The organism is Mesorhizobium sp. SARCC-RB16n, from assembly GCF_008520305.1.
Taxonomy (GTDB): Bacteria; Pseudomonadota; Alphaproteobacteria; order Rhizobiales; family Rhizobiaceae; genus Mesorhizobium.
Genome location: NZ_ML703306.1, coordinates 55,793 through 109,307, shown reverse-complemented (window position 1 = coordinate 109,307; position 53,515 = coordinate 55,793). Strand labels below are relative to the sequence as shown.

Annotated in this window: 60 protein-coding genes and 1 pseudogene (2 of these 61 cut by a window edge); 33 read left to right on the top strand and 28 right to left on the bottom strand. The window is 64.3% G+C overall.

The window, feature by feature from the left end:
• The 6 genes from hrcA to C7I87_RS33780 form a co-directional block, all read left to right on the top strand.
• Window positions 1-487, top strand: partial view of a heat-inducible transcriptional repressor HrcA gene (gene hrcA, locus C7I87_RS33805; protein ID WP_149908268.1) — the 3' portion only. The gene continues 596 nt to the left of window position 1, outside the view; the window shows 487 of its 1,083 coding nt (coding positions 597-1,083); the start codon falls outside the window, past its left edge; the stop codon is at window positions 485-487.
• A gap of 26 nt (window positions 488-513) precedes the next feature.
• On the top strand, window positions 514-711 hold the full coding sequence (locus tag C7I87_RS33800; RefSeq protein ID WP_149908267.1) for a hypothetical protein: 198 nt from the start codon (window positions 514-516) through the stop codon (window positions 709-711).
• Window positions 712-794: 83 nt separating this feature from the next.
• The gene (locus C7I87_RS33795) at window positions 795-2,141 is read left to right on the top strand and encodes a PQQ-dependent sugar dehydrogenase (RefSeq protein ID WP_188394110.1); all 1,347 of its coding nucleotides are present in this window, start codon (window positions 795-797) and stop codon (window positions 2,139-2,141) included.
• 112 nt (window positions 2,142-2,253) lie between these two features.
• On the top strand, window positions 2,254-2,871 hold the full coding sequence (locus tag C7I87_RS33790; protein WP_149908266.1) for a LysE family translocator: 618 nt from the start codon (window positions 2,254-2,256) through the stop codon (window positions 2,869-2,871).
• 178 nt (window positions 2,872-3,049) lie between these two features.
• On the top strand, window positions 3,050-4,030 hold the full coding sequence (cysK, locus tag C7I87_RS33785; RefSeq protein WP_149908265.1) for a cysteine synthase A: 981 nt from the start codon (window positions 3,050-3,052) through the stop codon (window positions 4,028-4,030).
• A 171-nt stretch (window positions 4,031-4,201) separates the two neighbouring features.
• The gene (locus tag C7I87_RS33780) at window positions 4,202-4,828 is read left to right on the top strand and encodes a glutathione S-transferase family protein (protein WP_149908264.1); all 627 of its coding nucleotides are present in this window, start codon (window positions 4,202-4,204) and stop codon (window positions 4,826-4,828) included.
• 36 nt (window positions 4,829-4,864) lie between these two features.
• Here C7I87_RS33780 and C7I87_RS33775 read toward each other — a convergent pair whose 3' ends face one another.
• From C7I87_RS33775 to C7I87_RS35515, 7 genes are all read right to left on the bottom strand, one after another.
• Window positions 4,865-6,109, bottom strand: coding sequence for an RNA polymerase sigma factor (locus C7I87_RS33775; RefSeq protein ID WP_149908263.1), 1,245 nt, complete (start codon window positions 6,107-6,109; stop codon window positions 4,865-4,867).
• Between the two features lie 7 nt (window positions 6,110-6,116).
• Complete coding sequence (locus C7I87_RS33770) at window positions 6,117-6,485, bottom strand: YciI family protein (RefSeq protein WP_149908262.1); 369 nt, start codon at window positions 6,483-6,485, stop codon at window positions 6,117-6,119.
• A gap of 194 nt (window positions 6,486-6,679) precedes the next feature.
• Window positions 6,680-7,771: a saccharopine dehydrogenase family protein gene (locus C7I87_RS33765; RefSeq protein ID WP_149908261.1), complete on the bottom strand. Its 1,092-nt coding sequence runs from the start codon at window positions 7,769-7,771 to the stop codon at window positions 6,680-6,682.
• Window positions 7,772-7,845: 74 nt separating this feature from the next.
• Window positions 7,846-8,283 (bottom strand): thiol-disulfide oxidoreductase DCC family protein, encoded by a 438-nt coding sequence (locus C7I87_RS33760; protein WP_149908260.1) that lies wholly within the window; start codon window positions 8,281-8,283, stop codon window positions 7,846-7,848.
• 52 nt (window positions 8,284-8,335) lie between these two features.
• Entirely contained in the window at window positions 8,336-8,461 is a 126-nt protein-coding gene (locus tag C7I87_RS36575; protein ID WP_281409082.1) for a hypothetical protein, read from the bottom strand.
• A gap of 2 nt (window positions 8,462-8,463) precedes the next feature.
• Window positions 8,464-8,604: a hypothetical protein gene (locus tag C7I87_RS33755; RefSeq protein WP_013892047.1), complete on the bottom strand. Its 141-nt coding sequence runs from the start codon at window positions 8,602-8,604 to the stop codon at window positions 8,464-8,466.
• Window positions 8,605-8,704: 100 nt separating this feature from the next.
• On the bottom strand, window positions 8,705-9,052 hold the full coding sequence (locus C7I87_RS35515) for a hypothetical protein (protein WP_188394112.1): 348 nt from the start codon (window positions 9,050-9,052) through the stop codon (window positions 8,705-8,707).
• Here C7I87_RS35515 and C7I87_RS33750 point away from each other — a divergent pair.
• From C7I87_RS33750 to ligD, 3 genes are all read left to right on the top strand, one after another.
• Window positions 9,002-9,508, top strand: coding sequence for a YciE/YciF ferroxidase family protein (locus C7I87_RS33750; protein WP_149908259.1), 507 nt, complete (start codon window positions 9,002-9,004; stop codon window positions 9,506-9,508). The two genes, C7I87_RS35515 and C7I87_RS33750, sit on opposite strands and share 51 nt — an antisense overlap.
• Window positions 9,509-9,618: 110 nt before the next feature.
• Complete coding sequence (locus tag C7I87_RS33745) at window positions 9,619-10,491, top strand: non-homologous end joining protein Ku (RefSeq protein WP_149908258.1); 873 nt, start codon at window positions 9,619-9,621, stop codon at window positions 10,489-10,491.
• A 9-nt stretch (window positions 10,492-10,500) separates the two neighbouring features.
• The gene (gene ligD, locus C7I87_RS33740; protein ID WP_149908257.1) at window positions 10,501-13,017 is read left to right on the top strand and encodes a DNA ligase D; all 2,517 of its coding nucleotides are present in this window, start codon (window positions 10,501-10,503) and stop codon (window positions 13,015-13,017) included.
• Between the two features lie 6 nt (window positions 13,018-13,023).
• Here ligD and C7I87_RS33735 read toward each other — a convergent pair whose 3' ends face one another.
• Window positions 13,024-13,698 (bottom strand): ArsR/SmtB family transcription factor, encoded by a 675-nt coding sequence (locus tag C7I87_RS33735; protein WP_149908256.1) that lies wholly within the window; start codon window positions 13,696-13,698, stop codon window positions 13,024-13,026.
• Between the two features lie 68 nt (window positions 13,699-13,766).
• On the opposite strand from C7I87_RS33735, the gene C7I87_RS33730 reads away from it, so the two are divergent.
• The 3 genes from C7I87_RS33730 (at window position 13,767) to C7I87_RS33720 (ending at window position 14,750) form a co-directional block, all read left to right on the top strand.
• Complete coding sequence (locus C7I87_RS33730; protein WP_149908255.1) at window positions 13,767-13,982, top strand: DUF1127 domain-containing protein; 216 nt, start codon at window positions 13,767-13,769, stop codon at window positions 13,980-13,982.
• A gap of 94 nt (window positions 13,983-14,076) precedes the next feature.
• Entirely contained in the window at window positions 14,077-14,409 is a 333-nt protein-coding gene (locus C7I87_RS33725; RefSeq protein WP_149908254.1) for an NIPSNAP family protein, read from the top strand.
• On the top strand, window positions 14,406-14,750 hold the full coding sequence (locus C7I87_RS33720) for an antibiotic biosynthesis monooxygenase family protein (RefSeq protein ID WP_149908253.1): 345 nt from the start codon (window positions 14,406-14,408) through the stop codon (window positions 14,748-14,750). Before C7I87_RS33725 ends, C7I87_RS33720 begins: the two co-directional genes overlap by 4 nt.
• A gap of 229 nt (window positions 14,751-14,979) precedes the next feature.
• Here the strand turns inward: C7I87_RS33720 and mbfA are convergent, their stop codons facing one another.
• Window positions 14,980-15,963, bottom strand: coding sequence for an iron exporter MbfA (gene mbfA / locus C7I87_RS33715; protein ID WP_149908252.1), 984 nt, complete (start codon window positions 15,961-15,963; stop codon window positions 14,980-14,982).
• A 174-nt stretch (window positions 15,964-16,137) separates the two neighbouring features.
• Between mbfA and C7I87_RS33710 the strand changes: the two genes are divergently transcribed.
• Both C7I87_RS33710 and C7I87_RS33705 read left to right on the top strand, forming a co-directional pair.
• Window positions 16,138-16,461, top strand: a complete 324-nt coding sequence (locus C7I87_RS33710; protein WP_149908251.1) for a hypothetical protein — start codon at window positions 16,138-16,140, stop codon at window positions 16,459-16,461.
• Between the two features lie 213 nt (window positions 16,462-16,674).
• Window positions 16,675-17,658 carry a threonine/serine dehydratase family protein gene (locus tag C7I87_RS33705; protein ID WP_149908250.1) on the top strand — a complete coding sequence of 328 codons (984 nt, stop codon included), beginning with the start codon at window positions 16,675-16,677 and terminating at the stop codon, window positions 17,656-17,658.
• Between the two features lie 36 nt (window positions 17,659-17,694).
• Here C7I87_RS33705 and C7I87_RS33700 read toward each other — a convergent pair whose 3' ends face one another.
• From C7I87_RS33700 to C7I87_RS33685, 4 genes are read right to left on the bottom strand one after another with little or no spacing between them, the layout of a single operon-like run.
• A complete protein-coding gene (locus tag C7I87_RS33700; protein ID WP_149908249.1) occupies window positions 17,695-18,831 on the bottom strand; it encodes an ABC transporter permease in 1,137 nt (378 codons plus the stop codon).
• Window positions 18,828-19,748, bottom strand: a complete 921-nt coding sequence (locus C7I87_RS33695) for an ABC transporter ATP-binding protein (RefSeq protein WP_149908248.1) — start codon at window positions 19,746-19,748, stop codon at window positions 18,828-18,830. The genes C7I87_RS33700 and C7I87_RS33695 overlap by 4 nt, the downstream gene beginning before the upstream one ends.
• On the bottom strand, window positions 19,745-20,698 hold the full coding sequence (locus tag C7I87_RS33690; protein ID WP_149908247.1) for an HlyD family secretion protein: 954 nt from the start codon (window positions 20,696-20,698) through the stop codon (window positions 19,745-19,747). The genes C7I87_RS33695 and C7I87_RS33690 overlap by 4 nt, the downstream gene beginning before the upstream one ends.
• Window positions 20,695-21,399 carry a CerR family C-terminal domain-containing protein gene (locus tag C7I87_RS33685; RefSeq protein WP_149908246.1) on the bottom strand — a complete coding sequence of 235 codons (705 nt, stop codon included), beginning with the start codon at window positions 21,397-21,399 and terminating at the stop codon, window positions 20,695-20,697. Before C7I87_RS33685 ends, C7I87_RS33690 begins: the two co-directional genes overlap by 4 nt.
• 89 nt (window positions 21,400-21,488) lie before the next feature.
• Here C7I87_RS33685 and C7I87_RS33680 point away from each other — a divergent pair, with 89 nt between their 5' ends.
• Both C7I87_RS33680 and C7I87_RS33675 read left to right on the top strand, forming a co-directional pair.
• Window positions 21,489-21,962 (top strand): CYTH domain-containing protein, encoded by a 474-nt coding sequence (locus tag C7I87_RS33680; RefSeq protein ID WP_149908245.1) that lies wholly within the window; start codon window positions 21,489-21,491, stop codon window positions 21,960-21,962.
• Complete coding sequence (locus C7I87_RS33675) at window positions 21,959-22,894, top strand: CHAD domain-containing protein (protein ID WP_149908244.1); 936 nt, start codon at window positions 21,959-21,961, stop codon at window positions 22,892-22,894. The genes C7I87_RS33680 and C7I87_RS33675 overlap by 4 nt, the downstream gene beginning before the upstream one ends.
• Window positions 22,895-22,898: 4 nt before the next feature.
• Here the strand turns inward: C7I87_RS33675 and C7I87_RS33670 are convergent, their stop codons facing one another.
• A complete protein-coding gene (locus tag C7I87_RS33670; protein WP_246696527.1) occupies window positions 22,899-23,936 on the bottom strand; it encodes a tetratricopeptide repeat protein in 1,038 nt (345 codons plus the stop codon).
• Here C7I87_RS33670 and C7I87_RS35510 point away from each other — a divergent pair.
• Window positions 23,916-24,056: a hypothetical protein gene (locus C7I87_RS35510; RefSeq protein ID WP_188394109.1), complete on the top strand. Its 141-nt coding sequence runs from the start codon at window positions 23,916-23,918 to the stop codon at window positions 24,054-24,056. The two genes, C7I87_RS33670 and C7I87_RS35510, sit on opposite strands and share 21 nt — an antisense overlap.
• A gap of 179 nt (window positions 24,057-24,235) precedes the next feature.
• Here the strand turns inward: C7I87_RS35510 and C7I87_RS33665 are convergent, their stop codons facing one another.
• Window positions 24,236-25,021, bottom strand: coding sequence for a helix-turn-helix domain-containing protein (locus C7I87_RS33665; RefSeq protein WP_149908242.1), 786 nt, complete (start codon window positions 25,019-25,021; stop codon window positions 24,236-24,238).
• A 113-nt stretch (window positions 25,022-25,134) separates the two neighbouring features.
• On the opposite strand from C7I87_RS33665, the gene C7I87_RS33660 reads away from it, so the two are divergent.
• From C7I87_RS33660 to C7I87_RS33650, 3 genes are all read left to right on the top strand, one after another.
• A complete protein-coding gene (locus C7I87_RS33660; protein WP_149908241.1) occupies window positions 25,135-25,989 on the top strand; it encodes an SMP-30/gluconolactonase/LRE family protein in 855 nt (284 codons plus the stop codon).
• Between the two features lie 99 nt (window positions 25,990-26,088).
• Entirely contained in the window at window positions 26,089-26,469 is a 381-nt protein-coding gene (locus C7I87_RS33655; protein ID WP_149908240.1) for a nuclear transport factor 2 family protein, read from the top strand.
• Window positions 26,448-27,074 (top strand): DNA-3-methyladenine glycosylase, encoded by a 627-nt coding sequence (locus C7I87_RS33650; RefSeq protein ID WP_149908239.1) that lies wholly within the window; start codon window positions 26,448-26,450, stop codon window positions 27,072-27,074. The genes C7I87_RS33655 and C7I87_RS33650 overlap by 22 nt, the downstream gene beginning before the upstream one ends.
• On the opposite strand, the gene C7I87_RS33645 is transcribed toward C7I87_RS33650, so the two are convergent.
• The 4 genes from C7I87_RS33645 to C7I87_RS33630 all read right to left on the bottom strand — a co-directional run bounded on the left by C7I87_RS33645 (window position 27,064) and on the right by C7I87_RS33630 (window position 30,508).
• Window positions 27,064-28,812 (bottom strand): SulP family inorganic anion transporter, encoded by a 1,749-nt coding sequence (locus tag C7I87_RS33645; RefSeq protein WP_149908238.1) that lies wholly within the window; start codon window positions 28,810-28,812, stop codon window positions 27,064-27,066. The genes C7I87_RS33650 and C7I87_RS33645 overlap by 11 nt on opposite strands.
• A 68-nt stretch (window positions 28,813-28,880) precedes the next feature.
• Window positions 28,881-29,159 carry a helix-turn-helix domain-containing protein gene (locus C7I87_RS33640; RefSeq protein WP_149908237.1) on the bottom strand — a complete coding sequence of 93 codons (279 nt, stop codon included), beginning with the start codon at window positions 29,157-29,159 and terminating at the stop codon, window positions 28,881-28,883.
• A 284-nt stretch (window positions 29,160-29,443) separates the two neighbouring features.
• Entirely contained in the window at window positions 29,444-30,145 is a 702-nt protein-coding gene (locus C7I87_RS33635; protein WP_149908236.1) for a phosphatase PAP2 family protein, read from the bottom strand.
• A 24-nt stretch (window positions 30,146-30,169) separates the two neighbouring features.
• Complete coding sequence (locus C7I87_RS33630) at window positions 30,170-30,508, bottom strand: hypothetical protein (RefSeq protein WP_010912538.1); 339 nt, start codon at window positions 30,506-30,508, stop codon at window positions 30,170-30,172.
• A gap of 144 nt (window positions 30,509-30,652) precedes the next feature.
• On the opposite strand from C7I87_RS33630, the pseudogene C7I87_RS33625 reads away from it, so the two are divergent.
• The 4 genes and pseudogenes from C7I87_RS33625 to C7I87_RS33610 all read left to right on the top strand — a co-directional run.
• A pseudogene (locus tag C7I87_RS33625) lies at window positions 30,653-30,979 on the top strand (IS1 family transposase); the annotation flags it as partial.
• A 46-nt stretch (window positions 30,980-31,025) separates the two neighbouring features.
• Window positions 31,026-31,277 carry a hypothetical protein gene (locus tag C7I87_RS33620; protein WP_149908235.1) on the top strand — a complete coding sequence of 84 codons (252 nt, stop codon included), beginning with the start codon at window positions 31,026-31,028 and terminating at the stop codon, window positions 31,275-31,277.
• 157 nt (window positions 31,278-31,434) lie between these two features.
• Window positions 31,435-32,826 (top strand): sensor histidine kinase, encoded by a 1,392-nt coding sequence (locus C7I87_RS33615; RefSeq protein WP_149908234.1) that lies wholly within the window; start codon window positions 31,435-31,437, stop codon window positions 32,824-32,826.
• A complete protein-coding gene (locus tag C7I87_RS33610; protein WP_149908233.1) occupies window positions 32,823-33,485 on the top strand; it encodes a response regulator in 663 nt (220 codons plus the stop codon). The genes C7I87_RS33615 and C7I87_RS33610 overlap by 4 nt, the downstream gene beginning before the upstream one ends.
• Window positions 33,486-33,602: 117 nt before the next feature.
• On the opposite strand, the gene C7I87_RS33605 is transcribed toward C7I87_RS33610, so the two are convergent.
• The gene (locus C7I87_RS33605; RefSeq protein WP_149908232.1) at window positions 33,603-34,142 is read right to left on the bottom strand and encodes a hypothetical protein; all 540 of its coding nucleotides are present in this window, start codon (window positions 34,140-34,142) and stop codon (window positions 33,603-33,605) included.
• A gap of 237 nt (window positions 34,143-34,379) precedes the next feature.
• Here C7I87_RS33605 and C7I87_RS33600 point away from each other — a divergent pair, with 237 nt between their 5' ends.
• Both C7I87_RS33600 and C7I87_RS33595 read left to right on the top strand, forming a co-directional pair.
• Window positions 34,380-36,383, top strand: a complete 2,004-nt coding sequence (locus C7I87_RS33600; RefSeq protein WP_149908231.1) for a PhoX family protein — start codon at window positions 34,380-34,382, stop codon at window positions 36,381-36,383.
• 133 nt (window positions 36,384-36,516) lie between these two features.
• Window positions 36,517-36,741, top strand: a complete 225-nt coding sequence (locus C7I87_RS33595; RefSeq protein ID WP_149908230.1) for a hypothetical protein — start codon at window positions 36,517-36,519, stop codon at window positions 36,739-36,741.
• Here C7I87_RS33595 and C7I87_RS33590 read toward each other — a convergent pair.
• On the bottom strand, window positions 36,733-37,911 hold the full coding sequence (locus tag C7I87_RS33590; RefSeq protein WP_149908229.1) for a flavin-containing monooxygenase: 1,179 nt from the start codon (window positions 37,909-37,911) through the stop codon (window positions 36,733-36,735). The two genes, C7I87_RS33595 and C7I87_RS33590, sit on opposite strands and share 9 nt — an antisense overlap.
• A 444-nt stretch (window positions 37,912-38,355) precedes the next feature.
• On the opposite strand from C7I87_RS33590, the gene C7I87_RS33585 reads away from it, so the two are divergent.
• Window positions 38,356-39,393, top strand: coding sequence for a phosphatidylglycerol lysyltransferase domain-containing protein (locus C7I87_RS33585; RefSeq protein WP_149908228.1), 1,038 nt, complete (start codon window positions 38,356-38,358; stop codon window positions 39,391-39,393).
• Between the two features lie 244 nt (window positions 39,394-39,637).
• On the opposite strand, the gene C7I87_RS33580 is transcribed toward C7I87_RS33585, so the two are convergent.
• Window positions 39,638-40,399, bottom strand: coding sequence for an ABC transporter permease (locus C7I87_RS33580; RefSeq protein WP_027146438.1), 762 nt, complete (start codon window positions 40,397-40,399; stop codon window positions 39,638-39,640).
• 14 nt (window positions 40,400-40,413) lie between these two features.
• A complete protein-coding gene (locus C7I87_RS33575; RefSeq protein WP_149908227.1) occupies window positions 40,414-41,340 on the bottom strand; it encodes an ABC transporter ATP-binding protein in 927 nt (308 codons plus the stop codon).
• Window positions 41,341-41,635: 295 nt separating this feature from the next.
• Here C7I87_RS33575 and C7I87_RS33570 point away from each other — a divergent pair, with 295 nt between their 5' ends.
• Both C7I87_RS33570 and C7I87_RS33565 read left to right on the top strand, forming a co-directional pair.
• Window positions 41,636-42,997 carry a cytochrome ubiquinol oxidase subunit I gene (locus tag C7I87_RS33570; RefSeq protein ID WP_149908226.1) on the top strand — a complete coding sequence of 454 codons (1,362 nt, stop codon included), beginning with the start codon at window positions 41,636-41,638 and terminating at the stop codon, window positions 42,995-42,997.
• Between the two features lie 4 nt (window positions 42,998-43,001).
• Window positions 43,002-44,006, top strand: a complete 1,005-nt coding sequence (locus C7I87_RS33565) for a cytochrome d ubiquinol oxidase subunit II (RefSeq protein ID WP_149908225.1) — start codon at window positions 43,002-43,004, stop codon at window positions 44,004-44,006.
• 45 nt (window positions 44,007-44,051) lie between these two features.
• Here C7I87_RS33565 and C7I87_RS33560 read toward each other — a convergent pair whose 3' ends face one another.
• A complete protein-coding gene (locus C7I87_RS33560) occupies window positions 44,052-46,646 on the bottom strand; it encodes an ATP-binding protein (protein WP_246696526.1) in 2,595 nt (864 codons plus the stop codon).
• A gap of 210 nt (window positions 46,647-46,856) precedes the next feature.
• On the opposite strand from C7I87_RS33560, the gene C7I87_RS33555 reads away from it, so the two are divergent.
• The 3 genes from C7I87_RS33555 (at window position 46,857) to C7I87_RS33545 (ending at window position 47,956) form a co-directional block, all read left to right on the top strand.
• Window positions 46,857-47,132, top strand: a complete 276-nt coding sequence (locus C7I87_RS33555) for a DUF4242 domain-containing protein (RefSeq protein ID WP_149908224.1) — start codon at window positions 46,857-46,859, stop codon at window positions 47,130-47,132.
• Window positions 47,107-47,373: a hypothetical protein gene (locus C7I87_RS33550; RefSeq protein ID WP_149908223.1), complete on the top strand. Its 267-nt coding sequence runs from the start codon at window positions 47,107-47,109 to the stop codon at window positions 47,371-47,373. Before C7I87_RS33555 ends, C7I87_RS33550 begins: the two co-directional genes overlap by 26 nt.
• 76 nt (window positions 47,374-47,449) lie before the next feature.
• Complete coding sequence (locus C7I87_RS33545; RefSeq protein ID WP_149908222.1) at window positions 47,450-47,956, top strand: hypothetical protein; 507 nt, start codon at window positions 47,450-47,452, stop codon at window positions 47,954-47,956.
• A gap of 95 nt (window positions 47,957-48,051) precedes the next feature.
• On the opposite strand, the gene msrA is transcribed toward C7I87_RS33545, so the two are convergent.
• The 4 genes from msrA to C7I87_RS33525 all read right to left on the bottom strand — a co-directional run bounded on the left by msrA (window position 48,052) and on the right by C7I87_RS33525 (window position 51,563).
• Entirely contained in the window at window positions 48,052-48,777 is a 726-nt protein-coding gene (gene msrA, locus C7I87_RS33540; protein WP_149908221.1) for a peptide-methionine (S)-S-oxide reductase MsrA, read from the bottom strand.
• A 188-nt stretch (window positions 48,778-48,965) separates the two neighbouring features.
• Complete coding sequence (locus C7I87_RS33535) at window positions 48,966-49,262, bottom strand: hypothetical protein (protein WP_149908220.1); 297 nt, start codon at window positions 49,260-49,262, stop codon at window positions 48,966-48,968.
• Between the two features lie 169 nt (window positions 49,263-49,431).
• Window positions 49,432-50,136, bottom strand: coding sequence for a DUF1223 domain-containing protein (locus tag C7I87_RS33530; protein WP_149908219.1), 705 nt, complete (start codon window positions 50,134-50,136; stop codon window positions 49,432-49,434).
• A gap of 347 nt (window positions 50,137-50,483) precedes the next feature.
• Window positions 50,484-51,563: a TadE/TadG family type IV pilus assembly protein gene (locus C7I87_RS33525; protein ID WP_149908218.1), complete on the bottom strand. Its 1,080-nt coding sequence runs from the start codon at window positions 51,561-51,563 to the stop codon at window positions 50,484-50,486.
• Between the two features lie 208 nt (window positions 51,564-51,771).
• Here C7I87_RS33525 and lepA point away from each other — a divergent pair, with 208 nt between their 5' ends.
• Window positions 51,772-53,515 carry the 5' portion of a translation elongation factor 4 gene (gene lepA / locus C7I87_RS33520; protein WP_149908217.1) on the top strand. The gene runs 62 nt beyond the window's last position, so only the first 1,744 of its 1,806 coding nucleotides appear in the window; it begins with the start codon at window positions 51,772-51,774; the stop codon falls past the right edge of the window.

Sequence of the window (53,515 nt, the reverse complement as noted above, 5' to 3'; positions counted from 1 at the left end):
GCATATTCGCGGCCGCACGCTGGCCGAGGCGCGGACCGAGATCGCCCGCATCAAGGAAGAGACGAGGGCGGCGCTCGACACGCTGTCGCAGGACCTCGTCGAGAAGGGGCTGGCCGTGTGGGCGGGCGCCGAAAGCGGCCTGCCGGCACGGCTCATCGTGCGCGGCCGTGCCAATCTGCTCGAAAACGTCACCGCCCAGGCCGACATCGAACTGCTGCGGCACCTGTTCGAGGACATGGAGACGCAGGACGGGCTGATCCAGCTGCTTGACCTTGCTGAGGAGGGATCGGGCGTGCGCATCTTCATCGGCTCGGAAAACAAGCTGTTTTCGCTGTCGGGTTCGTCGCTGGTGGTGGCGCCCTATCGCGACAAGGATGCCCGCGTCGTCGGCGCGCTAGGTGTCATCGGACCGACGCGGCTCAATTACGCCCGCATCGTGCCGATGGTGGATTATACGGCGCAGCTGATATCGCGTATGTTGAGGTAGGCCTCCGGGCAGCAAGGAGAAAAAGAATGGCGCTGGAATCATTCAAGGCCCAGATCAGCCTGCTTCTCGAAGAGATGGTCAACCAGCCTGAGGACCAGCACGAAATTCAGGAACAGCTGCGCGAAAAACTGCAGGAAATGCGCGCTATGGGCCTGCCGTTGCCGGCAGATCTCGTTGCTCTGGAAAAACGCCTGAACGACGATTTTTACGCTGCCGGAACCTGATTCCAGAAGTTTGCTTACCGTGCGTGACGGAACCCACTGACAAACCGATCGTTAATTTCCTTCACGACCGACTGGAGGAAGTGATGCGATTGGCCGGACTGACGATGTCCGCACTGTTCCTCACGACCGCGGCTCTCGCCCAGCAGGCCGATCAGCCCGTGCTCAAAGGCCCGGCGGCCTTCGGCGACTGGCGCGCGGACAAGCCCGGTGTGCGCCGGCTGATCAAGCCGGAAGACCTGCCGAGGCCCTATGTCACCAAGTCGGCATCGAACAGCGCCGGCCTCACGGACAGGCCGCAAGACGCCAAGCCACAATTGCCGCCGGGCTTTTCGGCGGAACTCGTTGCGTCCGGTATCGACAATCCGCGTGTGGTGCGCGTCGCGCCGAACGGCGACCTGTTCGTCGCCGACAGCGAGGCCAACCAGGTCCGCGTCTATCGGCTGAACGAAGGCAGCGCCAAGCCGGCCAAGAAAGGCATCTTTGCCGGCGGCCTCCACCAGCCGTATGGCATCGCCTTCTATCCCCCCGGCAATGACCCGCAATGGGTGTATGTCGCCAACAGCGACAGCATCGTGCGCTTTGCCTATCGCAATGGCGACCTGAAGGCCTCGGGCGAACCGGAAACCATTGTCGACAACATTCCGGCGAATCACCACTGGACGCGCGACATCGCCTTCTCGCCCGACGGCAAGACACTCTACCTCTCCGTCGGCTCCGGCTCGAATATTGCCGAGGATATGGGCAAAAGACCCAGAGGCGGGCTCGATGCGTGGGTCAAATCGAACCCGCTCGGTGCCAGTTGGGGTTCCGAGGCGGGCCGGGCCGATGTGCGGGCCTTCGACCCCGACGGCAAGAACGGCCGCATCGTCGCCACCGGGCTGCGCAATTGTTCGGGCATGGCCGTCCAGCCGGCAACAGGAGCGCTGTGGTGCGTGGTCAACGAGCGCGATGCGCTCGGCGACAATGTGCCGGCCGAATACGCGACATCGGTCAGGGAAGGCGCCTTCTATGGCTGGCCCTGGTATTACATCGGCAACAATGAGGACCCGCGCCACAAGGGCGAGCGGCCCGACCTTGCCGGCAAGGCGACGACTCCCGACGTCCTGGTGCAGGCGCATTCGGCGCCGCTCAACATCGCTTTCTACGACGGCAAAAGCTTTCCGGCCGAGTATCAAGGCGATGCCTTCGTTGCCCTGCACGGCTCGTGGAACCGCGGCAACAGGACCGGCTACAAGATCGTCCGCCTTCTGTTCAAGGATGGCAAGCCGACAGGCGAATACGAGGATTTCATGACCGGCTTCGTCGTCTCCAATGGCGAGGTCTGGGGCCGGCCGGTGGGCGTGGCGGTGGCCAGGGACGGGGCGTTGATCGTCACCGAAGACGGCAACGGCACGATCTGGCGCGTGACTTATAGTGGCGGCCGGTCCTGATCCGTCCTTGCGGGCCATTGCTGTCTGGTGCAAGCGAATCCCGCGCTCAGGGCGTTCTCCCGGAGCCTGCCTCATGCGACAAGGGCGCGACTGCCCCTTGGACGCCAACGCCATGACCCTCACCGGATTCCTCGCCTACAGTGCCGCGCTCGGTATCGCCGCCGCCATTCCCGGCCCCGGCATCACCGCCCTAGTCGCCCGTGCGCTGGGCTCCGGCTTCCGCTCGTCGCTCGCCATGTCCTTCGGCCTGATGCTTGGCGATCTCACCTATCTGACCGCCGTGGTGCTGGGCCTGGCCTTCGTCGCACAGGAGTTCGGCATGGTTTTCCTGGCGATCAAATGGGCCGGCGTCGCCTATCTCGCTTTCCTCGGCTGGCGCTTCTGGACCGCCGGTATCACACCCGAAACCATCGAAGCCAGGAAGGGCAAGGACGGATTGCTGTCGAGCTTCGTCGCCGGGTTGACCGTGACGCTCGGCAATCCAAAGACGATGATCTTCTACCTCGCCATCACGCCGACCATCGTCGACCTGAAGACGATCACGCTTGCCGATTACGGCATTCTCGTCGCGCTGACGGTGGTCGTCCTGTTCGTCGTGCTGGTGCCTTATCTGGCGCTGGCGGCCAAGGCGCGCTGGTTCCTGAAGTCGCCGCGCGCGCTCAAGGTGCTGAACCGCACCGCCGGCGCCTTCATGGTTGGCGCCGCGGCGGCGATCGCTGCTCGTCAGTAGGTCCTTTCGGCCAAACCATTCCTTGATCCAGCTGCTTCGAGGAATGCTTTTCCGAGGACCAAGCGTTTTCAGCACACGACCCACTCGGATATTTTCGAACCGCAGCCTATCTTGCGCGGCTGAAAGCCCTATTCTGTCGGCTACAGCCAATTGCCTGAAATTCCAGGGAGCGAAACCAATGAACAAGCCCGTCACTTCAGCCCGCGTGCCCGGCCGCGGCCGGATCTACAATTCCATCACCGACACGATCGGCGATACGCCTCTGGTACGGCTCGACAAGTTCGCCAAGGAGAAGGGCGTCGTCGCCAATCTGGTCGCCAAACTCGAATTCTTTAATCCGATCGCCTCGGTCAAGGACCGTATCGGCGTGGCGATGATCGAGGCGCTGGAGGCATCCGGCAAGATTACCCCCGGCAAGACGACGCTGATCGAGCCGACATCCGGCAACACCGGCATCGCGCTTGCCTTCGCTGCCGCCGCCAAGGGCTACAAGCTGATCCTGACCATGCCGGAGACGATGTCGGTCGAGCGCCGCAAGATGCTGGCGCTGCTCGGCGCCGAGCTGGTGCTGACCGAAGGGCCGAAAGGCATGAAAGGCGCCATCGCCAAGGCCGACGAGCTGGCCGCGACGATCCCCAACGCCGTCATCCCGCAGCAATTCGAAAATCCCGCCAATCCGGAAATCCACCGCAAGACGACAGCCGAGGAAATCTGGAACGACACCCAGGGCGAGATCGACATCTTCGTCGCCGGCATCGGCACCGGCGGCACCATCACCGGTGTCGGCCAGGTGCTGAAGAAGCGCAAGCCTTCGCTTCATTTCGTCGCCGTCGAGCCGGAAGCTTCGCCGGTGCTGTCGGGCGGCCAGCCCGGCCCGCACAAGATCCAGGGCATCGGCGCCGGCTTCGCGCCAAAAATCCTCGACACCACGGTCTATGACGAAATCGTCAAGGTCTCGAACGAGGATTCGGTCGCCAATGCGCGCCTCATTGCCCGCCTCGAAGGCGTACCGGTCGGCATTTCTTCCGGCGCGGCCCTGCAGGCGGCAATCGTCGTCGGCTCGCGGCCGGAGAACAAGGGCAAGACCCTGGTCGTGGTCATTCCTGATTTCGCCGAACGCTATCTGTCGACGATCCTGTTCGAGGGGCTGGGAGCTTAGGTCGATACCCCAGGAATAACATGCGTCGGCGGGCCAGCGTTAGTTGTCCTGCGCCGTGAGCCTGGCCCGCAGAAAAACTCCCGGTGGCCGCCGCCGTGCCGCTTGAGCGGACCCCTGCTTCCGGTTCATATCACTCCCGGTCCGCGAGAAGACGGGCCGGGGGAGGATTTCATGTACAAGCTCTACACGCGTCCCGGCAGCGGCGGCTTCGTCGTCGAGGCGGCGCTGGCGCTGATCGATGCGCCTTTCGAACAGATCGACGTGCCGAAGAGCGAGGCGCCCGATCCGGCCTTCCTCGCCATCAGCCCGTTGAACCAGGTGCCGGTGCTGACCTTGCCGGACGGACGCTCGATGACCGAATCGGCGGCGATCTGCATCCTGCTCGCCGAACGCCACCCGCAGGCCGGCCTGGCACCGGCGGCCGATGAACCCGCCCGCGCCGAATTCCTGCGCTGGATGGCGTTCATGTCCTCGGTGCTCTATCCGGCCGTGCTGCGGTTCTACTATGCCCATCGCTACACGGCGGATACCGAGGGTACGAAGGCGGTGAAACAGGCGGCGGTCGCCGAGATGGACCGTGGTTTTGCCGTCGTCGACGCAGCCTTGCGTGGCCGCGACTGGCTCGTCGGCGATAAGATGTCGCTGGCCGACATCTATCTCGTCATGCTGGTGGCCTGGCATCCCGACATCGACAGAGCGCGGGCGGCCTGGCCCGATATCGAGCGCCTGTGGGCGCGGTTGCGCGATCATCCGCTTTTGAAGACGCTCAACACGTCGCACGAGATGTGGCCGGCCTGAACGAGGTGATCCGGCCCGCTGCCCGTACCCGGGACCTCACTGAATGAGCGCGGTGCGTCTTGCCTGCAGGAAGCGGCGCACCGCCGGGTCGCGCTCGAGGCCGATCGCCCGGTCATAGGCTTCGACCGCCCACGGCCCCTGACCGAGCCTGGCCAGCAGGCCGGCACGCGCGGCCCAGTAGGGCTGGTAGTCGTCGAGCCGCTTGTCGTCGCCCAGCACGTAAAGGGCGGCCAACCCCGCCACCGCGCCCTCGGTCTCGGCGATCGCCACCGCGCGGTTGATCGCCACCACCGGCGATCCCGCGATCGAAAACAGCGCATCGTAGAGCTCGCGGATCGCCATCCAGTCGGTGCGGCCGGTCAGCCGCCGCGCCACATGGACGGACTGCACGGCCGCCTCCAGCTGGTAGCGGCCGATGACGCCCTTCGTGGCGGCACCGCGAAGACATGCTTCGGCCTCGTCGACCAGGGCGTGATCCCAAAGTGCATGGTCCTGCTCGGCGAGCGGCACATAATCGCCGGCCGCATCGCGACGCGCCGCGCGGCGCGCCTCGGCGAACAACATAAGCGACAGCAGGCCCAGCGCCTCCGGCTCGTCCGGCAGCAGCGAGGCCACCAGCCGGCCGAGCCAGATACCTTCGGTGGCGAGGTTGCGACGCCGCGTCTCGGTGCCGGCCGGGTCGGACCAGCCCTCCGCGAAAGCGGCGTAGATCGCCTCCAGCACCGCGTCCAGCCTTTCACCGAGTTCGCCTCGCTCGGGCACGCGGAACGGAATGCCGGTCTCGCGGATGCGGCTCTTGGCGCGCACCAGCCGCTGGCCCATCGTGGCCGGCGAGAGCAGGAAGGCGGAAGCGATCGTCGCGGCATCGAAGCCCAGGACGGTCTGCAGGATCAGCGGCGCCCGCACGCCGGGTTCGATCGCCGGATGGGCGCAGGCGAACATCAGCCGCAACCGTTCGTCGGGCAGGTCCTCGTCGGTCATGCGCGCCTCCGCCTCCTCGGCAATCAGCTTGAGATGATCGCGGCCGGCTTCGCTGGTCAGCCGCCGCCGCACCGCATCGACACGCCGCCGCCTGGCCACGGCGAGCAACCAGGCTTCCGGCTTTTCAGGCACACCGGTGCGCGGCCAGCGTTCGAGCGCCGCCGCAAAGGCGTCGGCCAGCGCATCCTCCGCGGCGGCCACGTCGCGCGTGCGCGCGGCGAGCCAGGCGACCAGCTTGCCATAGCTCTGCCGGGCGGCGGCCTCGGCGGCCGCCCGGGCGATCTCCGGGCGACTGTCCATCACGCCGTCACGTCTTGGGCATATAGTCGGCCATTTCCCAGATCGGCCGCAACTCGACCGTGCCGGTGCTGGCCGCCGGACAGCGGGCCGCCCAGTCGATGGCGGTATCGATATCGGCCGCCTCGATCATGTAGAAGCCGGCAAGCTGCTCCTTGGTGTCCGCATAGGGCCCGTCGATCACATTGGTCTTGCCGTCGGCGATCCGCACCGAGGTGGTCGCCTGGGTCGGACGCAGCCTTTCGCCGGCCAGCCACGCGCCGGACTTCTTCAACGCTTCGGTGTAGGCGCCATAGGCCGCGCTCATCTGCTGAGCCTTCTCGGGCGGCGTGTTCGCCAGCACGGCTTCGTCGTTGTTGATCAAAAGCATGTATCGCATGGTCTTCTCCCGTGGTTTGGAAGGCCGCTTCGTTGCGGGCCGAACGTATGTCGCGCGGCGGCGGCCGATTTCGACAGGTCGCGGAAAAAACTTTCGTCTCCGGCCGCGCCTTGTGCAAGCGGGCATGTGTTTGGCGACCTCTCAACCATTCGTCTACGCGCGGAATTTGCGGGTTGGCATTTCCCTTCCGCTGTCTACGGCGGCACGATCTCGCTCGAGCGGTGCGAGGCCACAGGCTCCAGCCAGCCGCGATAGCGCACGATCAGGCCGGTGAGCGGGTGCGAAATCTCGACGTGGAAGCGGAATTTTCCGTCCTCGACGGTCTCGACGGAGGTCGAGCGCGGGCAGAGCCACATCGGCAATCGCAGGCCGAGAACGCTCCAGCGCCGCAGGATCAGCTTCAGCTTGCCGCCTTCGGCCACCAGCGCCATGGCGAAGGTCAGCGGTCCGAACCGTTCGCACAGCAGGCGCTCGCTACGACCCCTGCCTTCGAACTGGCGGCTGGAGAAACTGTGGGGGCCAAATGTCCGCGTCCAGGTTTCGCCATCCGGGTCGGCGTCGAAACGAACCCGAACCGGGATGTCCGCGGCAGGCCCGGGGAACCCGACCAACCATGCCGTTATCCGGCTAAAGATGTTTCGCCCACGCTCGACGCAAGCCCGACCCTCCGCCATTCCAGCCCGATTGTGCATGGCTCGGATCTCATCGGGGAGGCCTTGCCAGGCATCGCCGAGCAGGTCGGCATAGAGCGGTCTGTCCGTGCACCCGCTGTCATCGCGAAAACCATAGGGCGACGGCGCGATGCCGCCGGTGATCGTGTCGACCCGTGCCACGCCGGACGAGAGCCGGCGCACCACCGCAGCGGTGAGCACCGGGAAGCTGGAGACGCCGGACAGCACGAAGAGCCCGGCCCGTCTGGCGGCAGCGTCGAAGGCCGGCACACCGGCAACGAAATCCGAGCCGTCGGCGAGATCGAGATAGTTGACACCCTGTTCGATACAGGCCTCGACCAAGCGGTAGCAGTCCTCGCCATAGGTCTGGAACGGGCCGCTGGCATCGACTAGCGTGTCGGGATGCAGCGACGCCAGCTGCGCGGCGAGATCGCCATCCCGGTCAAACATCGCCGGTACCAAGCGCGCGGCGACCGAGCCACGCCTTTCGCACCAGGCTTCGGCCCTGGCCAGCGAACGGCCGGCAACCATGACGGTCAGCCGGGGCTCATTCTCCACGAGCTGGACAATGCGGCCGCCGAAGGTGCCGTAGCCGCCGACGATGAGAAGCTTCATGCGCTTGCCCCCAGGCAGTCAGATTTTATGCATGTCGTTATCCCGGAACCGAGGACGCTTCCGGGCGACATGCATTAGCCGATCAACCGCTCCCGCAATTCGGCGGAAGGAACCTCGCAACTGTCCTTCCTGCCAAACAGGGCATAACGATTCCTCGCGATGCGATCGTAGAGCCAGTCGCGCAGCGGGCGCGGCAACAGCAACACTGCCCTGGCCGCCCGCCAAGGCCAGCCGAGTTCCGACATCACGGCGACAAAACTGTCGAGGCGCGTGAAGGAGACGCCGCCGACAAGGACGAGATTGGTTTCGTAGCTATTGGTTGGCAGGTTGTATTTGCGGAACAATGTCTCGCCGAGCGGTGATTGCGCGGTGGCGAAACGGAAGCGCGCTTTGCGGTCGAGGCGGACCACCATGCGCACGAAGCCCGAGCAGAACACGCAGGCGCCGTCGAACACGATCAGCGGATGGCTTGCATCGAAGGATGGGGAAGGCGGCTTGGGACGGTCGGTCACGCTGGCCTCGGCTGCTTATGTCCCGAGGACACTAAGCCAGCCGATGGCGACGTCAAAGACGCGGCGATGTCGCACGCCGCCGGTCGGCGAGGACCGGGCGCTCGGCGCGATAGGCCGTGGCGCGGGTCTCGGCGCCCGGCCTGCAGATGCGGCTGTTGTGGCGGCTTTCGAAGGTCATGGTCAGTGCGCGCCCAGCGACGTGCCGCGACGGGCGCAGGCCGGACCCGGGCCGCGCATATAATAGCGCTCCGGCCGATAGGTCGGCGCGACGAATTCGCGGATGGCGGCGGCATAGCCGATGAGGTGCGTGAGGAAGTTCATTTTACCTGGTCCCTGTCCCGATTTTCGGATGTCCCTTCCGAATTGCGAGAATGATAGCATCGAGGCGTGAATACTCGGTGAACGTGATGTTAATTTCTGGTCAAAAACCCGTCTTCGTGGCCGGAATGCGGCTGATTCGGGGTGTTTCGGTGCTCTTTGTCGTGATTTCGGTCGGTGTGACTTTTGCATCACATATGTTTCGTTTGAATGTCGCCTTGGCGCGCTTGAGTTTCAACTTTCGTGCCGCCCTGGGAATTTCCTTGCCGGGCGGCCCCGAGCGCCCGGAACCGGCCCGCGCAACGGACGTTGCCCTGGTGCCGGCATTGCCGGCTCTGGGCATTGCCGCTGGCAGGCCGCAACTCTCGACACAAGCAAGAGCAATGGAAAGGCTGAAATCATGGGCTTCTTTTCGAAGGACATCAAAACGTTGGACGATCTCTTCGTGCACACGCTGCGCGATATCTATTATGCCGAGAAGCAGATCGAGAAAGCGCTGCCGAAGATGATCGACAAGGCAACTGATCCGCAATTGAAGGCCGGCTTCGAAAAACACCTCGAGCAGACCAAAGGCCATATCGAACGCGTCGAGGAAGTGTTCGAGCTGCATGGCGTGAAGGCCAAGCAGGTGAACTGCCCGGCTATCGACGGCATTCTCGAGGAGGCGGACGACGTCAGTGGCGATGTCGACGACAAGGACGTTCTCGACGCCGCGCTGATCGCCTCCGCGCAGGCCGTCGAGCACTATGAGATGACCCGCTACGGCACCCTGATCGCCTGGGCCAAGCAGCTCGGCCGCAGCGACTGCGCCAATGTGCTGGCCAAGAACCTTAGGGAAGAGCAGGCGACGGATCGCAAGCTGACCGAAATCGCGGAAAGCAAGATCAACCTGCAAGCCGCCGAATAGGGGCTGAAGCCGGGGCCGGCGGCCGCAAACGCGCCAGCCCCGGCCGGACGGGGTTGGAACCCATCGGGGTGATCGTCCGTTCCAGTTGGTCTTGCTCAAGGGAAATCATCATGGCGCCGCGCCCGGCCTGGAAAGGCTATCTGAAGCTCTCGCTGGTGACCTGCGCCATCGAACTGACCAATGTCGTCACCCATGCCGAGAAGGTCTCGTTCCGGATCCTCAACCGCAAGACCGGGAATACGGTGAAGCGGATTTACGTCGACGCCGAGACCGGCAAGCCGATCGAGGACGGCGACGAGATCAAGGGCTACGAGATCGACAAGGGCGATTTCGTCCATATCGAGGAGGAGGAGATCGAGGCGGTGCAGATCGAATCCTCGCACACGATGAGCCTCGACGGCTTCGTCGACAAAGCCTCGATAGAGCAGATCTATCTCGACACGCCCTACTATGTCACGCCTGCCGACAAGGTTTCGGAAGAGGCCTTCGCCGTCATCCGCGACGCCATGGCGGGCAAGAAGATGGCAGGGCTTGCGCGCATCGTGCTCTACCAGCGCGAACGGCCTGTCGTGATCGAGCCGCTCGGTAAGGGCATGGTGCTGACGACGCTGCGCTACGACAACACGGTGCGCCAGCCGGGGAGCGTCTTCGGCGACATCAAGGCGGTGAAGACCGATCAGGAGATGACCGATCTGGCCGAACTCATCATCGACAAGAAGAAGGCGAAGTTCGATCCCTCGAAATTCGAGGATAAATATGAGGATGCCCTGCTCGAACTGATCCGCGCCAAGAAGGCGGGGCACAAGGCGCCGAAGGCCAAGGCCGCCCCAAAACCCTCCAATGTCGTCAACCTGTTCGACGCGCTGAAGAAAAGCCTGTCGTCGGACTCCGGCTCGTCGAAACCGTCCTCCTCCTCGAAAGCCAGGCCGGCGGCCAAACGCGCCAAGGCGAAGAGCGCCGCGCCAAAACGCAAATCGGCCTGAGGATACGAGATGGCCAGCCTCGAACAGTATCATTCGAAGCGTGACTTCAAGAAGACCGCCGAGCCGGCCGGCAAGGTCACGCGCGGCAAGAAGGACGGCGGCATCTTCGTCATCCAGAAACACGCCGCCACAAGGCTGCACTACGATTTTCGCCTCGAGCATGACGGCGTGTTGTGGAGCTGGGCGGTGACGCGCGGCCCTAGCCTCGACCCGCACGAAAAGCGGCTGGCCGTGCATGTCGAGGATCATCCCATCGACTATGCCGGCTTCGAAGGCACCATCCCCAAGGGCGAATATGGCGGCGGCTCGGTCCTCGTCTGGGACGAGGGCAGCTGGACGCCGGAGGGCGATGCGGCCCAGGGGATGAAGAAGGGCCATATCAATTTCGAGCTCGAGGGCACCAAGCTGCATGGCAAGTGGCATCTGGTGCGGCTGCGGCCGCGCCCCGGCGAAAAGCGCGACAACTGGCTGCTGATCAAGTCCGACGATGCCGCCGCACGCCCCGGCGAGGACATTCTGAAGGACGAGCCGAAGTCGGTGAAATCAGGCCTGACGATCGAGGAGATCGGCGAGGGTAAGGCGGCCAAGGGCGAGAAACCCAAAGTCTGGCACTCCAACAAGCCGGCTGCCGGCAAGGCCAAGGCGGGGACCAGGAAACTCGACTTCATCGAACCACAGCTTGCCACGCTGGAGCGGGACGCGCCGCCCGGCAAGGACTGGCTGCATGAGGTGAAGTTCGACGGCTATCGCATGCAAGCGCAGATCGCCGGCACCGAGGTGCGGCTCCTGACCCGCACCGGCCTCGACTGGACCGAAAAATTCGGCGGCGAGATCGCGGCCGAACTCGCCGGGTTGAAATGCAGCGATGCCATCATCGACGGCGAGATCGTCGTGCTGGCCGACAGCGGCGTGTCGTCCTTCGCGCTGCTTCAGCAGGATCTGTCGGCGAAGCGGACGAACCGCTTCATCTACTACGTGTTCGACCTGATGCGGCTCGATGGCAAGGATTTGCGCCGCGAACCGTTGGTGGAGCGCAAGCAGGCCTTGGAGGACCTGCTCGGCGAGCCGTCCGACACCGCAGCGGTGCGCTTCTCCGACCATTTTGCCGAACCTGGCAAGATCATGCTGGAACATGCCTGCCGCATGGGGCTGGAAGGCGTCGTCTCAAAACGGGCCGATGCGCCCTACCGGAGCGGGCGCGGTCCGGCATGGGTCAAATCGAAATGCACGGCACGGCAGGAATTCGTCATCGGCGGCTATCTGCCGTCGGACAAGACCGGACGCGGCCTGCGCTCGCTGCTGGTCGGCTATTTCGAAAACGGCAGCCTGCATTATGCCGGCCGGGTCGGCACCGGCTTCTCCACCAAGGGCGCCAACGACCTGAAAAAGAAGCTCGATGGGCTGAAGGCGGACGCCTCGCCCTTCGATGCCGCCGTGCCGAAGGGCAAGGGCCTGGTCTGGGTCAAGCCGGAATTGGTCGGCGAAGTGGAGTTTCGCAGCTGGACGTCGGACCGTATAATACGCCATGCCTCGTTCCAGGGGCTGCGCGAGGACAAGCCGGCGGAGGAAGTCGTGCAGGAAAAGCCCAAGGCGGCGACAGGCAAGGCAGCGACAAGCAAGAGCCCGGCCAAGGCCAGGCCGGCGGCAAGCAGCGCCGATAGGCCTGGGATGACGACCTCCGTAAAGCTCTCCCATCCCGACAAGCTGCTGTGGCCCGACGAGCAGATATCGAAGCAGGGCTTGCTCGACCACTACGCGCTGGTATGGCCGCGCATGGAACAGTTCGTCGTCAACCGGCCGCTCAGCCTGGTGCGCGCACCGGACGGCGTCGGCGGGCAGCGCTTCTTCCAGAAACACGCCTCGGCCGGCATGAGCGACAAGATCGCCCGGATGAAGGATCCGACGGACGGCGAGGAAATCCTGTTCATCCGGGATTTCGACGGGGTCGCGGCGCTCGTCCAGTACGGCGTGGTCGAGATCCATATCTGGGGCTGCACGATCGACAAGCTTGAACAGCCGGACCAGATCATCTTCGACCTGGACCCTGACGAGGGCGTCGACGTGAAGGCGGTGCGCGAGGCCGCGCTCGACATCAGAGGCAAGCTCGACGAGCTGTCGCTGCCCAATTTCGTCAAGACATCAGGCGGCAAGGGCTATCACGTGCTTGTGCCGCTGAAACCCTCGGCGGAATGGGACGAGGTGAAAGCCTTCGCCCATGATTTCGCCAGGGCGCTGGAGCAAGGCGCACCGGACCGCTACACGGCGACACTGTCGAAGAAGGCACGCACGGGAAAAATCTTCGTCGACTATCTGCGCAATGGCAGGGGTTCGACGACGGTCGCACCCTACTCGTCGCGGGCCAAGAAAGGCGCGACGGTGTCGATGCCGGTGACCTGGGCCGAGATCGAGGCCGGCCTGGCGCCGAACGCCTTCCCGATCGGCGACAAGACGACGCTGAAACGGCTTTCGGAAGCCGACCCGTGGACGGATTTTTTCAAGAGGGGCAAGGCCCTGAAGCGGGGCTGAGCCAGCTCAGGCCAAAAACACCCTCTCGAACGCCTGCTTGCCCGGCGGCGAAAACACCACCGCGCGGCTGTCCTTCTCGCGGCGCGCCCATTTCTCGGCAAGGATCTTGTCGAGGATGGCGGCGCCCAGCGTGCCGGCGAGGTGCGAGCGCCGCACGCTCCAGTCGAGGCAGGCGCGGCACACCGGCCGCCGCGGCTTGGTGTAGACATCGATGCCTATCGCCGCGAAGTGCGATGCAGCGGACGGCCCGAGCCTGATCTCCTTGTCGTCGCGGACCAATATGTTCTTGTCGACCAAGCGGTCGAGCATCGCAACGGCCTGCTCGCCGGCAAGGTGATCGTAGCAGACACGCGCGACGCGCATGGCCCCGTCGCGCGGGCCCGGCCGCACGCGCCTGGGGCCAACGGCCTCGGCCACGCCGGTGATGGCTTCGATCATGCCGGCCACTTGCGGGCCGGCCAGCCCGTAATAACGATGCCGGCCCTGGCTGGCCAAGGTCAGCAACCCGCCCTCCATCAGCTTGGACAGATGCGAGGACGCGGTCGGCAGCGACACGCCGGCCTCCAGCGCCAGTTCGCTCGCGGTCAATGCCGTGCCGCCCATCAGGGCGTTCAGCATGTTGGCGCGGGCCGGGTCGCCGACCAGGCTGGCGATGCGGGCAATGTCGGGTCCTTCACGCATGGTTTGATCCTCATCGAAGCATCCCTGTCAGATAACCACTATTCTCCGACCAGATCAAGGAGACGACGATGACCGCACGAACCGCTTCCGCCTCGGCCCCCCTCTCCGGCCGTCAATCGTTCCCGTTCGTCACCTGGGTGCGTTCGCGGCTGCTAACCCGCTGGTATGACCGCCACCTGCAGCGCCGCGACCTCTGCGAGATCGACGACCACCTGCTGCGCGACCTCGGCCTGACACGGCAGGACGTGCGCCGCGAATGCGCGAAGTCCTTCTGGCAAGCATGACCGCCGAGGGAATTGCCTAACACATCCACCCATAAGACGTTTCGACGCCGCTCGAACCATTGACGCGAAAACACCCCCTCAAGGAGAGACCGAGATGACCATCACCTGCTTCATCCGCTATGAGATCGACCCGTTCGGCAAGGCCGCCTTCGAGGAGTATGCCCGCAACTGGGGCCAGGCCATTCCGCGCTGCGGCGGCGATCTGATCGGCTATTTCGCGCCGCACGAGGGCTCGGCCACGACGGCCTGTGCCGCCTACAACATCGAAAGCCTGGCCGCCTACGAAGCCTATCGCGCCCGGCTTGCCGCCGACCCCGCCGGCAAGGCAAACTATGAGTTCGCCAAGCGCGAACGCTTCATCCTCAGGGAGGACCGCATGTTCCTGAAACTGGCTTCCGGCCCGCATGCGCCGCTGGTGAAGGTATGATCGCCGTCATCTTCGAGGTGCAGCCCGCACAGGGCCGGCGCGAGGCCTACCTGAACATCGCCGCCGATCTGCGTCCGCTGCTCGACGGCATCGACGGGTTCATCTCCATCGAGCGCTTCCAAAGCCTAGCCGACCCGAACCGGGTGCTGTCGCTGTCGTTCTGGCGCGACGAGGAGGCGGTCAAGGCCTGGCGCAATACGGAAGAGCATCGGCAGGCGCAAAAGGCAGGGCGCGGCGGTATCTTTGCCGGCTATAGACTACGGATCGCCCATGTGGTGCGGGATTACGGACTGACGGAGAGGGACGAGGCGCCGGCGGACAGCCGGGCGGTGAATGGGTGAGTGGTGGCACCAACGCCCACCTTCCCTTCTCCCCTTGTGGGAGAAGGTGGCCTCGCGAAGCGAGGTCGGATGAGGGGTGCTCCAGCTTGGCCCGTACATTCGTTCAGCACGGACGCGCGGCGAGAACGTCATAAGCGTCTCACTTCGCTGGAACACCCCTCATCCGTCTCGGCGCTATCACGCCGATCCACCTTCCCCCACAAGGGGGGAAGGAAGGCAAGTACAGCGCTCACGCATTACCGATCAGCACGCCCGCCGCGAACACCAGGGCGCCGCCCAGCACCACCTGGAAGGCGGCGCGCAGGAACGGGGTTTGCATGTAGCGGTTCTGGACGAAGGCGATGGCCCACAATTCGAAGAACACGACCACGGCGGCAACGGCGGTCGCCGTCCAGAAATGCGGAATGAGATAAGGCAACGCGTGGCCGAGGCCGCCGAGCGTCGTCATGACGCCGACGGTCAGGCCGCGCTTGATCGGAGATCCGCGCCCGGACAGCTTGCCGTCATCGGAAGCGACCTCGGTGAAGCCCATCGAGATGCCGGCGCCGATCGAGGCGGCAAGCCCGACCAGAAGCGTCTGCCAGGTGTCATGCGTGGCAAAGGCGGCGGCGAAGATCGGCGCCAGCGTCGACACCGATCCGTCCATCAGCCCGGCCAGGCCCGGCTGCACATAGGTGAGGATGAACTGGCGCTGCTCGGCGGTCGCCTCCTCGACCCTGACCTCGCCCGGAACATGTTCCTGCTCCAGCGCATGCGCCGAGCTTTCATGGCCCTGTTCGACCGCGGCCAGGTCGCCGAGGAGTTTGCGGGTCGAGGCGTCGGTGGTGCGCTTGGCCGCCTCGACATAGAACAGATAGGCCTGCCGCTCCATAGCCTCGGCCTGGCGGCGCACGGCCTCGATGCCGAGCGGCCGCACCAGCCAGTCGGGCTTGCGCTCATAATAGCCCTTCACATGTTCACGGCGGATCAACGGAATGCGCTCGCCGAAACGCTTGCGGAAGAGCTCGATCAGCGAGTCGCGATGGCCGTCTTCCTCCTCGGCCATTGCCTCGAACAGTTTGGCCGATTGCGGGAAAGTCTCGGCCAGTCCGTCCGCATAGGCCCGGTAGATGCGCCCGTCATCTTCCTCCGATGAAATGGCCAGCGCCAGGATCTCCTGTTCGGAGAGCGATTCGAAGGGGCGGCGGCCGAAGCCGAAAACACGGGAAAGCATGAGGAAATCACCCTAGTTTAGAATTGTTCTAAACTAGGGTTTACGGCGTCCGTGGTCAATCGCGCTTGGGGCGGCGGGTCAACAATTGTTGAAACGTCGGCATGAGCCCAGTCACTTCACTATCGGTGAATGTTCACCTATATGTGAGACCAAATCCAGGAAAGGAACGCGCAGATGACGGCAAAAGAGCCTGCACACGCCTATGATCCAAAGCCTGTTCTCGATCTCATCGCCAGCATTGAGGCCGACCTGCAACGCCTGAAGGGCCTGGTCGAGCAACAGGTCGAGAAATTCGACCCCGCCAACCCGCACAACAAGGCGCCGGACGGCAAGCTGACCGAGGAAGGCGTCGAGTGCTGCTACCGCATGTTCGACGAAGGCAAGTCACGCTATTCGGTGGCCCAGCAGATGAAGATCTCGTTCGCCGCCGCCACGCACCGGTTCAACAGCTGGCGCAAGCTGGGCGGGACAAAAAGGCAACGGACGTTGCTCGGCTAGATTGAGGCGCGCCGCCAATGGTTGGCGAAATCGCCGGTGACATCGCCCCTCTCCCCGTCACTATACGGGGAGAGGATGCCGGCAGGCAGGTGAGGGGCGGCACCGCCGGCTGAGGTGACCCACCAATTTTGTAACGGTCACATGTTTTCAATGGTGCGCCACGTGCCTTTGCGGGCATCATGACAGGACGCTACCTGTTTTGCTGGACCTTGCATGACCGCCATCACCCCTCTCGGCATCGCCGACATCCACGCCGCCGCCGCGCGCCTTTCGGGCCTGATCGTTGAAACGCCACTGATCGAATCGCAGGAGCTGAACAGGCGCTTCGGCGGCCGTATCCTGTTCAAGCCGGAGACGCTGCAGCGCACCGGCTCGTTCAAGTTCCGCGGCGCCTACAACAAGCTGTCGTCGCTGAGCGAGGCGGAACGCTCTCGTGGGGTCGTCGCTTTTTCCTCGGGCAACCATGCGCAAGGCGTGGCGGCATCCGCGGCCATGTTCGGCGTCAAGGCGGTCATCGCCATGCCGGCGGATGCGCCTGAGATGAAGATCGCCAATGTCCGCAAGATGGGTGCCGAAGTGGTGCCCTTCGACCGTTTCAAGGACGACCGCATGACGGTGGTTCGCCCCTATCTCGACAAGGGCATGGCGTTGGTGCCGCCCTTCGACGACCCGGCCATCATCGCCGGGCAGGGCACGATCGGATTGGAGCTGGTGAAGCAGGCGCGGGCGCTGGGTGTATCGCTCGACGCGGTCGTCATCCCCTGTGGCGGCGGCGGCCTGACCAGCGGCATTTCGGTCGCGGTCAAGGATGCCTCGCCAGGCACTGCGATCTGGGCGGTCGAACCCGAGCATTTCGACGACACGCGCCGCTCGCTGGCGTCGGGCGCCAGGGTTTCGAACGAGCCGGGCCACAGTTCGATCTGCGACGCGATCCTCACCGCCGAGCCGGGCGCCATCACTTTCGAGATCAACCGCCGCAACCTTGCCGGCGCCATCGCGGTTTCCGACAAGGCGACCGCGCAGGCGATGCGCGACGCCATGGCCCATTTGAAGCTGGTGGTCGAGCCCGGCGGCTGCGTCGCGCTGGCGGCGCTGTCATCGGGCGAGATCGAGCTCTCGGGCAAATGCGTTGTCGTGGTGCTGTCCGGCGGCAATGTCGATTTCGGCACCTATGCCGGGATCATGGCGGCGGCGTAGGAGGCCGCAACTCAGCAGGCTCTGGCGAGGCCCTCGTCAGTCCAGCGTGCGCCTGAAGCGCACCAATGCCACGCCGGCAAACAGCGCGACGAAGACCACCAGCCAGCCGATCTCCGTCGCCACCGCCGGCAGCTGGGCGCCCTTCAGCATCACCGCGCGGGTGATGCGCAGGAAATGCGTCAGCGGAAAAATCTCGCCGAAGGTCTGTGCCCAGTCCGGCATGCCGCGATAGGGGAACATGAAGCCCGACAGCATGATCGAGGGCAGGAAGAAGAAGAAGGTGAGCTGAAGCGCCTGCATCTGCGTGCGCGCGATGGTCGAAATCGTGTAGCCGAGCAGCACCAGGGACAGCACGAACACCAGCACCGCCGACAGGAGCAGCGTCATCGAGCCGGTGAACGGGATGGCGAACAGAAGCTTCGAGGCGGCCAGCACCACCACCACCTGCACCGCGCCGACCGCCAGATAGGGCAGCACCTTGCCCATCATGATCTCCAGCGGGCTCGACGGCATCGCCAGGAGATTCTCCATCGTGCCGCGCTCGGTCTCGCGCGTCAGCGCGATCGAGGTCATCATCACCATGGTCATCTGCAGGATGACGCCGAGCAGGCCGGGGACGATGTTGTATTGCGAGATGCCTTCGGGATTGTAGCGCCGGTGCACGACGACATCGAGCTGCCCCCTGGCGGCCTCCGCGGCGGCTTCCTGCATGCCCTGCGCTCTCAGCAGCGCCTGGCCGGCGATGGTGCCGAGCGTCGAGATGGCGCCGCTGGCGACCGCCGGATCGGTGGCGTCGGCCTCGATCAGGATCTGCGGCTTGTCGCCGCGCTCGACGCGCCGGGCGAAATCGGCGGGGATTGTGACGACGAAGGCGACGTCGCCGCGCGCCATCAGGAACTCGGCCTCCTCCGCGCTCTGCGCGACATGGTCGAAGCGGTAGTAGCCGGTGGTCTGCAGCGCCGAGACCATGGCGCGGGTGTAGGGATCGCTGCTGGTGGCCACCAATGCCGCCGGCAGGCTTTTCGGGTCGTTGTTGATAGCATAGCCGAACAGGACGAGCTGGATCAGCGGTACGCCCAGCATCATGGCGAAGGTGATGCGGTCGCGCCGCATCTGGATGAACTCCTTGATCAGCAGGGCGCCGAGCCTGGCGAAGGAAAAGACGCTGTTCATGCCATATTGTCCTTCGATCCCGACATGAACTGGATGAAGACATCCTCCAGGCTGGTTTCGCCCGGCGTCACCGTCACGCCCTTGTGCTCTCTCTCGACATCGGCAAGCGCTGCTTCAAGTTTCCCGCGGTCGGAACCGACGACATGCAGCGTGGCGCCGAACGGGGCCACCTGGTCGACGCCGGGGCGGCCTTGCAGCGCTTGCGCCACCTCGTCGAGCCGCGGACCCTGCAGCACGAAAGTGGTCAGGCCCGCATTCTTCACCACTTCGGCTACGGTGCCGGTGGCCAGCATCTTGCCGTAGGAGATGTAGCTGATGCGGTGGCAGCGCTCGGCCTCGTCCATGTAGTGGGTGGAGACCAGCACGGTGAGCCCGCCGCTGGCCAGGCGATGGATCTCGTCCCAGAACTCGCGTCGCGCCTTCGGGTCGACGCCGGCCGTCGGCTCGTCGAGCAGGAGCAGTTTCGGCTTGTGCATGATGCAGGCGGCCAGCGCCAGCCGCTGCTTCCAGCCGCCGGACAAGGTGCCGGCCAGCTGATTGCGGCGCGTCGCCAGGCCGAGGTCCTCCAATGTCCTGGCGACATACTCCTCGACCGGCTTCAGCCGGTAGAGCCGCGCCACGAATTCGAGGTTCTCGCCTATCGTCAGATCCTCGTAGAACGAGAATTTCTGCGTCATGTAGCCGACTTCACGCTTGATCTTGAGCGCATCGGTGCGGATGTCGAAACCCAGCACCGTGCCATCGCCTTCGTCCGGCGTCAGCAGGCCGCACATGATGCGGATGGTGGTGGTCTTGCCCGAGCCGTTCGGCCCGAGGAAGCCGACGATCTCGCCCTCGGCGACCGACATGGTCACGTGATCGACGACGGTCTTGTCGCCGAAGCGCTTGACCAGGCCGTGAACGTCGATGGCGTTCATCTTCCGATATCCGCGAGATCGACATCGACGATCTGGCCGGGCTGCAGCGGGCCCGCATCGCCCTCCGGACGCGCCTCGACGAGGTAGACCAGCTTCTGCCGGTTCTCGAGCGAATAGATCACCGGCGGGGTGAATTCGGGATCGGGCGAGATATAGCTGACGCGCGCCTTCACGTCCGGGCCGCAGCCGTCGCAATGGACGCTGAGCAGGCTGCCGACCTTGACCGAGGAGAAGGCGGTCTCCGGTATGTAGACGCTGAGCTTCACCGCGCCGTCGGGAAGCACCGAGATAACGGGCGCGGTCGGCCCTGCCGTGTCGCCCGGATTGCGGATGACGTCGTTGACGCGGCCGGGCGAAGGAGCGGCGAGCATGCGCTTGGACAGCCGCCATTGCGCCTGTTCCAGCTCCGCCTGTGCCTGCTTGACCTGGTTGTCGGCGGCCTTGATCGTCTCGGGGCGGGCCGGCAAGCCGCCGACGGCGAGATTGGCCTCGGCCTGGCCAACCTGGGCGTCGGCGGTTTCCAGCGTCGCGGAGGCGGTGTCATAGTCCGCCTGGGTGCCGGTGCCGCGCTTGAACAGATCGGCGGCGCGGTCGTTCTTTCGCTTGGCGTCGGCGGCCTGGGCGCGTGCCATGTCGACCGCAGCCTTCAGCACGGCGATCTCGTCCGGCCGCTTGCCGACCTGGAGGTCGGCAAACTGCGCCTGCGCCTGTGCCAGCGCCGCTTGGGCTTGCGCCACCGCGATCTTGGCGTCGGCATTTTCGAGTGTCACCACGGTGGCTCCTGGCGTGACGCGGTCGCCGCGCTTGACCGTCACCGTCTCGACCTGCGCCACCTCGATCGGCGCCAGGAGTACATAGTCGCCCTCGACATAACCGACGGCGAGCGGTGCCGCCGGCGCGCAGGCGCCGAACAGTTGCGCGGCGAGCGGCAGCGAACACAGAAAGCTCATTGGCTTGATCCTTTCATCCCCGCCTCCTTTCGGGCGGCCAGTATGGCGCCGAGGTTGTCCGTGGTGACCGCCACCACCTTGGCGGCCTCGACGGCACCGATGTCGTGCCAGCCCATGCGGCGCATCACCGCCTCGCGGCCGATGCGGAAATAGATGACCTGGCCGATCAAGGTGAAAACGGTGAGTCGGGTCCGTTCGCTCTCGGCCGGCTCGCCCGTGGCCTGCTCCCAGATCAGACACAGCCGGCGATGCGTCGGCTCGAAGACGCCGTCATAGATGCGGTCGAGCGCCGCCGTCGGATGCGACAGCTCGCGCAGCACGAACTGCACGATCTCTCCGGCCTGCGGGCTGGCCACGACAAAGCCGACCATCCGCTCCAGCGCCGCGAAGAGTTGCGCGCGCGCCGCCTCCGGGTCGCTTGCCGTCGCGGCCTGTCCATTGCCGAGCGCCTGGCCGGCGACCGCCTGAATGGTCTCGACGATAAAGTCGGCGGCAGCGGTGCGAAGACCTTCCTTGCCGCCGAAGTGATAGGCGATCGAGCCGATATTGGCGCCCGCCTCGGCGGCGATTTCGCGCGTCGAGGTGCCGTCGAAACCCTGCCGCCCGAACAGTTTTAGCGCCGCTCGGACCAGCGCGGCACGCGTCAGATCTGCCGGCGATGTCGTGCGGCGGGGCGTCTTGGCGTCCGGCAATTTGATCATTCTGACACTTTAATCAATCGATTGATTAAAGTCAACTTCGCGCTGCGCCGTCTTGCCATCGCGCACAGCAAACGCTTTAGTGTCTGGCCATGGGCAAGGAAGTCGAGCGTAAATTCCTGGTCTCCAGCACCGCATGGCGGGATCTGGTGGAAGCGGATATCCGCATTCTCCAGTTCTATCTCGCCATGGCACCCGGACGAACCGTCCGCATCCGCATCAGCGACGGAGCCTCGGCCATGCTGACGCTCAAATTCGGCAACAGCGCGCGCGAGCGCGACGAATTCGAATATCCGATCCCGCTGGCGGAGGCGGTGGAGATGCTGGACTTCGCCGTCGGACGTGTCATCGAGAAGACACGACACCATGTTAGGCATCGCGGCTATCTCTATGAAGTCGATGTCTTTGGCGGCGCACTGGCGGGACTTGTGGTGGCCGAACTCGAGACGCCGGACGACGTTCCGGATGAAATGCTGCCGGACTGGCTCGGCCGTGAAGTCACCGGCGTACAGAAGTTCTACAACGCGTCGCTCGCCCTCGGGGGGATACCGGAGATCGCCGCATGAGCTTTCGCATAGACCCGCGCATGCCGCTGACCGGCGAGGTCAGACGCATTCTTGCCGAGGAAATCGGCAAGGCCCTTCTGCATCTGGATGCGGCGCGCACTCGGCCGGAACAGGGGCTGCACAAATGCCGCAAGCGGCTGAAGAGCGCGCGCGCCTTGCTGCGCCTCGTTCGTTCCGGAGACGAAACATTCTGCGCCACGGAAAACCAATGCTATCGCAATGTGGCGGCGCTGCTTGCCGGCCCGCGTGAGGCGACAGCCCTGATCGAAACCATCGATCGGCTGGCGGCGGGCTTTGCTAGGGAAAGCGTCGATGGCGGGCTCGATGCCGTACGTGACAGGCTGGTCGCGCGCCAGCATGATTTGCATGAAGGTGCCGGGCTGCAGGCGGCGATCGGCGCGGCAACCGCGGCCTGCGAAGACGGCATGAAGCGCATCGAAACCCTTGCCTTGCCCGACCAGCCGGAACAGGCCGCCGACGTGCTTGCCGAAGGCGCCCGCGCCACCTTGCGCCGTGCCAGGAAGGCGCTCGACAAGGCCGGCTCGCACGGCGAGGCCGACGATTTCCACGACCTGCGCAAGGCGGCCAAGACGCATGGCATGCACCTTTCGCTGCTGGGCAGGCTGTGGCCGACGCCGATCAAGGCGCGGCGCAAAGCTGTCGATGAACTGGGCGAGCGGCTCGGCGAATTGCATGATGTGTTCGTCATGCGCGCGCTGCTCGAGGCGGACAGCGAGCCGCTGGGGCCGCCCGAGGATACGAAACTTCTCGGCAAGCTGCTCAAGCGTTCGGAAAAGAGCCTGAAGAAGGCGTGCCTTGCCGAGGCGTCCGAACTGTTTGGCGACAACCCGAAACGTTCGACGAAGAGGCTTGCCCGCAAGGCGCGCGACGATCTTGCCAGCCCGGCGCAGGAAGAAGCGAAAGCGGCCTGATCCTTCATGCCTCCTTGCGGCCGATCCAGCGCGGAGGCGCAAGGTTTTCAGCATTGGGCTTCGTCGGTTCGCACTCTGTCAGAGTGGGGTATCCGGTTTCCACGCAGACGGTGCCTACGATTTTCCAGCCGACCGTGCCCGCCCAGTTGTTAGATCGCAAGATGGCGATGGCTGTCTCAAGCTCCGCGGCGGCCAGTTCTTTTCGATCAGCGTGGAAATGTGCCAATGCCTGGAAGGCGGCGTTCAAGCAGCGATTGAAATCGTTGGACTCGTCCGCCTCGGCGAGAACATCCAGCGCCTCCTCGTGGCGGCCCAATCGCGCGAGCGCCGCGCCGCGTGTCCCTTTCAGCGTACGGAGTTCCGGGGCCATGGCCACGGCCTTCTCCGTCAGGCGGTCTAGCAAAGCATCGAGACGAGAGGGCGGCGGAGCGGGGTTGGCGAGGATTTTCGTGGCGGCGGTGTCAATGAGGAGAAGTAGCTCGCTTGCGGACGTCGTGTGGGTCAGCTCATCTTCGAGCGCTGTAATGTCCTCGTCCGTCAGGTCAGGTTTTAACACATAGAAAGCGACACGATCCGACTGACCCGAGGGGTGCCACGGCGGATCATCCGGACTCATATACGGCCGCAAGCGGTTCAGATAGTGCTGCCGGAGCACAGCGTTCGAGTCGGGATTTCTCCGAAGAATTTTCCATAAGGCTAGCATATCGTTGGGCAGTCTCCCACCGAAGACTTTGACGTGATGCGGAACAACGCTACCGAAGGCCATCATCATCTGAACTACAACGACCGGGGCCAGGACGGTGTCTGCGAATTCCGTGCCGCGAAAGATAGTCATTAAACCAGTCAGGACCCCCAACCAGCCAATATCCATCATTGGCCCTGCGGCGATAAAAAACAGGTTAGCCGGCTTTGAAAAGGATAATTGAGGAGCCGTTCTCACCCAGCCCATAAGCGGAATAGTTCCTACGCTGACCTCCATCCTCAGCAGTCGGGTGCGGAATAATGTTGGTCCTGAACCGAGATGAAGCTCCCTTATCTGCAATTTTGCCAGATGTCCGGCGAGAGCATGGGAAGACTCGTGCAGGACAAGGCTTATCCAAGCGCCAATGAATACGGAGGCAGCGACAAGGAGGGGCAAGAGCAAGGTCTTTCGCAAGAATGAGGCTGATCGGACGCGTTGCGAACCGTATCGTCATGATTCGGCGCAATCCATCCATACGCCAGAGATCTTGCATCATCCGCTACCGCTTCGCTATCGCCAAGCCCATACTAGCGCACGGCTTCGACCAAGGGACGGTGACCTGAGACGCCGAGGTCGTAGGGAATACGGTCGCGCAACGGCTATGCCGGCATACGTGGCTCGCCAGCATCCACCCGCGCGCCGGCGTCGCGCGGGTGCGGGCCGATCGGCATGATCGCCTCGAACGGGGTGGCGCCGAAGGCGAACGTCCATTTGTAGCCGACCAACCCGTCCTCGGGGGTGGTGTGCTGGTCGTGATGGGCCAGCAGTTTCGCGCGGTCGGCCAACTCCTCGGCCTCGCGCCGCACCATCTCCGCCGTCTCCGGACGCATCCGCCTGGAGAAGCTGACGAAGGTCGCCTCCCGCTCGATATGGGTGATCGCCCAGCCGATGAAATTCTTGTTGGTCATCTCGAACAGCGGTCTGAGCGGCCCCTCGAAATTCCATTGAATCGGCGTTTCGACCAGCAATTTCGCCGACAGGCCACGGCCGAGCGCGATCAGGCCGAGTTCCTCGAGGTCGCGCAGATAAAGGAACATCGAGGCTTCGCTCAGGCCCTGCGAGCGCATGATGCCTTCAGGCGTGAATTTTTCCGACAGCATGACGAAGACGAACAGCAACGCCGGCCGGCCGGCGAGCTTGCGCTCGATCTCCGGCGCGACGTGGTTGACCGGCCCCGGCCCCCGGTTCATCGAGCCAAGCACGTTTTCCAGCTCCACGCCGGCGGCGGCGCAGATCTCCACCAGCCGGTCGAGCTTGCAGTTCTTCTCATGGAAGATGCGCTTCACCGTCGGCTCGGAAACCCCCATGCGCTCGGCGAGCCCGCGATAGGTGACGCCCTTCGCCTTCAGCGTCCGCTTCAGCGCCTCGAAGATCAGACCGTTCATGGGATGCACCTCTTGCCGGCGGTTTCGTATCGATATTCGATACTAGTGGCAATCGCCCTTCCCGAAAAGTATCGAAAACCATAGGTCTCCGCCATCATCAAAGGAGACCGGACATGAAACGCCTCATCACCTCTGCCTTCATCGCCGCCATCGGCATCGCGGCTCCCGCCCGGGCCGGCGAGCTCTGGCGCGCAACAGGCCTCGAACAGCCGGAATCGGCGCTGTTCGACGCCGCCAACGACCGCATCATCGTTTCCAACATATCAGGCAATCCGGGCGACGCCGACGGCAATGGCTATCTCAGCGTGCTGTCCCCCGACGGCAAGGTCGTGACCCAGCACTGGACCGACGGCATGGACGCGCCCAAGGGGATGGCGATATCGGGCGGCAAGCTCTATGTCGCCGACATAACCAAGGTCCGTGTCGTCGACCTCGCCAGCGGCAAGCTCATTGCCAGCATCGTGGTCCCGAACGCGGTCTTCCTGAACGACATGACATCGGACCAGTCCGGCAAAGTCTATGTCACCGACATGCTCGCCGATACGATCTATCGCATCGACGGCGACAGGCCGGATCTGTTCGTCAAGGACCCGTTGCTTGCTTCTCCCAACGGCGTCTTTGCCGATGGCACCAGGCTGATCGTGGCCTCGTGGGGCAAAGGCATGAAGGCCGACTTCAGCACGGCCGAGCCTGGCGGGCTGCTGGTGGTCGACCTGGCCAGCAAGGCGGTAAGGCCGCTGGCGGGCGCGCAGAAATTCGCCGACCTCGACGGCGTCATCGTCATCGGCGACACCATCTATGCCACCGCCTACATGACCGGCACGCTCTATCGATACAGGACCGGCGGCACGCCGGAAGCGGTGGCGCATTTCAAGCCGGGCAGCGCCGATATCGGTACCGACGGCAAGTCGATCCTCTATGTTCCGCTGATGAACGAGGGCGAGGTCGCGGCGCTGAAGCTCGACTGAAACCGGCGCACCAAGGCCGATCCCCACGACCTTCGCTGACAGCCGTGGACGGACCGTGGTAGGACGGTCCATCCACGGCGATGGTCAAGGAGGTTTGCCATGGACGACCGGGAGATCAGAGCGGCCCTGGATCGCCACTGGGCCGCCTCCGACGCCAGCGACTTCGAGATGGAGCACGAGATCTACCGAGAAGATGCGGTGCTCGACTATCCGCAATCGGGCGAGCGCATAAGTGGGCGGCGTAACATTCAGTCATCGCGCGCCGCGCAGCCCAATAGCAAGCGCTTCACCGTGCGCCGCATCACCGGCACCGGTGACCTCTGGGTCACGGAATATGTCCTGACCTATGACGGGCGGCCATCCTACACCGTCAGCATCATGGAGTTCCTCGACGGCAAAGTGGCCCGCGAGACCCAGTATTTCGGCGATCCGTTCGAACCCGGGCCTTCGCGCGCGCAATGGGTCGAGCGGACGCCGTGAGCCACAGCGGCAATCATCCGCCACTCGCGCGCGAAGAACTGCCGGACGATACGGCCGCCCTCGCCCGTTATCTCATCGGCAAGCTGGTGGTGCGCGACTTGCCAGAAGGCAGGGTCAGCGGCCGCATCGTCGAGACAGAAGCCTATGTCGCCGGCGATGCCGCCGGGCACGGCTTTCGGGGAATGACGCCGCGCAACCGGTCGCTGTTTCTCGAGCGCGGGCACGCCTATGTCTATCTCGCCTACGGCATCTCGTTCATGCTGAATGTTTCGAGCGAGACGCAAGGCAGGGGAACCGGCGTGCTGATCCGGGCGCTGGAGCCGCTGGAAGGCGTCGCGATCATGCGGCTGAACCGTGGCGTCGAGCGCCTGAGCGACCTGGCGCGCGGGCCGGGAAGGCTGGCCTCGGCATTGCGGATCGATCGTTCGCTCGACGGGATCGACCTTTGCCGTGAAGGCCCGCTATGGCTCGCGCGGGATGGCTCTGGAACCGGCGCCATCGGGCAGAGTGTCAGGATCGGCATTTCGAAGGATGCCGAGCGCCTGCTGCGATTTTACCGCGTGGGAAGCCCGTTCGTCAGCGGCCCGGCATCGCTCAACCGGTGACGGACGGCTGCTCCGCCTCCTGTTTCCCCGCCAGTTGCGCCCGCGCGTCGCGGATCGAAGCGGCATAGGTCACCAGCGGCCGCTTGACGCCGTGGTTGATCAGCATGCGCCTTATCCGCGGCGAGGCGCCCGAAATGATGAAGCGCACGCCGGCGCGCCTCGCCTTGCGGGCCGCGCTTTCGATGACATTGGCGGCCGTCGAATCGAAGAGCGGCACGGCGGAACAGTCGAGGATGAAGTTGCGGCGCTGGTCGGCGATGCGGTCGAGCACGCTGCCGACGGTGGAGGCGGCACCGAAGAAGAAGGCGCCCGAGATGCGGTAGACGATGGTATCCGCGTCGCTTGCTTCGCTCGAATCATAGGCGCGGGCGCCGCTGTCGGCGACATCGTCCTGCGCCAGATCCGCCTCGACGGCGACGGACTTCGCCATGCGGTCGATGAACAGGATCGAGCCGAGCGCGAAGCCGACGACGATGCCTTCGGTCAGGTCGCGGAAGACGACGATCAGGAAGGTCGCCAGCAGCACCAGCGCATCGCCGCGCGATGCCCTGAGCAGCGTGGCGAAGGCCTGCTTCTCGAACATGTTCCAGCAGACCACCGCTAGCACGCCTGCAAGGGCTGCGAGCGGGATGTAGCTGGCTAGCGGCGCCGCCACCAGCATCAGCACCAGCAGGATGGCCGAATGGACGATGCCCGAAACCGGGCCGTGCGCGCCGGCCCGCACATTGGTGGCGGTGCGGGCGATGGTGCCGGTGGCGCAGATGCCGCCGAACAGGGCGGACGCGATGTTGGCGAAGCCTTGCGCCACCAGCTCGCAATTCGAGCGGTGCCGCCGGCCGGTCATGCCGTCGGCGACAACAGCAGACAGCAGCGATTCGATGGCGCCGAGCAGGGCGAAGGCGACGGCGTCCGGCAGGACATCGAGCATCCTGCCGAAGCTGACGGGTGGAAGTGCTGGCCATTGCAGGCTGCGCGGGATGCCGCCATAGCGCGTGCCGATCGTCTCGGCCGGCAGCGCGAACAGCGCCACGACGAGCGAGGCAAGCCCGATGGCGATCAGCATGGAAGGCCATTTCGGCCGCCAGCGCTTCAGGAAAACGATGGTTGCGATGGTCAACACCGCCACCAAGGTCGCAGCGGGGTTGATCGTGCCGGCCGCTTCGCCAAGCGCAATCAACTTGGGCACGAACGGTCCGGGTTCCCTGCCTGGCAGGGTCATCCCGAACAGTTCGACGATCTGGCCCGAGAAGATGATGACGGCAATGCCGGCGGTGAAGCCGACGGTGACCGGATAGGGAATGAATTTGATGTAGGTGCCGAGCCGGAGGTACCCGATCGCAAGCAGGAAGACGCCCGCCATCATCGTCGCCAGCAGCAGGCCGTCGACTCCGACCCGCGCAACCGTGGCCGCCACCAGCACGATAAAGGCGCCGGCGGGGCCGCCGATCTGGAAGCGGCTGCCGCCCAAGGCCGAGATGATGAAGCCGCCTACGATGGAGGTGTAGAGGCCGCGCTCCGGCGTCACGCCCGACGCGATCGCGATTGCCATCGACAGCGGCAGCGCGACGATGGCGACGGTCAGGCCGGACATGAAGTCGGCCTTGAATTGCGGCAGGTGGTAACCCTCCCGCCAGACCGTCACCAGCTTCGGCGTGAACAGTTCGGAAAATGTCGGCTTCACCAGCTGATGTGCCGGCCCATGGGCTGGTTGATGCACTGCCTGACGCGCTTGATCCATGGACTGCCTTCCGCACCTGCAAAGGCGGCGGGATCGTCGGCAGGACTGTCGGCGGTCGCCGTCGCGACTTATGCCGGCTCAGCCTTGGGATCCGGCGGCACGGCGGGCTTGAGGCGCACGCCCCTGCCGCCGCGCTCGCTGGCCTGGTTCTCGCCGATCAGCTCCACCCCGGCCCCGTCGAGAGCCTGGATGACCTTCATCAGCGTATCGACCACGCCCCTGACCACGCCATCGCTCGCTTCCATGCGCTGGATGGTCGGAAGCGAGACGCCGGCGCGCTCGGCGAGCGTCTTCTGGTCGATGCCGGCCAAGGCCCTTGCGGCACGCATCTGCGCGGCAGTGATCATCGGCCGGAACCCATGTCTGAGTCTGCGGAAATAATGTATAATACCATTATTGTGATGCTTCAAGCATCATTGTCAACGCATTAGACGTAATCGCCGTCGCCTGATTGTTCATTTTCTTCGATACTCCCCTGAGGATTTCAAGCTAGGATGGTGTCCCATCGGGGCGGGGTAACGCGGTTGACCGTTTTCAAGGCTTTGATGATATCGGCATGCTTGCTATCGATGGTTCTGGCGCTGGGGGGCTGTGGTGGACACCTCATCAACAGATTGATCTGACGGCGAGGTCAGGCATCGTCGCTCACCGCCATGCGCCGCTGCAGAAGCCTCGCCACCAACCAGCATAGCATCGCCCAGGCGAAGCCGGCACACCAGCCGGCCAGCACGTCCGACGGCCAGTGGACGCCGAGATAGATGCGGCTGACGCCGACCAGCACCGTCGTGAGCACCGCCAGGAACAGCACGTAGATCTTGGTCGTCCGGCCCGGCAGGAAACGCGCCGCCAGCGAACCCAGCGTGAGATAGGTCACCGCCGACAGCATGGCATGGCCGCTCGGGAAGGAAAGCGACGTCTCGTTGACCAGATGCGAAACCAGTTCCGGGCGTGGCCGGTCGACGCCGACTTTCAGCAGGCTCGACAGCACCTGGCCGCCCGCCACGGCGACGAAGATGAGAAGCGCGGTCCCCCGCCTGCGGATCAAAAGCAGATAGATGATCGTCGCCGTGGTGATCAGCACCAGCACGCTGCTACTGCCGAGGCTGGTGATGTCGCGCATCGCTCCTTCCAGCCAATGCGGGCCGATGGGAACGCCGGGCTGGCCCGGCTGGCGGAAGGCGAGCAGGATCTCGGTGTCGAAACCATGCGGGATGGTGGCGCGTGCAAGCTCCATCAGCTCGACAAAACCCCAGAGGCCGCCAGCAATGACCAGGCCGGCGAGCAGAACCGGGAATTCGATGCGGTTGAGCAGAGGGCTTGCGTTGTCTTTCATGGGGCCGGTACCGCAGTCGTCATATCATCGCCCTTGCAGATAGGGCCCGAGCGTGATCAGCGCCACGGCGGCGATCGCCAGCATGATGCCGGTCGCCTGCAGCGCATTGACGCGCTCGCCGAAGAACACCAGCGCCACGACGTTGACCGAGACCAGCTGGATGACCGCCGATAGGCTGAACGATACCGACATGCCGAATTCGCGGATCAGCCGCAGCATGATCAGATTGCCCAGCGAATAGAGCGCGAGCGTCAGCAGGATCTTGCCCAGGCTGGGCGCCAGTCCCCATTGCTTAGCGGCGGTCGCAGCCAGCAGGAAGATCACCGTCGAAAAGCCAAGCTGCAGCAGTCCCGAAAAACTCAACGTCCCGTCCCCCTAGAAGCGGCTTTCGCCCGATATCGCGGACCTTGTTTCCGAAGCGCGCCGAGACGTCAAGCGACGTCATTCCAAGGTAGTGGGTCAGTTTGAAATTCATGTGCAGGATTTGCGAGCGGGTCTTGGTGTCGGATCGAAGGCGATCCCGACATCAAGCATGTCAGCACGTCATTTGCGGAACGCCAGAACCTTACCATGCGGATGCACATGCGCCGCTTCACCCGCCTGACAAACGGCTTCTCAAAGAAGGTAGAAGCCCATGCCAACGCGGTGGCGCTACATTTCATGCACTACAATTTTGTTCGCATCCATGCCACGTTGCGCATGACGCCTGCGATGGCCGCTGGCGTGACGGATAAGCGTTGGGAGATTGCGGACATCGTTGCGCTGATCGAAGCGAAGGAAGCCGAAAACCCAATGGTGCGCGGCCCCTATAAAAAGCGCATGGTCGCCGCATGAACATAGCGCAAGCGTCAGCAAGAGGACTGACAACCACGGTGCAACGATGAGCGAGAACGGCGGCCTTATTATCTACCCAGTGCCCAGCCTTGTAGCGACCCTGCTTAACCGGGAGCGAACAAAGGGTAGTCCTCTGACAGAGGAAGAGGTGGTCCAAATCCGCGACACCTGTCCGGCGATTGCGATGCCTCCGGAGGTTGCTCGACAGGTGGATGAGTCACGAGGCTATCTCGATATTGATCCAGAAAATTGTTGGGAAGAATGGCAGCGAGTTCGGGTGGAATTGGCCGAAGATTAAGGCATTCGCCGGGTTGACTTCCCGCAACCCCGAAATTTCAAACTGACCCACTACCCGTCAAGCGACGTCATTCCAACGAGGGTCTTGGCAACGGCGAGACCGAAGCTCAATGTGCCGGAATCGCCCAGCCTGTCGATAGAAGGGCGGTCAGGGGACCATGATTCGTATTCTTCAGAACTTGGCGCGGCGCTGGAGCGAGCTTTCCCTTGCCGTGCAATTCGTCGTTGCCGGCGGCTTTGGGCTCCTGGTCGTCATGCTGGTCATAGGGACTTGGGTGACGACGCAGATCCGGTACGGCGTCATTCGCAATTCGGCCGCCACGACGGCGCTTTATGTCGACAGCGTGATTGCGCCGCTGCTGCCTGACCTGCGCAAGAGCGAGCAGCTCAGCGAATCCGTCAAGCAGGCGCTCGACGAGACGCTCGGCCAGGGCGCGCTCGGCAAACGCCTGGCCTCGTTCAGGCTCTGGCGCCGCGACGGCACGGTGCTCTACGCGAAGGACGCGAATTTGATCGGCCGCCGCTTCGACCTGAACAAAAACCTGCGTTCCGCCTTCCAGGGCAGCGTCGCTGCCCAGTTCGATACGTTCGACGAGAACGAAGACAAGGAGCGGGCCGAGGGCGTGCCGTTGCTCGAGATCTACAATCCGGTGCGCGAACCCTGGTCCGGCGACGTGGTCGCCGTCACCGAATTCTATGAGGTAGCGACCGATTTCGAAGCCACCCTGGCTTCCGCCCTGCTGTCGAGCTGGCTGGTCGTGGCCGGCACCACCTTGACGGCATTCCTGCTTCTGTCGGGCATCGTCCTGCGCGCCAGCCGCACCATCGACGACCAGCGCGGGGCGCTGCGCCGCCAGGTGTCGGAGCTGCAGGGCCTGGTGACGCAGAACAGCGCCTTGCGGCAACGCGTGCAGCGGGCGTCACGCCGCGCCACCGCGCTGAACGAAAGATACCTGCGCCGGATCGGCGCCGACCTGCATGACGGCCCGGCCCAGCTCGTGGCCCTGGCGGCGCTGCGCATGGACAGTCCGGTGTTTACCGGCGACGGCCATGGCAGCGAAGGCCGCTCGACCGAGGTCGCCATGATCCGCAAGACGCTGGAGGACGCGATGCGCGAAATACGCGGCATCTGCACCGGCCTTGTGCTGCCGCAGATAGAAACGGCGGCGGCGGCGGTCGTGCTGCGGCTGGCCGTCGAGGAACATGAGCGCCGGACGGGAACGTCCGTGAGGCTCGCGCTGCCTGGACATTTGCCGGAGCTTGGCCCTTCTGAGAAGATCAGCATCTATCGCTTCGTGCAGGAGGGGCTGAACAATGCCTACCGTCACGGGCGGGGCAAGGATCAGGCGGTGCGTGCGGGCATGAAAAATAGCAGGCTTTTCGTTGAAGTGTCGGATGGCGGGCCGGGCTTCGATCCGGCGCGCGTCGAGGGGTTGGGGCTGGCCGGCCTCAGGGAGCGGGTTGAAAGCATTGGCGGACAGTTCGAAACCATCACCGGGCCGAAAGGCACGAAGCTGGTGATCCGTCTTTCGGTCGAGGAGCAAGCATGATGGGCGCCATTCGCATCGCTATTGTCGACGATCATCCGCTGTTCCGCGAAGGCGTGACGCGCAGCCTGTCGGAGATCGGAGGCTTCGAGATGGTCGGAGAAGGTGCGACCGCGCAGGACGCGGAACGCATCGCCTCGACCATGCAGCCCGACATATTGCTGCTCGACATTTCCATGCCGGGCGGCGGCCTGCCCGCGGTTGCAGGCATCCTTGCCGACCATCCCGCCCAGAAGATCGTCATGTTGACCGTTTCAGAGGCCAATGCCGATGTGACCAGGGCCCTGAACGCGGGGGTGCGCGGCTATGTCCTCAAAGGAGTCGGTTCGCGCTCGCTTGCCGATATCCTGCGCAACGTGGCGGCTGGCGAAAGCTATCTTTCGCCGACGTTGTCGGCCCGGCTGCTTTCCGATGTCCAGTCGCTGCAGCCTGCCAACGGCGTGGCTGACCGGCTGCGGCAACTCACCGGCCGACAGACCGAAATCCTGCGGCTGGTGGCGGAGGGACTGAGCAACAAGGAAGTTGCCTTGCGCCTGGAGCTGCAGGAGAAGACCGTCAAGCACCACATGACGGGGGTGCTGTCGAAACTCAACGTGCGAAACCGCACTGAAGCAGCCCTCATGATGCGCGAGGTTCGCGACCGCGAGAGGGACCGCTCATAGAGCATTGGAGCGCCGCGAAACGAGGTCACCTCCGCCGGGGGGCGGCGGAGGTGACGTGTGAAACTGGTCGTTGCCTGTTGACCAGCTTCACAAGGCCGAAATTCAGAGGGCCGAGATTCAGAGGGCTTTGAGACGGTTCACATCGGCCTGCGTGGCTCGCCGGTCGATGATCGTGCGGCCGAGCGCGTCCTTCATCCTGAAACGGCCGTTCTCGATCTTTTCCGTCAAGCCGTCGGGGTGCTGAACTGAAATCTGGCTGCCGTCCACGTCGACCTTATCGCCGGTCGTGGCGTTGACATGGCTGGAGTTGTCGTCGCCCTGGCCCTTGCCGGATCCCGCATCGCCACCGCCATTGTCGGAATTGCCGCCGCTATTTCCGTTGCCGTTGCCGTTGTTGCCGCCGCCGTTTCCGTTACCGCTATTTCCGCCGCTGTCTCCGCTGTTGCCGCCACCGCTATTCCCGTTGCCGCCACCATTTCCGTTGCCATTGCCGTTGTTGCCACCGCCGTTGCCGCCCTTGCCGGCAAGTGCGGTCGCAGGCTCGATCCCGGGGACGAAGCCATGGAAGGCAATTCCATAGGGAGCTATGGTCAGCGCCAGAAGAGCCGCCGATCCGAGAGCCAGACGGCAACAACGAGCCGTGATCGATCCGCGCATACTGATCTCCGTCGATTGAGCCGGCGCGCCCACCCCAACGTTGCAGTGCAACCAACATCGCCGAAAGACGTGGTGACCGGAAGCGACCTCCGACCGTTGCGTTTGTCTCCCAGGACCTTTGCAGGCGCAAGATTGGACCAAAGTCCCAGAGGGAGCGGCAGCGCGGATACGATGTCACGAAAATGTGATCAGCCGTCTGTAATGCGGTTGAACAGGCAACAAGCTCCAGAGGTTCCCATGACCGAACATCGCTCCCCCGACGCCCGATTCCGCACCAGCCTGCTCGAGGAAAACGAAGGCCCGGCCAACAATCCCAGCGAAAACAGAACGATGGGCGAGATCATCGCCGCGCGGTTTTCGCGCCGTGGCTTCCTCAAGGGTTCGCTTGCCGTCTCGGCGATCGCCGCCACCGTCAGCCCGCTGGCCATGATCGCCGCCGACGATGCCCGCGCCGCGGAAGGCTCCGCCTTCAAATTCGACGAACTCGAGGCCGGCATCGACGACAAGCACCATGTCGCGCCGGGCTACGACGCCGACGTGTTGCTGCGCTGGGGGGATCCGCTGTTTGCCGATTCGCCGGAATTCGACCCGACGAAGCAGTCGGCGCAAGCCCAGGCCAGGCAGTTCGGCTACAATAACGACTATGTCGGCTATATCGCGATCGACGGCTCGGTGGAACATGGTCTGCTGGTGGTCAACCACGAATACACCAATCCGCATCTGATGTTCCCGGGCATCGTCAAGATCGTCGAGAAGGACGGCAAGAAGTCGGCCGAAGTGGCGCCGCTCTCCAAGGAGCAGGTCGATGTCGAGATGGCCGCCCATGGCGGCACCATCGTCGAGATCCGCAAGGACGGCGGCAAATGGCAGGTGGTGCGCGACGGCAAGCTCAACCGCCGCATCACCTCCAATACCGAGATGACGCTGTCCGGCCCGGTCGCCGGCCATGACCGCGTCAAGACCAATGCCGATCCATCCGGAACGAAAGTTTTCGGCACGGTCAACAACTGTGCCGGCGGCGTCACGCCCTGGGGCACCTATGTGATGGCCGAGGAGAACATCCACGGCTATTTCTCCGGCGAGCTGCCGGAGGGCCACAAGGAGGCCGCCAACTACAAGCGCCTTGGCATCCCGGAAGGCGCCTATGAATGGGGCGCGCATTACGACCGCTTCAACCTCGCCAAGGAGCCGAACGAGCCCAACCGCTTCGGCTGGATCGTCGAGGTCGATGTCAACGACCCGAATTCGGTGCCGCGCAAGCGCACCGCCATGGGGCGCTTCAAGCATGAGGGCGCCGAATCGATCGTCGCCAAGGACGGCCGCGTCGTCTTCTACCTCGGCGACGACGAGCGCTTCGACTACGTCTACAAATTCGTCACCAAGGGCATGTTCAACGCCGGCGACCGCGCGGCCAACAAGGATCTGCTCGACGACGGCACGCTGCATGTCGCCAAATTCGCCGAGGACGGCTCGGTCGAATGGATGCCGATCGTGTTCGGCCAAGGTCCGCTGACTGCGGAAAACGGTTTTGCCGGCCAGGCCGACGTGCTGATCGAGACGCGCCGCGCCGCCGACCTGCTTGGCGCCACCAAGATGGACCGGCCCGAAGACATCCAGCCCAATGCCGGCAACGGCAAGGTCTATGTCATGCTGACCAACAATTCCAAGCGCAAGGCTGACCAGATCGACTCCGCCAACCCGCGCGCCGGCAACGCCTTCGGCCACATCATCGAGATCGTCGAGGACGGCGGCGATTTCGCCGCCACGAAGGGCAAGTGGGAAGTGCTGCTGAAATGCGGCGACCCGTCGGTGGCCGATGTCGGTGCCACCTTCTCCACCGCGACGACGGCCAATGGCTGGTTCGGCATGCCCGACAATTGCGCGGTCGATTCGGCCGGGCGCCTGTGGGTCGCCACCGACGGCCAGGGCCCGAAGGCCACCGGCCGCACCGACGGCCTGTGGGCGGTGGACACAGAGGGATCGGCGCGGGCGACCTCGAAACTGTTCTTCCGCGTGCCGATCGGCGCCGAAATGTGCGGCCCGCTGTTTGCGCCGGACGATCAGACCGCCTTCGTCGCCGTCCAGCATCCGGGCGACGGTGGCGAGGACTGGGAAGCGTTTGGCAGGCCCTCCTATTATGAGGACCCGTCGACCCGTTGGCCCGATTTCAAGCCTGACATGCCGGTGCGGCCGGCGGTCGTGGCGATCACCAAACAGGGTGGCGGCAAGATCGCCGTCTGACGTCGGGCGAGATGGAACACGAGAGGGGTTTCGGGATCCGGAGCCCCTCTTTTGTGTGGTATTGTATTCAAGCCTCGGGAAAGATTGGCAATTTACACATGGCGCCCTAGATCACGATCAGGAGATCATCGCCATGCCCAAGTCGATCTACGACCGCGGCCTGCTCAAACCTGACGAAGTGGCCACCTTGCAGCGTGTCTTCGATGAAGCCTGTCGCCGACGCGAAGCGCATCCCGAATCCGCCGAGGCGCGTGAATTGGCTCTCACCTTGCTTGCCCTCTACAATGCCGGCATGGTCGAGGAGGAGATGCTGACCGAGGCTGTCGGTTTCCGGCGGCTGGAGCCGAAATCAGCGTGAGGTGCCCGGCTGACCGGCGATCCGCCTGGCGATCGCCTTGGCCAGTATGGCGGCATTGGCGAAGCAGCCGCGGATGCTCGGCCGCATGCCGGTGAACCACAGGCCGGGCAGTTTCGGATCGGCCTGGCCGCCGTTGAAGAGCGGAACGCCCTTCTCGTCGAGCACGCCGAGATCGCCGACCATGCGCTCCAGTCCGGTGCGGTAGCCCGTCGCCGCAATGACGATGTCGGGAGCGATCAGGCTGCCATTGGCCAGGATAACGCCGTCGCGGGTGAACTCCCGTATGGCCGGAACCACCACGGTCCTGCCCGATTTGATGGCATCGACGGCGCCGTCGTCCGCGGCGATGGCGGTATAGTCCGAAGTCAGGCGGCTGGCGCCGCCGGCAGGTGCCGGCGGCATGCCGAATTTGGTGAGATCGCCGAAAACCAGGCGCTGCGTCACCGCCATAACCGCATCGGCGACGCGCAGCGGCAGGCGCGCCATGAACGGCGAGAGACGGTGCACGGCGATCTTGCCGACGCGCTTGGGCAAGAGAGCGGGACCGTTGCGGGCCGACAGCCAGACAGCGGCGGTGTCGATGCCCGCCAGATGATTGAGGGCGTCGAAGCCCGAATTGCCGGCGCCGACAACCAGCACCTTCTTGCCCGCATAGGCCCGGGCGTCGCCAAAATCCGCCGAATGGATGATCCGGCCCGCGAACGCCTGCATGCCCTGCCATTGCGGCGTGAAGGGTTCCCGGTCGCGGCCGGTGGCGACGACGACATGACGTGCCAGGCGCGCGCCGGCGCTGGTGCGCACGATCCAGTGGTCGCCCCCGGACACGATGGCCTCGACGGAGACGCCAAACTCCACCGGCAAACGGTTCACCTCATGGAAATCGTTCATATGGCGGATGACGACATCCCGATGCGGAAAGGCGGGGGTACCCTTGGGATAGGCAAGGCCGGGCAGCGCCGAGAGATCGCGGTGGGTGTTGAGGTGCAACTGTTCGTGGCGCCGGCGCCAGGGCTCGGCCAGCCGGCTTTCCTTCTCCAGGACCGCCGTCGCCACGCCGGCCTTGATCAAGGCCTGCGCGACAGCCAGCCCGGCGGCGCCGGCGCCAATGACGATTGCCGGCTCGACCGCCGCCAACTGCTCCATCATCGGTCTGGTTGTCGTATCAGCCATTCACCCTCTAATCCCATTCGCCCTTGCGGCACCCCGCGAGGCTCGCAGGCCGCTGTAACCGTTTGATAGCGCGCAGACCTCACACGGCGGATCGGTGCCGATTGCCGAAGCCTGCATCCGGCCGCGGCTGCGTTCCAGCGCATTGCGCCGCCACCCGGAAACAGTTCGCACCGCGGAAAATGCGGCCAAAGCAAAGACATCGAGTGGATTGCACGCTTCTGTCCGAATACATCCAGCCCTATATGGCATATCAGCGGCATCGGCGATAATCAGGTCGCGGCAATGTGATTGATTCGAGGTCCGGGGATGGTGGGCCTCTTCTGACGGCGCAGGAATTCGAACCCGTACCCGACTCGGCTTCCCGCCAGAAATCAAGGCGCCACGGCGGTCTTGCGTGCCATTCAAGGCATGCGGCGCCGCAGACGGCACGTGGAATCCTCGACCATGCCCTCCTTGCGGATCTATTTCGACAAAATCCTCGAGGGCGCTTCGCCCAAGGTCGAGCGACTGGCGCTGACGCATGTCGAACGGCTGGCGCTTGTTCGCCGTCATGGCGACTTCTCGCTCGCCTATTCCACCGCCGTGCAGGGCAAGCTGTCCTATTTCGGCGACGCGGACGGCTACATCGCCTTCGGCACCAAGATGAAGCATCATTTCGCGCTCGGGGATCCGGTGGCGGCGCCGACGCAGCGGCCAGATTATATCAGACGCTTCGTCGAGAGCGCCGGCGGCCCATGGTTCGTGCAGATCGGTGAACAGACCGCCCAGGTCCTTGCCGGCCTCGGCTACAAGATCAGCCGGCTGGGCATCGATACCCGCCTGCCGCTGCCCGACCATGATTTTTCCGGCAAGCGCAACGAGACGGTGCGCTATTCCGAGCGCTGGCTGTTGAAGAAAGGCTTCTCCTTCGAAGAGGACAAGCGCACGATCCACCTCGACGAGATCTCCCGGCTCTCTCAAAATTGGCGCGGCGACCGCATCGTCAAGCGCTGGGAGATGGGCTTCCTCAACCGCCCGTTCTACGATCAGCTCGGCATCGACATGCGCCGTTTCGTCCTGCACGGTCCCGATGGCGAGCTGGTCGCCCTGCTCGACTTCGATCCGTTATTCGCCGACGGCAAGGTGATCGGCTATACCACCGCCTTCAAGCGCAAGCATATCGATGCCTCGCCGCATGCCGAGATCGGCCTGACCAAATTCGCCGTCGACCGCTTTCGCGAGGAAGGCATTTCGGTGGTGACGCTCGGCCTGTCGCCGCTGGTCGATATTGGCCCGAGCGGATTTGCCGAAAGCGAATTCTGGCGCAACACCTTCCAGCGCGCCTACGATTCGCCCTGGGTCAACCGCCGCAGGTTCAACCTGCAGGGACAGGCGGCATTCAAGCGCCGCTTCCACGGAGTCGAGGAGCCGGTCTATATCGCCTTTCGCGAGGGGACCTATATCGAGATGCTAGGGTTGCTGCGGCTGGTCAAGGCCATTTGACTGCTGGTTCCTCGCCCCCGCAGAGCGGGGGAGAGGTGGCTCGGGCGAAGCCCGAGACGGAGAGGGGGCGCGCCATTCGCGAAGCCAAGACACGGTGAAGAACGGGCGCGCGAGACTGGCCTAGATAGCACGCCCACAAGGCGACCTTTCTCGGTTACCGCGAAGACCCCTCTCCGTCCCGGCTTCGCCGGGCCACCTCTCCCCACTTTCGTGGGGCGAGGAACCCGAGTTCCGGGAAGCCGCGTCAGTTCCGCAGCCGGTAACCGGTCCGGAATATCCAGGCGACGATCGCGATGCAGACGGCCAGGAACACCAGCGTCATGCCTAGGCTGATGCCGACCGAGACATCGGCCTTGCCGTAGAAACTCCAGCGGAATCCGCTGATCAGGTAGACCACCGGGTTGAACAGCGTGATCGTCTTCCAGATGCCCGGCAGCATATGGATCGAATAGAAGCTGCCGCCGAGGAAGGTCAGCGGGGTGACGATCAGGAGCGGCACCAGCTGCAGTTGCTCGAAGCTTTTCGCCCAGATGCCGATGATGAAGCCGAACAGGCTGAAGGTCACGGCCGTCAGGATCAGGAAGGCGAGCATCCAGAACGGATGTTCGATGTGCAGCGGCACGAACAGCGAGGCCGTGGCCAGGATGATCAGGCCGAGGATGATCGACTTGGTGGCGGCACCACCGACATAGGCGATGACGATCTCCAGATAGGAGACCGGCGCCGACAGGAGCTCGTAGATCGAGCCTACGAATTTTGGGAAATAGATGGCGAAGGAGGCGTTGGAGATCGACTGCGTCAAGAGCGACAGCATGATCAGCCCCGGCACGATGAAGGCGCCGTAGCTGATGCCGTCGATTTCGGTGATGCGCGATCCGATGGCCGAGCCGAAGACGACGAAATAGAGCGATGTCGAGATGACCGGCGAGATGATGCTCTGCAGCACGGTGCGGAACGCACGCGCCATCTCGACCCGGTAGATCGCCCACACCGCACGTAGATTCATGGCTGCGCGCAGGTTCATGGCTCTTGCCTCAGGAGATTGACGAATATCTCTTCGAGCGAGCTGTTCTTGGTGTCGAGATCGCGGAACTGGACGCCGGCCGCTTCGAGATCGCGGATCAGCGAGGCGACGCCCGGCCGGTCGCTCTGGTTGTCATAGGTGTAGGTAAGCTGGCTGCCGTCCGGTGACAGTTCGAGCGCGTAGCGCGAGAGCCCGTCGGGGACGCTGCCGAGCGGCGCGCGCAGCTCCAGCCTGACCTCCTTGCGGCCGAGCTTGAGCATCAGTTCGGCCTTGTCCTCGACCAGGATGATCTCGCCGCGGTTGATGACGCCGACGCGGTCGGCCATGGCCTCGGCTTCCTCGATATAGTGCGTGGTGAGGATGATCGTGACGCCGTCCTCGCGCAGCCGGCGCACCATTGCCCACATGTCCTGGCGCAGTTCGACGTCGACGCCGGCGGTCGGTTCGTCGAGGAACAGGATGCGCGGCTCATGCGACAGCGCCTTGGCGATCATCAGCCGCCGCTTCATGCCGCCCGACAGGGTGATCGCCTTGGAGTCCTTCTTGTCCCACAGCGACAGATCGCGCAGCACCTTCTCGACAAAGGCCGGATTGGCCGGCCTGCCGAACAGGCCGCGGCTGTAATTGACGGTTGCCCAGACGCTCTCGAAGGCGTCGATGGTGAGTTCCTGCGGCACCAGCCCGATCAGGCTGCGCGCGGCGCGATAGTCCTTGTTGATGTCGTGACCGTCCACGGTGACGGTGCCCGACGAGCGGTTGACGATGCCGCAGACGATCGAGATCAGCGTCGTCTTGCCGGCGCCGTTGGGACCGAGCAGGGCGAAAATCTCGCCGCGCTGGATATCGAGATTGACTTCCTTGAGCGCGGTGAAGCCGGTGGCGTAGGTCTTGGAGACCCCGGAAATGGACAGAATGGAGGGCATGGCTGAAAACGGCTGCTTGAAAGAGGTGACTTGATATAGGCCTGTTGTCGCCCAGTGCAACCGCAAGTCAATGCCCTGCTGCCAGTTCTGGACATTGAAAGCATCGGCCGGCCGGAAACACCTCGCTTATGTCGGGTAAAATTGTCCTGTGGCGTTCAGCCTCGCGGCAGGACGCCGCTTTGACCTGCCCCCGCTTCGGGCCTATCCTTCGCCAGTATTGGAGCAATTCCAGGAAAAGTGTGAAGCGGTTTTCCTGGAATTGCCCGAAATAAGTAATAAGCAGTCGGAGCCCGCCATGGACCCGCTCATTCTCTCGCGCATGCAGTTCGGCGCGAATATCTCGTTTCATATCCTGTTTCCAACGATCACCATTGCCCTTGGCTGGGTGCTGCTGTTCTTCAAGCTGCGCTACAACGCGACCAATGATTCCGCCTGGATGCGCGCCTATTTCACGTGGGTGAAGGTGTTCGCGCTGTCCTTTGCCATGGGCGTGGTTTCGGGCGTCACCATGAGCTTCCAGTTCGGCACCAACTGGCCGGGCTACATGGAGCATGTCGGCAACATCGCGGGGCCGCTGCTCGCCTACGAGATCCTCACCGCCTTCTTCCTCGAGGCGGCCTTCCTCGGCATCATGCTGTTCGGCTTCCGCCGCGTCTCCAACCGCGTCCACACGCTGGCGACGGTGCTGGTCGCCGGCGGCACCACGCTGTCGGCGTTCTGGATCATCGCGCTCAATTCCTGGATGCAGACGCCGGCCGGCTTCGAGATGCGCGATGGCGTCGCGCACGCCGTCGACTGGTGGGCCATCGTCTTCAACCCGTCCATGCCCTACCGGCTGGTGCACATGCTGCTCGCCTCGGGGCTTACGGTCTCGTTCCTGATCGCTGGCCTGTCGGCGCTGCGCTACCTCAAGGGCGACCGTTCGGAATCGATGTGGAAGGCGCTGCGCACCGGCGTCTTCACCGCCGCCATCCTGATCCCGATCCAGATCCTGGCCGGCGACCAGCATGGGCTGAACACGCTGGAACACCAGCCGCAGAAGATCGCCGCCATGGAGGCCAATTGGAACACCGGCCCCAACGTGCCGCTGGTGCTGTTCGCGCTGCCCGACGAGGCGGCGAAGGGAAACAAATTCGAGGTCACGATCCCGGACGGGGCCAGCCTTATCCTGCGGCACAGCACCGACGGCGTCGTGCCGGGGCTGAACGATTTTCCGGGCAACCACCCGCCGGTCTTTCCGCTCTTCTGGAGCTTCCGCATCATGGTCGGCACCGGGCTTTTGATGCTTGCCGTCGCGTGGTCGGCCGCCTTCTTCCTCAAGCGCCGGCACTCGCTGCCGAGGCCGCTCGCCCTGCTGATGGTGCCGATGGCGCTGTCGGGCTGGCTGGCGACGCTGGCCGGCTGGTACACGACCGAGATCGGCCGGCAGCCCTGGCTGGTGACCGGCGTGCTGAAGACAGCGGACGCCGTCGGTCCGGTGGCCGGCAGCCATGTCGCGCTGACGCTTGCCGTCTACCTCCTCCTCTACGTGCTTTTGCTGATCGCCTATCTCGGCGTGCTGGTGCACCTGGCGCTGAAGGCGGCCAAGGATGGCGACACCTCACCGCTGCCGGGTGTTCTCAACGCAGCGCTGTCGCAGCCGGCCGCGGGAGAGTGAAAAGATGACCTACGACTGGCCGACGCTGCTGCCCCTCATCTTCGCCGGCCTGATGGGCCTCGCCATCCTGATCTATGTCATTCTCGACGGGTTCGACCTCGGCATCGGCATCCTGTTCGCCGCCGCCGAGGACACCGAGCAGGACACGATGATCGCCGCCATCGGCCCGTTCTGGGACGCCAACGAAACCTGGCTGGTGCTGGCCGTCGGCCTGCTGCTGGTCGCCTTCCCATTGGCGCATGGCGTCATCCTCACCGCGCTCTACATCCCGGTCTTCGTGCTGCTGGTCGGGTTGATCCTGCGCGGCGTCGCCTTCGATTTCCGCGCCAAGGTGCCCGCTGGCCGGAAGCACCGCTGGAACCGCATCTTCTTTCTCGGCTCGCTCATCGCCTCGCTGGCGCAAGGCTATATGCTGGGCGTCTACGTGCTCGGCCTCGATGTCGGCATTGGCGGCATGGCGTTCGGCGCGCTGGTGGCGTTCTGCCTGGCAGCGGCCTACGCGGCGATGGGCTCCGCCTGGGTGATCTACAAGACCGAAGGCGAGCTGCAGAAGAAGGCGGCGCGCTGGCTGCGCACCGCACTTGTGCTGACCGCACTCGGCATGGCTGCCGTATCGCTGGCGACACCCTTCGCCAGCCCGCGCATCTTCGACAAATGGTTCGTCTGGCCGCAGATGCTCTATCTGTCGCCGCTGCCGATCCTGTCGGCGCTGCTGTTCCTCTGGCTGTGGCGGCAGACCTTCCATCTGCCGAGGCCCGACGACCGCCATGCGCTGACGCCGTTCCTGACGCTGGCCACCATCTTCGCGCTCGGCTTTGCCGGCCTTGCCTGGTCGTTCTACCCCTATGTGGTGCCCGATCGCCTGACCATCTGGCAAGCGGCGTCGGCGACCGAAAGCCTGGCCATCATCCTGGTCGGCACCGTCGTGGTGCTGCCTATCATCATCTTCTATTCGTTCTACGCCTACCGCGTGTTCGGTGGCAAGGCGACGGATCTGACCTACGATTGAGGTTCTGACCGACGATTGGGACGGGCGGCGGATCAGTCGTGCGGTTCAGATCAGCCCGCTGTCGCGCGCGGCGGCGGTGGCCTCGCCGCGCGACACGGCCTCCAGCTTGCCCAGCACCGCCGAGACGTGGTGGTCGACGGTTTTGGGCGAAATGGCGAGGTGTTCGGCGATGCGCTTGTTGGACAAGCCGCGCTCGATCAGCTGCAGCACTTCCATCTGGCGCTCGGTCAGGCCGGCGCGATTGGCACGCGTGGTGCGTCGCGGGCCACGGGCGATGTGAATGACGCCGCTTCGGCGCATGATGTCGCGCACGTGCTGGGCGACCGGCCGGGCGCCCAGCGCCTCGATTATCTCCAGCGCCACCCGCTGCGCGGCCTCATCGCCCTGGGCAAGCGCCAATGCGCGTTCGTAAGGTGCGTCGAGCTCGTCCCAGGCCGAGGCCGCGCCACGCCAGTCACCGGTGAGCAGCATCCTGTATGGCAAGGCCATGCCGGCCGTCTCTCCGGGGTCGGTATCCGGCGCCAGCATCTGCCGCCAGACGGCCAATTCGGCAAAGACCGCCCGCGTCGGTGACAGGCCCTCGGCAAGCCCGATGAGCCGCAGCGCCTCGTCCTTGTCTCCCTGCCCAAGCCAGGCCTGTTCGGCAACCACCGCCGCGTAGGGCAGCAGCCGCTGCAGTTCGATCCCCTTTTCCAGAAATTGCTTCATCTCCGCCAGAAGCGGCTCGGCCGATGGGTCGCCGCGCCGAAGGCGCAGTTTCACCAGCGCGACCAAGGCGGGATAGCGCACCAGGGCCGTGGCCTGGTCGTTGCCAATCACATCCAGCGCCTCGGAAGCCGCCTCATCCCAGCATCCCTGGCGCAGCCGCAACTGTGCGCGCACGCCGTGCATATAGTCGCGCCATGTCGCCAGATCGTTCTCGACGCAATAGTCGATGCCGCGATCGAGGAAGAGTTGAGCCTCGCGGTAGTCGAGCTGGTTCATGCCGCCACAGGCGCAATTGGTGAAGGCGCGTGCTGCGTGCTCCTGGAAATTCTCCTGCAGCGCGATTTCGAGGCTGCGGGCAAGGTGCCGCCGGCTGCTGGCCAGATCCAGCCACTGCTCGGCGGCGCCGACATTGTTGAGGGCGTGGCAGACGACATCCGGCCGGTTCAATCGCTCGGCGAGTTCTATCGCCCTGGAGCCCAGCGACAATGCCTCATGCAGTCGTTCGGCCAGCATCGCCAGCTGCGAAAGGTTCGAATAGGCCATGGCAAGTTCGGCACTGGGCCCAACGGCCTCCAGCAAAGCGACCGCCTGGGCGCCGAACCGGTCGGCGGCCTGTCGGTCGCCCAGGAGATAGGCGAAGCGTGAGAGCCATCTGAGGCTGTCGCCTTCCTTCAGCCTGTTGCCGAGTGCCTGCTGCAGTGCGCGCGCCTGCTCCTGCGCCTTGATGGCCTCGTCGATGCGCGCGATCAAATGGCACTCGAAGGCATACTGCTCGTAAAGCCCGGCGCGCTCTTGCGCCGGCAAGGTGTCGGCCTGGCGCAAGGCGACCTCATAATACCCGGCGGCGTCACGGTGGGCGCCAACGCGGGAAGCCTCGCGGGCGGCGACCGGGGCCAGTTCACGCACCGTCTCCAGATTGTGCGCCTCCACCGCGTGATGGACCAGCCGCGCGGTGGCGATGTCGCTCCTTTCGAGCAGCGCCGACAAAGCGCGCTGGTTGAACGCGCGCCGGTGGCTGCTCGTCAGCATCGTCTCGATGGCGCGACGGGCGATCTCGTGGCGAAACGCATAAGCGTCGCCCAGATCGTCCAGCAAACCATTGGAGACACATTCCGCCAGCTGGCCGGCACTGGCCACGCCGCACAGGCCCGCCAGCGCCCAGGCGTCGGCACGCCTGGGAAATACCGAGACGGCGTCGAGCATCGAACGGGCACCAGCCGACAGACGTTCGGCGCGCGCGAGCACCGCGTCGCGCACACTGGCCGGCAACGCCGTTTCGCATTCGCAGCTCAACAGTTCGGTGACGAAAAAGGCGTTGCCGGCGGTCGCCCGGTAGATGGCATCGCCGTCTCGACCGGCGGCACCGGCAAGCGACAGCACCGCCGCTTCGCTCAAAAGCGGCACGTCGATGCGTGCAACGCTGCCGGCTGGGATTTCGCCCAGCGCGCGACGCACGCGCATCTGCCCCTCACTGCGGTCCGTGCGCGCCGTCAACAGCAGCAGGATGTGGGTGTTGGCGATGCGGCGGCCGAGAAAGCGAACGAAGTCGAGCGTCGCGTCATCGGCCCAGTGCAGGTCCTCGATCACCAGAAGCGTCGCGCCCGTTCTTGCCTCGAAGACATCCAATGCGTCGGAAAACAGCGGCAGCCGCTCTCCCCGCCGCGCGTCGACCGCCTGCGGCATAGCCCATTGCGCCTCGCGCGCAAGATCGTAAAGCGGCCCGAGAGGATCGGGAATCGACAGGTCTTCGCAGGCACTGCGAAAGATGCGCGCACGCGCGCCGGCTTCGCCGATGAAGGCCTCGACAAGCGCCGACTTGCCGGCTCCCGCTTCGCCCGACAACGCCGCCACGTGACCGCGGCCGCGCTCGGCCTGTACCAGCAAGCCGTCCAATTGCGCCAGCTGTGTCTGCCGTTCCAGAAGCATGGTCATTGGCTCATGTGGCTGCGGCCGAAGCACCCCAGCTCGACACCAGGGTAGCCGGGCTCGGTATCTGCTTTGTGGCTCCTGGACTAAACGCCGTTAACATGGGGAATCGTCCCGTCAAACATAGGGAAAGGTTCCGATGCGCGCCCTTCAGGGGCGTGGTCATGTCCAGCCGCGCTCAATTCGAGCGCGTCCAACGGAAAAGGTAACCTCGATATGCCCCGTTACGTGGTTGAACGTACATTTCCTGCCGGTCTCAGCGTGCCGATGAACGATGCCGGCGCCGAAGCCCTTGCCGGCGTGATCATGCGCAATGCGGAGAAGGGTGTCACCTGGGTGCAGTCCTTCGTGTCGCCCGACAAGAAGCAAAGCTTCTGCATCTATGACGCGCCTTCGCCGGAGGCGATCCGCAGCACTGCCCAGAAGAACTCCCTGCCTGTCGACAAGATCACGGAGGTACGGGTTCTTGACCCTTACTTTTACCGCCCATGAAAGTCCGATCGCCCAGCGCAACGGCGACATGTCCGACATGCCAGCCAGCGACACGGTTCCTGCCATGGGAGATGGCCGCCGGGCGTGGGGCCTGCCCCGCCGCCTGTGGCGGATCGTGTCGGCGCTTCCCGCACAATTGGCGGGCAGGCATCGGCCACCGGAAGGCGACTATCTGAGACGCGACATCGGATTGCCGGAGCGCGAAGAGCTGCCCCACTACTGGGACTTCACCCGGTTCTAACCACCGATACATCCGGACATCTGGCTTCGCGCGGGGGAGCGACTGCTCCGGCGCACATCAAAAACGAGGAAAGAATATGAACATCCATCTATGGACCAAACATCTCATCAACCTGTCGATCCTGTCGATCGCGGCCACGGCGGCGAATGCCCATGATACCGGCGCGCTGGACGAGAAGGTGCGGGCAGCCAATGGCCGCTTCGAAAATGTGGCGATGGCCATCGCCGAAGGCTATGCGCCGATCCCTTGCGCCAGCGGCATCACCGGCGGTGCCATGGGCATCCACTACGTCAATGCCGCCTATCTGAAAGACGATGACGTCGATCTCGCCAAGCCGGAGGCGGTGATGTACGAGCCGATGGCCGATGGCAAGCTCAGGCTTGTTGCCGTCGAATACATCACCTCGAAAGGCCCGGCCTCGCTGGGAGGGCAGCTGTTCAATTTCAACAGCGCTCCCAACCGCTACGGCTTGGGGGCTTTCTACGAACTGCATGTCTGGGCGTGGAAGAAGAACCCTACCGGGACCTTTGCCGACATGAACCCTGACGTGTCGTGCGATGCCATGAAGGCCGACGGCATGTAGCCGGCCTTCGCCAACGCATCCATTGCCCACCCAGGCGGGGGCGGGCCGGAGACGATTGGTCTCGGGGACACTCGCCCCCGGACGTCGCGGCAACGTCAGTTCGAAGCCGACAGCACCAGCACCGGCTTTTCGCTGTAGAGCGCCGGGAACAGCGCCTTCAAATTCGCCACCTTGGGCAGGTCGTTGTAGGCGATGTAGGGATAGGTCGGGTTCAGCGTCAGGAAATCCTGGTGGTAGTTCTCGGCCGGGTAGAAGGTCTTGCCGGTCTCCAGCGTGGTGACGATGGGTCCGGAAAACACCTTGGCCTTGTCGAGCTGGGCGATGTAGCTCTGCGCGATCTTCTTCTGCGCGTCGTTTTCGGCAAAGATCGTCGAGCGGTACTGGGTGCCCGAGTCCGGCCCTTGGTAGTTGAGCTGGGTCGGATTGTGGGCGACCGAGAAATAGACCTGCAGCAGCTGGCCATAGGTGACCTTGGACGGATCATAGGTGATCTCGACGGATTCCGCGTGGCCGGTGCGGCCTGTGCCGACCGTCTCGTAGACGGCGTTCTCCTTTGATCCGCCGGTGTAGCCGGACACCGCCTTGCTGACACCCTTGACGTGCTGGAACACGCCCTGCACGCCCCAGAAGCAGCCGCCGGCGAAGATCGCCTTTTCGCTGCCCGAGGCTGCCTTTTCGTCCACCGCCGGCGGCGGGATCTTCACCGCGTCCTCGGCGGATATTGCCGGCGTCAGCCAGAAGGCTGCGCCCGCGACGGCAAGGGCGAGTGCGGCGAGCGCACCCCGGACAACGCCCATCGAACGGTTGTTGATATTGGTCATGGTTGCACTCCTCATGGCTTCCATTGGGATCAGTCTATTGGATCAGCTACGGTGGCGCGATGCGTGAGTTGCGGCGGAGGCTCACATTCGCGTGCGCCCCCGGACCTCAAGCCTTTCCCGGGGTTGCTCCGGCAACTGTCCCCGGCTGGACAGGGAGCCCGCCAGGGACAGAAGGCCCCGCACCAATCTCAATTGGCCGTGGCATCCGTTGCCGGCTTCATGGCATCGGTCGCCGGTTTCATCGCATCCGTGGCGGGCTTCATGGCATCCGTAGCGGGCTTCATGGCGTTGGTGGCCATCGGGTCCGCCGGCTTCATCGCCTCGGTTGCCGGCTTCATGGCATCCGCTGCCGGCGCCATCGCGTTGGCGGCGGGCTTCATCGCATTGGTGGCGTCGTCGGCGCGCGCGATGCCGCCGGCAAACAGCGCGGTCGAGCAGAGGGCCAAAGCGAGCGCAGGCAGCGTCAGGCGGGAGAAATTGGTCATGATAGGTTTCCTTGTGGGGTTGGTGGCACGCCCTTTTGGGCGGCCGGGCTCTTGCACCGCTGCCCATGCGGCGGGGCAAATTTCTGCTTGGCAAATCTGCGCCTGAACGTGATTGCTGCTTGATGCATGTCGTCGTCGCAAAACCGAGGTCACTTTTGGGCGACATGCATTAGTTGGCGGCGGCGGCCAGGATCGGCCCGCCGCCGGGCGACTGCACCAGCACGGCGGTGCTGAGGCCGCCCGAGGCCGCCGGCAGGCCAAGCGTCTTGGCCTCGCCGGTCCAGCTGCCGAGTTTTGTCAGTGCATGCACGACATTGGCGTGCGGCAAGGTGCGGCCGGTGTTTTCGCCGCGCGCCACCGGCACCTCGACGACGCCCTTGGTGTAGCGCACCAGCCAGACATCGGCGTGGCCGCCCGGCGCCGAGCCGGCGCCGATCGCGACCTTGCCGCCCTCGAGCGACAGCGACGGGCCGCCGGTCTTGCCCGTGGCGGCGATCAGATGTTCGATCTGGCCGGGTGCGGCGCCGACGACATCGGCATGGCCGTTGACCACCACCTGCGGCGTGAACGGCCCGTCATGGCCGAGCTGCGGCTCGTAGGAAACCTGGCGCTGGGTGAATTCCTGCTTTCCGAACGTGTCCTTCCAGCCGAGATAGTCCCAGTAGGTGACGTTGAAGGACAGCGCCAGCACGCCGGGCCGGTCCTTGACCTTGATGAGGTTGGCATTGGCCGGCGGGCAGGACGAACAGCCCTGGCTGGTGAAAAGCTCGACCACGGTGAGTGGCTGGGCGACGGCGCCGGCGAGCGAGCCGGCGAGCGCCAGCGCGGCGAGGCCGGACAGTGCGAGGAACCTGCTAGACATGACTGGCGACATCGGCTTGCTCCCTGGGAGGGCGCCACGATGCGCCCGTCATGTCCCCACTTCGCCGCCGCTACGAACTTCGTTACAACGCTCACCGGTTTGTGATTGGGGCGCCCTTTTCTTTGCGGGCGTCGGAGATTGGCGAAAACGGTCGCCGCATCCAATCTCCCCCCTCGTGGGGGAGATGTCCGGCAGGACAGAGAGGGCGTCGTAGAGCGGCTACGCCGGTGCGTTTAAACAGACGACGGGAAATTGCCGGGAAAAGCCGGGCGGATATCGTGGATCTGGCAAGGTCGGTGGGGCAGCGCCCCCCTCTGGCCTGCCGGCCATCTCCCCCACAAGTGGGGAGATCGCCAGCGTCACTGCGTCAGCGCGGTGTCCGAGGGCCGCTTGTTGAAGTCGCATTTGCCGGTGACGTTGTAGAAGAAGTCGGCGTTGGTGACAGGCGCCGGGACCGGGTTGCCGCCGTCTTCCCAGGCCTGATAGGCTGTCGAGCCGCAAGGCACGAGGCCGAAGATATCGACGACCTGGCCGGTCGCGGTCTCATTATAAGTGACAGCGTTGGTCACCGGATCCTTGACCCCGCTGTAGAGTCGGTTGGAGGTGGTCGGATCATTCGACTTGAGGTACTGCGGGTTCCCTGATGGCACATACATCTGCAGACTGAGGCCACCCATCTGGCTGACGTCGATCGATGCGCCGGGGCCGTTGGCGGGATACATCGTGTCGACGCAGTAATAGTACGTGCCATTCGCATCTTTCTGGAGCGTCACACCGGCGGGTGGGTTTCTGCCAAGGCTGCAGACCTGCGTCTGGACCAGCGTGGTGACGGTTCTGCCAGCTGAATCGGTGGTGAGGACGTTGACATTGGTGGTGCCATAGCCCTTCGGATCTCCGGTGCCGCCATATTTATAGTCGATCGTCATCAGCGCCTTGGCCGTCGTCGCGCCGAATTGCGTGCCGTAAAGCGTCATCGTCTTGTTCCAGTAACCCGACACGCCGGAGACCTTGAAGGTGGCCTGGACCAGCGCTGGCGGCTTGCTGACCGCTGCGCCCACGGCGATCGGCACGGTGTTGATCCTGGCGATGCTCATGAACACGGTCGGCATGGCGAAACTTGCCGTGGCCTGCGCGGTGGTGGCGGTGGCGGTGGTGCCGGCCACGAAATTGGTCAGCGTCGCGGTGCCTTGTCCGCCGTTGGCTATGAAGGAATTCTGCAGCAGCGTCTGGCGCTGCGCCAACGTCGACGTGGTGTCCATTGTGGTGATCGTCAGGATCGCGGCATCCAGCGCCTGCTGCTGGTTGGACCTGGTCTGGACCGCGCTGGTATAGTCGACCGAAAAGCCGATGACCGCGATCAGCGGCATCAGGCTCACCAGGAAGAGCGGCATCATCGACCCGCTGCGGGAACGGGCAAAGCCGAGCAAAATCCTGAACATTTCCAACCCCCGACAGACATTAGCGTTCGTGCACTTACCACACGGCCGGCAAACCAAGGTCTAATGTGATCGATCAAAGTTTACGCATTCTTCGCCCACGGGGCGGTTTTCGCGGTTTTTTGGCTGATGTCACCGCTTTGTGAGCGGCAAGGGAGCCCTTGCGCCGCAAGCCTTGCCGCCGCTTGCCGCCCCTGCTAAAGCGCGCGGCATGAGCACGCCCCTCGACCACATCAGAAATTTCTCCATTGTCGCCCATATCGACCATGGCAAATCCACGCTTGCCGACCGCCTGATCCAGTCCACCGGCGGGCTGGAGTTGCGCGACATGAAGGAACAGGTGCTGGACTCGATGGACATCGAGCGCGAGCGCGGCATCACCATCAAGGCACAGACGGTGCGGCTGAAATACCGCGCCAACAATGGCGAGGACTATATCCTCAACCTCATCGACACGCCCGGCCATGTCGACTTCGCCTATGAAGTGTCGCGCTCGCTGGCCGCCTGCGAGGGCTCGCTGCTGGTGGTCGACGCTTCCCAGGGCGTCGAGGCGCAGACGCTGGCCAATGTCTACCAGGCGATCGACAACAACCACGAGATCGTGGTGGTGCTGAACAAGGTCGATCTGCCGGCCGCCGAGCCCGAGCGCATCCGCGAGCAGGTCGAGGAGGTGATCGGCATCGACGCTTCCAACGCCGTGCTGATCTCGGCCAAGACCGGGCTTGGCATTCCCGACGTGCTCGAAGCCATCGTCCACCAATTGCCGCCGCCGCGCGAAGGCGATGCCACGGCGCCGCTCAAAGCCATGCTGGTCGACAGCTGGTACGATGCCTATCTCGGCGTCATCGTGCTGGTGCGCATCATCGACGGCGTGCTGAAAAAGGGCCAGACCATCCGCATGATGGGCACGGGTGCCAAATACCTGGTCGAGCGCACCGGCGTGTTCACGCCCGCCCGCATCAATGTCGACGAGCTCGGCCCCGGCGAGTTCGGTTTCTTCACCGGCTCGATCAAGGAAGTGGCCGACACCCGCGTCGGCGACACCATCACCGAGGACAAGCGCCAGACGGCGCACGCCCTGCCCGGCTTCAAGCCGGCGCAGCCGGTGGTGTTCTGCGGCCTGTTCCCGGTCGACGCCGCCGACTTCGAGGATCTGCGCGCCGCCGTCGGCAAGCTGCGCCTCAACGACGCTTCCTTCTCTTATGAGATGGAAACCAGTGCCGCGCTCGGCTTCGGCTATCGCTGCGGCTTCCTTGGCCTGCTGCATCTCGAAATCATCCAGGAGCGGCTGGAGCGCGAGTTCAACCTCGACCTGATCGCCACCGCGCCATCGGTCGTCTACCGGCTGCTGCTCAATGACGGCTCGGTGAAGGAACTGCACAACCCGGCCGACATGCCCGACGTGGTGAAAATCTCGGCCATCGAGGAGCCGTGGATCCGCGCCACGATCCTGACCCCCGACGACTATCTCGGCGGCATATTGAAACTCTGCCAGGACCGGCGCGGCATCCAGGCCGACCTGTCCTATGTCGGCAAGCGTGCCATGTTGACCTACGATCTGCCGCTCAACGAAGTCGTCTTCGATTTCTACGACCGGCTGAAGTCGATTTCAAAAGGCTATGCCTCCTTCGACTATCACCTGACCGACTACCGCGAAGGCGACCTGGTGAAGATGTCGATCCTGGTCAACGAGGAGCCGGTCGACGCGCTGTCGATGCTGGTCCACCGCACGGCGGCGGAAAAGCGCGGCCGGCAGATGTGCGAGAAGCTGAAGGAGCTGATCCCGCACCACCTCTTCAAGATCCCGATCCAGGCCGCGATCGGCGGCAAGGTCATCGCCCGCGAAACCATCTCGGCGCTGCGCAAGGACGTCACCGCCAAATGCTACGGCGGCGACGTAAGCCGCAAACGCAAGCTGCTCGACAAGCAGAAAGAGGGCAAGAAGCGGATGCGGC

What these genes read in the sequence shown, in the direction of transcription:
- C7I87_RS33800 (WP_149908267.1), top strand. Translation starts at nt 514, where the DNA reads ATGGCGCTGGAATCATTCAAGGCCCAGATCAGCCTGCTTCTCGAAGAG.
- C7I87_RS33795 (WP_188394110.1), top strand. Translation starts at nt 795, where the DNA reads ATGCGATTGGCCGGACTGACGATGTCCGCACTGTTCCTCACGACCGCG.
- C7I87_RS33790 (WP_149908266.1), top strand. Translation starts at nt 2,254, where the DNA reads ATGACCCTCACCGGATTCCTCGCCTACAGTGCCGCGCTCGGTATCGCC.
- cysK (WP_149908265.1), top strand. Translation starts at nt 3,050, where the DNA reads ATGAACAAGCCCGTCACTTCAGCCCGCGTGCCCGGCCGCGGCCGGATC.
- C7I87_RS33780 (WP_149908264.1), top strand. Translation starts at nt 4,202, where the DNA reads ATGTACAAGCTCTACACGCGTCCCGGCAGCGGCGGCTTCGTCGTCGAG.
- C7I87_RS33775 (WP_149908263.1), bottom strand. Translation starts at nt 6,109, where the DNA reads ATGGACAGTCGCCCGGAGATCGCCCGGGCGGCCGCCGAGGCCGCCGCC.
- C7I87_RS33770 (WP_149908262.1), bottom strand. Translation starts at nt 6,485, where the DNA reads ATGCGATACATGCTTTTGATCAACAACGACGAAGCCGTGCTGGCGAAC.
- C7I87_RS33765 (WP_149908261.1), bottom strand. Translation starts at nt 7,771, where the DNA reads ATGAAGCTTCTCATCGTCGGCGGCTACGGCACCTTCGGCGGCCGCATT.
- C7I87_RS36575 (WP_281409082.1), bottom strand. Translation starts at nt 8,461, where the DNA reads ATGACCTTCGAAAGCCGCCACAACAGCCGCATCTGCAGGCCGGGCGCC.
- C7I87_RS33755 (WP_013892047.1), bottom strand. Translation starts at nt 8,604, where the DNA reads ATGAACTTCCTCACGCACCTCATCGGCTATGCCGCCGCCATCCGCGAA.
- C7I87_RS33750 (WP_149908259.1), top strand. Translation starts at nt 9,002, where the DNA reads ATGGGCTTCTTTTCGAAGGACATCAAAACGTTGGACGATCTCTTCGTG.
- C7I87_RS33745 (WP_149908258.1), top strand. Translation starts at nt 9,619, where the DNA reads ATGGCGCCGCGCCCGGCCTGGAAAGGCTATCTGAAGCTCTCGCTGGTG.
- ligD (WP_149908257.1), top strand. Translation starts at nt 10,501, where the DNA reads ATGGCCAGCCTCGAACAGTATCATTCGAAGCGTGACTTCAAGAAGACC.
- C7I87_RS33735 (WP_149908256.1), bottom strand. Translation starts at nt 13,698, where the DNA reads ATGCGTGAAGGACCCGACATTGCCCGCATCGCCAGCCTGGTCGGCGAC.
- C7I87_RS33730 (WP_149908255.1), top strand. Translation starts at nt 13,767, where the DNA reads ATGACCGCACGAACCGCTTCCGCCTCGGCCCCCCTCTCCGGCCGTCAA.
- C7I87_RS33725 (WP_149908254.1), top strand. Translation starts at nt 14,077, where the DNA reads ATGACCATCACCTGCTTCATCCGCTATGAGATCGACCCGTTCGGCAAG.
- C7I87_RS33720 (WP_149908253.1), top strand. Translation starts at nt 14,406, where the DNA reads ATGATCGCCGTCATCTTCGAGGTGCAGCCCGCACAGGGCCGGCGCGAG.
- mbfA (WP_149908252.1), bottom strand. Translation starts at nt 15,963, where the DNA reads ATGCTTTCCCGTGTTTTCGGCTTCGGCCGCCGCCCCTTCGAATCGCTC.
- C7I87_RS33710 (WP_149908251.1), top strand. Translation starts at nt 16,138, where the DNA reads ATGACGGCAAAAGAGCCTGCACACGCCTATGATCCAAAGCCTGTTCTC.
- C7I87_RS33705 (WP_149908250.1), top strand. Translation starts at nt 16,675, where the DNA reads ATGACCGCCATCACCCCTCTCGGCATCGCCGACATCCACGCCGCCGCC.
- C7I87_RS33700 (WP_149908249.1), bottom strand. Translation starts at nt 18,831, where the DNA reads ATGAACAGCGTCTTTTCCTTCGCCAGGCTCGGCGCCCTGCTGATCAAG.
- C7I87_RS33695 (WP_149908248.1), bottom strand. Translation starts at nt 19,748, where the DNA reads ATGAACGCCATCGACGTTCACGGCCTGGTCAAGCGCTTCGGCGACAAG.
- C7I87_RS33690 (WP_149908247.1), bottom strand. Translation starts at nt 20,698, where the DNA reads ATGAGCTTTCTGTGTTCGCTGCCGCTCGCCGCGCAACTGTTCGGCGCC.
- C7I87_RS33685 (WP_149908246.1), bottom strand. Translation starts at nt 21,399, where the DNA reads ATGATCAAATTGCCGGACGCCAAGACGCCCCGCCGCACGACATCGCCG.
- C7I87_RS33680 (WP_149908245.1), top strand. Translation starts at nt 21,489, where the DNA reads ATGGGCAAGGAAGTCGAGCGTAAATTCCTGGTCTCCAGCACCGCATGG.
- C7I87_RS33675 (WP_149908244.1), top strand. Translation starts at nt 21,959, where the DNA reads ATGAGCTTTCGCATAGACCCGCGCATGCCGCTGACCGGCGAGGTCAGA.
- C7I87_RS35510 (WP_188394109.1), top strand. Translation starts at nt 23,916, where the DNA reads ATGAAGCTCCCTTATCTGCAATTTTGCCAGATGTCCGGCGAGAGCATG.
- C7I87_RS33665 (WP_149908242.1), bottom strand. Translation starts at nt 25,021, where the DNA reads ATGAACGGTCTGATCTTCGAGGCGCTGAAGCGGACGCTGAAGGCGAAG.
- C7I87_RS33660 (WP_149908241.1), top strand. Translation starts at nt 25,135, where the DNA reads ATGAAACGCCTCATCACCTCTGCCTTCATCGCCGCCATCGGCATCGCG.
- C7I87_RS33655 (WP_149908240.1), top strand. Translation starts at nt 26,089, where the DNA reads ATGGACGACCGGGAGATCAGAGCGGCCCTGGATCGCCACTGGGCCGCC.
- C7I87_RS33650 (WP_149908239.1), top strand. Translation starts at nt 26,448, where the DNA reads ATGGGTCGAGCGGACGCCGTGAGCCACAGCGGCAATCATCCGCCACTC.
- C7I87_RS33645 (WP_149908238.1), bottom strand. Translation starts at nt 28,812, where the DNA reads ATGGATCAAGCGCGTCAGGCAGTGCATCAACCAGCCCATGGGCCGGCA.
- C7I87_RS33640 (WP_149908237.1), bottom strand. Translation starts at nt 29,159, where the DNA reads ATGATCACTGCCGCGCAGATGCGTGCCGCAAGGGCCTTGGCCGGCATC.
- C7I87_RS33635 (WP_149908236.1), bottom strand. Translation starts at nt 30,145, where the DNA reads ATGAAAGACAACGCAAGCCCTCTGCTCAACCGCATCGAATTCCCGGTT.
- C7I87_RS33620 (WP_149908235.1), top strand. Translation starts at nt 31,026, where the DNA reads ATGAGCGAGAACGGCGGCCTTATTATCTACCCAGTGCCCAGCCTTGTA.
- C7I87_RS33615 (WP_149908234.1), top strand. Translation starts at nt 31,435, where the DNA reads ATGATTCGTATTCTTCAGAACTTGGCGCGGCGCTGGAGCGAGCTTTCC.
- C7I87_RS33610 (WP_149908233.1), top strand. Translation starts at nt 32,823, where the DNA reads ATGATGGGCGCCATTCGCATCGCTATTGTCGACGATCATCCGCTGTTC.
- C7I87_RS33605 (WP_149908232.1), bottom strand. Translation starts at nt 34,142, where the DNA reads ATGCGCGGATCGATCACGGCTCGTTGTTGCCGTCTGGCTCTCGGATCG.
- C7I87_RS33600 (WP_149908231.1), top strand. Translation starts at nt 34,380, where the DNA reads ATGACCGAACATCGCTCCCCCGACGCCCGATTCCGCACCAGCCTGCTC.
- C7I87_RS33595 (WP_149908230.1), top strand. Translation starts at nt 36,517, where the DNA reads ATGCCCAAGTCGATCTACGACCGCGGCCTGCTCAAACCTGACGAAGTG.
- C7I87_RS33590 (WP_149908229.1), bottom strand. Translation starts at nt 37,911, where the DNA reads ATGGCTGATACGACAACCAGACCGATGATGGAGCAGTTGGCGGCGGTC.
- C7I87_RS33585 (WP_149908228.1), top strand. Translation starts at nt 38,356, where the DNA reads ATGCCCTCCTTGCGGATCTATTTCGACAAAATCCTCGAGGGCGCTTCG.
- C7I87_RS33580 (WP_027146438.1), bottom strand. Translation starts at nt 40,399, where the DNA reads ATGAATCTACGTGCGGTGTGGGCGATCTACCGGGTCGAGATGGCGCGT.
- C7I87_RS33575 (WP_149908227.1), bottom strand. Translation starts at nt 41,340, where the DNA reads ATGCCCTCCATTCTGTCCATTTCCGGGGTCTCCAAGACCTACGCCACC.
- C7I87_RS33570 (WP_149908226.1), top strand. Translation starts at nt 41,636, where the DNA reads ATGGACCCGCTCATTCTCTCGCGCATGCAGTTCGGCGCGAATATCTCG.
- C7I87_RS33565 (WP_149908225.1), top strand. Translation starts at nt 43,002, where the DNA reads ATGACCTACGACTGGCCGACGCTGCTGCCCCTCATCTTCGCCGGCCTG.
- C7I87_RS33560 (WP_246696526.1), bottom strand. Translation starts at nt 46,646, where the DNA reads ATGACCATGCTTCTGGAACGGCAGACACAGCTGGCGCAATTGGACGGC.
- C7I87_RS33555 (WP_149908224.1), top strand. Translation starts at nt 46,857, where the DNA reads ATGCCCCGTTACGTGGTTGAACGTACATTTCCTGCCGGTCTCAGCGTG.
- C7I87_RS33545 (WP_149908222.1), top strand. Translation starts at nt 47,450, where the DNA reads ATGAACATCCATCTATGGACCAAACATCTCATCAACCTGTCGATCCTG.
- msrA (WP_149908221.1), bottom strand. Translation starts at nt 48,777, where the DNA reads ATGACCAATATCAACAACCGTTCGATGGGCGTTGTCCGGGGTGCGCTC.
- C7I87_RS33535 (WP_149908220.1), bottom strand. Translation starts at nt 49,262, where the DNA reads ATGACCAATTTCTCCCGCCTGACGCTGCCTGCGCTCGCTTTGGCCCTC.
- C7I87_RS33530 (WP_149908219.1), bottom strand. Translation starts at nt 50,136, where the DNA reads ATGTCGCCAGTCATGTCTAGCAGGTTCCTCGCACTGTCCGGCCTCGCC.
- C7I87_RS33525 (WP_149908218.1), bottom strand. Translation starts at nt 51,563, where the DNA reads ATGTTCAGGATTTTGCTCGGCTTTGCCCGTTCCCGCAGCGGGTCGATG.